General features: G+C 52.0%; 62 protein-coding genes and 1 pseudogene (2 of these 63 running past the window's edge). 28 read left to right on the plus strand and 35 right to left on the minus strand.

The annotated features are described in order from the left end of the window. Window positions 1–605: the 3' portion of a cardiolipin synthase gene (cls, locus tag ACVBDQ_RS04875; RefSeq protein ID WP_011232866.1), read on the plus strand. Its footprint begins 586 nt before the window's first position; 605 of the gene's 1191 nt are visible here — the last part of the coding sequence; the start codon falls outside the window, past its left edge; its stop codon occupies window positions 603–605. A 129-nt stretch (window positions 606–734) separates the two neighbouring features. Here the strand turns inward: cls and ACVBDQ_RS04880 are convergent, their stop codons facing one another. The 6 genes from ACVBDQ_RS04880 to speE all read right to left on the minus strand — a co-directional run bounded on the left by ACVBDQ_RS04880 (window position 735) and on the right by speE (window position 5565). Continuing rightward, window positions 735–902 (minus strand): XapX domain-containing protein, encoded by a 168-nt coding sequence (locus ACVBDQ_RS04880; RefSeq protein WP_011232867.1) that lies wholly within the window; start codon window positions 900–902, stop codon window positions 735–737. Window positions 903–976: 74 nt separating this feature from the next. Beyond that, a complete protein-coding gene (gene argS, locus ACVBDQ_RS04885; protein ID WP_011232868.1) occupies window positions 977–2650 on the minus strand; it encodes an arginine--tRNA ligase in 1674 nt (557 codons plus the stop codon). A 3-nt stretch (window positions 2651–2653) separates the two neighbouring features. Continuing rightward, window positions 2654–3085, minus strand: a complete 432-nt coding sequence (locus ACVBDQ_RS04890) for a DUF1934 domain-containing protein (protein ID WP_011232869.1) — start codon at window positions 3083–3085, stop codon at window positions 2654–2656. Window positions 3086–3339: 254 nt separating this feature from the next. Further along, window positions 3340–3717, minus strand: coding sequence for a cytochrome-c oxidase (locus ACVBDQ_RS04895; RefSeq protein ID WP_080729614.1), 378 nt, complete (start codon window positions 3715–3717; stop codon window positions 3340–3342). Window positions 3718–3848: 131 nt separating this feature from the next. Further along, window positions 3849–4724 (minus strand): agmatinase, encoded by an 876-nt coding sequence (gene speB / locus ACVBDQ_RS04900; RefSeq protein WP_014196976.1) that lies wholly within the window; start codon window positions 4722–4724, stop codon window positions 3849–3851. Window positions 4725–4737: 13 nt separating this feature from the next. Next, window positions 4738–5565 (minus strand): polyamine aminopropyltransferase, encoded by an 828-nt coding sequence (gene speE, locus ACVBDQ_RS04905; protein WP_014196977.1) that lies wholly within the window; start codon window positions 5563–5565, stop codon window positions 4738–4740. Window positions 5566–5821: 256 nt separating this feature from the next. Between speE and ACVBDQ_RS04910 the strand changes: the two genes are divergently transcribed. Further along, entirely contained in the window at window positions 5822–7867 is a 2046-nt protein-coding gene (locus ACVBDQ_RS04910) for a transglycosylase domain-containing protein (protein WP_014196978.1), read from the plus strand. A 131-nt stretch (window positions 7868–7998) separates the two neighbouring features. Here the strand turns inward: ACVBDQ_RS04910 and ACVBDQ_RS04915 are convergent, their stop codons facing one another. Together ACVBDQ_RS04915 and ACVBDQ_RS04920 are read right to left on the minus strand one after the other, a co-directional pair. Continuing rightward, window positions 7999–8514 carry a YwhD family protein gene (locus ACVBDQ_RS04915; RefSeq protein ID WP_014196979.1) on the minus strand — a complete coding sequence of 172 codons (516 nt, stop codon included), beginning with the start codon at window positions 8512–8514 and terminating at the stop codon, window positions 7999–8001. 19 nt (window positions 8515–8533) lie between these two features. Next, complete coding sequence (locus ACVBDQ_RS04920; protein ID WP_014196980.1) at window positions 8534–9202, minus strand: site-2 protease family protein; 669 nt, start codon at window positions 9200–9202, stop codon at window positions 8534–8536. Window positions 9203–9332: 130 nt separating this feature from the next. Between ACVBDQ_RS04920 and ACVBDQ_RS04925 the strand changes: the two genes are divergently transcribed. Together ACVBDQ_RS04925 and ACVBDQ_RS04930 are read left to right on the plus strand one after the other, a co-directional pair. Beyond that, complete coding sequence (locus ACVBDQ_RS04925) at window positions 9333–9521, plus strand: 2-hydroxymuconate tautomerase (RefSeq protein WP_014196981.1); 189 nt, start codon at window positions 9333–9335, stop codon at window positions 9519–9521. Window positions 9522–9624: 103 nt separating this feature from the next. Continuing rightward, window positions 9625–10926 (plus strand): NCS2 family permease, encoded by a 1302-nt coding sequence (locus ACVBDQ_RS04930; RefSeq protein WP_021321333.1) that lies wholly within the window; start codon window positions 9625–9627, stop codon window positions 10924–10926. Between the two features lie 183 nt (window positions 10927–11109). Here the strand turns inward: ACVBDQ_RS04930 and ACVBDQ_RS04935 are convergent, their stop codons facing one another. From ACVBDQ_RS04935 to ACVBDQ_RS04945, 3 genes are all read right to left on the minus strand, one after another. After that, window positions 11110–11628 carry a YwgA family protein gene (locus tag ACVBDQ_RS04935; protein ID WP_014196983.1) on the minus strand — a complete coding sequence of 173 codons (519 nt, stop codon included), beginning with the start codon at window positions 11626–11628 and terminating at the stop codon, window positions 11110–11112. Window positions 11629–11641: 13 nt separating this feature from the next. Beyond that, the gene (locus ACVBDQ_RS04940) at window positions 11642–12940 is read right to left on the minus strand and encodes an HD domain-containing protein (protein WP_021321330.1); all 1299 of its coding nucleotides are present in this window, start codon (window positions 12938–12940) and stop codon (window positions 11642–11644) included. Window positions 12941–13084: 144 nt separating this feature from the next. Then, on the minus strand, window positions 13085–13312 hold the full coding sequence (locus ACVBDQ_RS04945; RefSeq protein ID WP_011232879.1) for a DUF1450 domain-containing protein: 228 nt from the start codon (window positions 13310–13312) through the stop codon (window positions 13085–13087). A 175-nt stretch (window positions 13313–13487) separates the two neighbouring features. Between ACVBDQ_RS04945 and ACVBDQ_RS04950 the strand changes: the two genes are divergently transcribed. After that, the gene (locus ACVBDQ_RS04950) at window positions 13488–14141 is read left to right on the plus strand and encodes an RsfA family transcriptional regulator (protein WP_014196985.1); all 654 of its coding nucleotides are present in this window, start codon (window positions 13488–13490) and stop codon (window positions 14139–14141) included. A 164-nt stretch (window positions 14142–14305) separates the two neighbouring features. Here ACVBDQ_RS04950 and ACVBDQ_RS04955 read toward each other — a convergent pair whose 3' ends face one another. Continuing rightward, window positions 14306–15163 carry a lipoate--protein ligase family protein gene (locus ACVBDQ_RS04955; protein ID WP_014196986.1) on the minus strand — a complete coding sequence of 286 codons (858 nt, stop codon included), beginning with the start codon at window positions 15161–15163 and terminating at the stop codon, window positions 14306–14308. A gap of 123 nt (window positions 15164–15286) precedes the next feature. After that, window positions 15287–16267: a phosphate acetyltransferase gene (pta, locus tag ACVBDQ_RS04960; protein WP_021321328.1), complete on the minus strand. Its 981-nt coding sequence runs from the start codon at window positions 16265–16267 to the stop codon at window positions 15287–15289. 254 nt (window positions 16268–16521) lie between these two features. Between pta and hemQ the strand changes: the two genes are divergently transcribed. The 5 genes from hemQ to ACVBDQ_RS04985 all read left to right on the plus strand — a co-directional run bounded on the left by hemQ (window position 16522) and on the right by ACVBDQ_RS04985 (window position 20101). Continuing rightward, window positions 16522–17268 (plus strand): hydrogen peroxide-dependent heme synthase, encoded by a 747-nt coding sequence (gene hemQ, locus ACVBDQ_RS04965; RefSeq protein ID WP_021321327.1) that lies wholly within the window; start codon window positions 16522–16524, stop codon window positions 17266–17268. Window positions 17269–17473: 205 nt separating this feature from the next. Further along, window positions 17474–17920, plus strand: coding sequence for a cell wall hydrolase (locus tag ACVBDQ_RS04970; protein ID WP_011232884.1), 447 nt, complete (start codon window positions 17474–17476; stop codon window positions 17918–17920). A gap of 18 nt (window positions 17921–17938) precedes the next feature. Further along, window positions 17939–18544 carry a spore coat protein GerQ gene (gerQ, locus tag ACVBDQ_RS04975; protein WP_014196990.1) on the plus strand — a complete coding sequence of 202 codons (606 nt, stop codon included), beginning with the start codon at window positions 17939–17941 and terminating at the stop codon, window positions 18542–18544. Window positions 18545–18678: 134 nt separating this feature from the next. Further along, the gene (locus tag ACVBDQ_RS04980; protein ID WP_014196991.1) at window positions 18679–19179 is read left to right on the plus strand and encodes a hypothetical protein; all 501 of its coding nucleotides are present in this window, start codon (window positions 18679–18681) and stop codon (window positions 19177–19179) included. A 19-nt stretch (window positions 19180–19198) separates the two neighbouring features. Then, a complete protein-coding gene (locus tag ACVBDQ_RS04985; protein WP_014196992.1) occupies window positions 19199–20101 on the plus strand; it encodes a prenyltransferase in 903 nt (300 codons plus the stop codon). A gap of 52 nt (window positions 20102–20153) precedes the next feature. Here ACVBDQ_RS04985 and ACVBDQ_RS04990 read toward each other — a convergent pair whose 3' ends face one another. From ACVBDQ_RS04990 to ACVBDQ_RS05005, 4 genes are all read right to left on the minus strand, one after another. Continuing rightward, on the minus strand, window positions 20154–20525 hold the full coding sequence (locus tag ACVBDQ_RS04990; RefSeq protein WP_014196993.1) for a DUF423 domain-containing protein: 372 nt from the start codon (window positions 20523–20525) through the stop codon (window positions 20154–20156). 267 nt (window positions 20526–20792) lie between these two features. After that, window positions 20793–21092, minus strand: a complete 300-nt coding sequence (locus tag ACVBDQ_RS04995) for a YwdI family protein (RefSeq protein ID WP_025039370.1) — start codon at window positions 21090–21092, stop codon at window positions 20793–20795. 13 nt (window positions 21093–21105) lie between these two features. Beyond that, window positions 21106–21795, minus strand: a complete 690-nt coding sequence (locus ACVBDQ_RS05000) for a uracil-DNA glycosylase (RefSeq protein WP_013524842.1) — start codon at window positions 21793–21795, stop codon at window positions 21106–21108. A 169-nt stretch (window positions 21796–21964) separates the two neighbouring features. Continuing rightward, complete coding sequence (locus ACVBDQ_RS05005) at window positions 21965–22348, minus strand: YkvA family protein (RefSeq protein ID WP_014196995.1); 384 nt, start codon at window positions 22346–22348, stop codon at window positions 21965–21967. A 128-nt stretch (window positions 22349–22476) separates the two neighbouring features. Here ACVBDQ_RS05005 and ACVBDQ_RS05010 point away from each other — a divergent pair, with 128 nt between their 5' ends. The 3 genes from ACVBDQ_RS05010 to ACVBDQ_RS05020 are packed head-to-tail and all read left to right on the plus strand — an operon-like array spanning window position 22477 to window position 24042. Beyond that, a complete protein-coding gene (locus ACVBDQ_RS05010) occupies window positions 22477–22827 on the plus strand; it encodes an STAS domain-containing protein (protein WP_014196996.1) in 351 nt (116 codons plus the stop codon). Then, window positions 22824–23312 carry an anti-sigma B factor RsbW gene (rsbW, locus tag ACVBDQ_RS05015; protein ID WP_014196997.1) on the plus strand — a complete coding sequence of 163 codons (489 nt, stop codon included), beginning with the start codon at window positions 22824–22826 and terminating at the stop codon, window positions 23310–23312. Before ACVBDQ_RS05010 ends, rsbW begins: the two co-directional genes overlap by 4 nt. Then, the gene (locus ACVBDQ_RS05020) at window positions 23272–24042 is read left to right on the plus strand and encodes a sigma-70 family RNA polymerase sigma factor (RefSeq protein WP_014196998.1); all 771 of its coding nucleotides are present in this window, start codon (window positions 23272–23274) and stop codon (window positions 24040–24042) included. The genes rsbW and ACVBDQ_RS05020 overlap by 41 nt, the downstream gene beginning before the upstream one ends. 49 nt (window positions 24043–24091) lie before the next feature. Here ACVBDQ_RS05020 and ACVBDQ_RS05025 read toward each other — a convergent pair whose 3' ends face one another. The 6 genes from ACVBDQ_RS05025 to ACVBDQ_RS05050 all read right to left on the minus strand — a co-directional run bounded on the left by ACVBDQ_RS05025 (window position 24092) and on the right by ACVBDQ_RS05050 (window position 31372). Further along, on the minus strand, window positions 24092–25960 hold the full coding sequence (locus ACVBDQ_RS05025) for a SpoIIE family protein phosphatase (protein ID WP_128721753.1): 1869 nt from the start codon (window positions 25958–25960) through the stop codon (window positions 24092–24094). 310 nt (window positions 25961–26270) lie between these two features. After that, window positions 26271–26906 carry an FMN-dependent NADH-azoreductase gene (locus ACVBDQ_RS05030; RefSeq protein ID WP_021321322.1) on the minus strand — a complete coding sequence of 212 codons (636 nt, stop codon included), beginning with the start codon at window positions 26904–26906 and terminating at the stop codon, window positions 26271–26273. Window positions 26907–27087: 181 nt separating this feature from the next. Further along, window positions 27088–27237: a hypothetical protein gene (locus ACVBDQ_RS05035; RefSeq protein ID WP_014197001.1), complete on the minus strand. Its 150-nt coding sequence runs from the start codon at window positions 27235–27237 to the stop codon at window positions 27088–27090. A 208-nt stretch (window positions 27238–27445) separates the two neighbouring features. Beyond that, complete coding sequence (locus ACVBDQ_RS05040) at window positions 27446–28828, minus strand: glycine--tRNA ligase (protein ID WP_014197003.1); 1383 nt, start codon at window positions 28826–28828, stop codon at window positions 27446–27448. A gap of 288 nt (window positions 28829–29116) precedes the next feature. Then, the gene (locus ACVBDQ_RS05045) at window positions 29117–29947 is read right to left on the minus strand and encodes a glycosyltransferase family 2 protein (protein WP_014197004.1); all 831 of its coding nucleotides are present in this window, start codon (window positions 29945–29947) and stop codon (window positions 29117–29119) included. 228 nt (window positions 29948–30175) lie between these two features. Then, window positions 30176–31372: an MFS transporter gene (locus ACVBDQ_RS05050; RefSeq protein WP_062899059.1), complete on the minus strand. Its 1197-nt coding sequence runs from the start codon at window positions 31370–31372 to the stop codon at window positions 30176–30178. Between the two features lie 843 nt (window positions 31373–32215). On the opposite strand from ACVBDQ_RS05050, the gene ACVBDQ_RS05055 reads away from it, so the two are divergent. Then, complete coding sequence (locus ACVBDQ_RS05055; protein WP_123961348.1) at window positions 32216–32524, plus strand: hypothetical protein; 309 nt, start codon at window positions 32216–32218, stop codon at window positions 32522–32524. A gap of 827 nt (window positions 32525–33351) precedes the next feature. Here the strand turns inward: ACVBDQ_RS05055 and ACVBDQ_RS05060 are convergent. The 4 genes from ACVBDQ_RS05060 to ACVBDQ_RS05075 form a co-directional block, all read right to left on the minus strand. After that, the gene (locus ACVBDQ_RS05060; protein WP_020278481.1) at window positions 33352–33483 is read right to left on the minus strand and encodes an IS3 family transposase; all 132 of its coding nucleotides are present in this window, start codon (window positions 33481–33483) and stop codon (window positions 33352–33354) included. Then, on the minus strand, window positions 33459–33815 hold the full coding sequence (locus tag ACVBDQ_RS05065) for a DDE-type integrase/transposase/recombinase (protein ID WP_446663064.1): 357 nt from the start codon (window positions 33813–33815) through the stop codon (window positions 33459–33461). The genes ACVBDQ_RS05060 and ACVBDQ_RS05065 overlap by 25 nt, the downstream gene beginning before the upstream one ends. After that, window positions 33809–34105, minus strand: a complete 297-nt coding sequence (locus ACVBDQ_RS05070) for an IS3 family transposase (protein WP_353726233.1) — start codon at window positions 34103–34105, stop codon at window positions 33809–33811. The genes ACVBDQ_RS05065 and ACVBDQ_RS05070 overlap by 7 nt, the downstream gene beginning before the upstream one ends. 68 nt (window positions 34106–34173) lie before the next feature. After that, on the minus strand, window positions 34174–34500 hold the full coding sequence (locus ACVBDQ_RS05075; protein WP_021321315.1) for a transposase: 327 nt from the start codon (window positions 34498–34500) through the stop codon (window positions 34174–34176). A 132-nt stretch (window positions 34501–34632) separates the two neighbouring features. Between ACVBDQ_RS05075 and ACVBDQ_RS05080 the strand changes: the two genes are divergently transcribed. The 6 genes from ACVBDQ_RS05080 (at window position 34633) to ACVBDQ_RS05105 (ending at window position 41425) form a co-directional block, all read left to right on the plus strand. Then, window positions 34633–34752 carry a DUF7667 family protein gene (locus ACVBDQ_RS05080; RefSeq protein WP_020278479.1) on the plus strand — a complete coding sequence of 40 codons (120 nt, stop codon included), beginning with the start codon at window positions 34633–34635 and terminating at the stop codon, window positions 34750–34752. Window positions 34753–35264: 512 nt separating this feature from the next. Continuing rightward, window positions 35265–37022: a stalk domain-containing protein gene (locus ACVBDQ_RS05085; protein ID WP_021321314.1), complete on the plus strand. Its 1758-nt coding sequence runs from the start codon at window positions 35265–35267 to the stop codon at window positions 37020–37022. Between the two features lie 29 nt (window positions 37023–37051). Further along, window positions 37052–37912 (plus strand): phosphate ABC transporter substrate-binding protein, encoded by an 861-nt coding sequence (locus ACVBDQ_RS05090; protein WP_021321313.1) that lies wholly within the window; start codon window positions 37052–37054, stop codon window positions 37910–37912. A gap of 75 nt (window positions 37913–37987) precedes the next feature. Next, window positions 37988–38923, plus strand: coding sequence for a phosphate ABC transporter permease subunit PstC (pstC, locus tag ACVBDQ_RS05095; protein ID WP_020278669.1), 936 nt, complete (start codon window positions 37988–37990; stop codon window positions 38921–38923). Beyond that, window positions 38920–39813, plus strand: a complete 894-nt coding sequence (gene pstA / locus ACVBDQ_RS05100; protein ID WP_021321312.1) for a phosphate ABC transporter permease PstA — start codon at window positions 38920–38922, stop codon at window positions 39811–39813. The genes pstC and pstA overlap by 4 nt, the downstream gene beginning before the upstream one ends. 391 nt (window positions 39814–40204) lie before the next feature. Beyond that, window positions 40205–41425 carry an IS110 family transposase gene (locus ACVBDQ_RS05105; protein WP_021321311.1) on the plus strand — a complete coding sequence of 407 codons (1221 nt, stop codon included), beginning with the start codon at window positions 40205–40207 and terminating at the stop codon, window positions 41423–41425. A gap of 220 nt (window positions 41426–41645) precedes the next feature. Here the strand turns inward: ACVBDQ_RS05105 and ACVBDQ_RS05110 are convergent, their stop codons facing one another. From ACVBDQ_RS05110 to ACVBDQ_RS05120, 3 genes and pseudogenes are all read right to left on the minus strand, one after another. Continuing rightward, the gene (locus ACVBDQ_RS05110) at window positions 41646–41813 is read right to left on the minus strand and encodes a helix-turn-helix transcriptional regulator (protein WP_110107477.1); all 168 of its coding nucleotides are present in this window, start codon (window positions 41811–41813) and stop codon (window positions 41646–41648) included. An 18-nt stretch (window positions 41814–41831) separates the two neighbouring features. Then, entirely contained in the window at window positions 41832–42278 is a 447-nt protein-coding gene (locus tag ACVBDQ_RS05115; protein WP_020278672.1) for a PTS sugar transporter subunit IIA, read from the minus strand. A 92-nt stretch (window positions 42279–42370) separates the two neighbouring features. Then, a pseudogene (locus ACVBDQ_RS05120) lies at window positions 42371–42655 on the minus strand (isocitrate/isopropylmalate family dehydrogenase); the annotation flags it as partial. Between the two features lie 195 nt (window positions 42656–42850). Here ACVBDQ_RS05120 and ACVBDQ_RS05125 point away from each other — a divergent pair. From ACVBDQ_RS05125 to ACVBDQ_RS05145, 5 genes are all read left to right on the plus strand, one after another. Further along, the gene (locus ACVBDQ_RS05125; RefSeq protein ID WP_446663065.1) at window positions 42851–44086 is read left to right on the plus strand and encodes a PucR family transcriptional regulator; all 1236 of its coding nucleotides are present in this window, start codon (window positions 42851–42853) and stop codon (window positions 44084–44086) included. A gap of 117 nt (window positions 44087–44203) precedes the next feature. Further along, window positions 44204–45337 carry an alanine dehydrogenase gene (gene ald, locus ACVBDQ_RS05130; protein ID WP_062899064.1) on the plus strand — a complete coding sequence of 378 codons (1134 nt, stop codon included), beginning with the start codon at window positions 44204–44206 and terminating at the stop codon, window positions 45335–45337. A 211-nt stretch (window positions 45338–45548) separates the two neighbouring features. Further along, the gene (locus ACVBDQ_RS05135; protein WP_318549859.1) at window positions 45549–46148 is read left to right on the plus strand and encodes a Uma2 family endonuclease; all 600 of its coding nucleotides are present in this window, start codon (window positions 45549–45551) and stop codon (window positions 46146–46148) included. Between the two features lie 45 nt (window positions 46149–46193). Further along, window positions 46194–47009 (plus strand): pyridoxine/pyridoxal/pyridoxamine kinase, encoded by an 816-nt coding sequence (gene pdxK / locus ACVBDQ_RS05140; RefSeq protein ID WP_062899066.1) that lies wholly within the window; start codon window positions 46194–46196, stop codon window positions 47007–47009. Between the two features lie 154 nt (window positions 47010–47163). Continuing rightward, window positions 47164–48024, plus strand: a complete 861-nt coding sequence (locus ACVBDQ_RS05145; RefSeq protein ID WP_446663066.1) for a carbon-nitrogen hydrolase family protein — start codon at window positions 47164–47166, stop codon at window positions 48022–48024. Window positions 48025–48342: 318 nt separating this feature from the next. On the opposite strand, the gene putP is transcribed toward ACVBDQ_RS05145, so the two are convergent. After that, window positions 48343–49800: a sodium/proline symporter PutP gene (gene putP / locus ACVBDQ_RS05150; RefSeq protein ID WP_011232916.1), complete on the minus strand. Its 1458-nt coding sequence runs from the start codon at window positions 49798–49800 to the stop codon at window positions 48343–48345. 407 nt (window positions 49801–50207) lie between these two features. Here putP and ACVBDQ_RS05155 point away from each other — a divergent pair, with 407 nt between their 5' ends. The 3 genes from ACVBDQ_RS05155 (at window position 50208) to ACVBDQ_RS05165 (ending at window position 52474) form a co-directional block, all read left to right on the plus strand. Then, entirely contained in the window at window positions 50208–51029 is an 822-nt protein-coding gene (locus ACVBDQ_RS05155; RefSeq protein ID WP_011232917.1) for a basic amino acid ABC transporter substrate-binding protein, read from the plus strand. A 69-nt stretch (window positions 51030–51098) separates the two neighbouring features. After that, window positions 51099–51755 carry an amino acid ABC transporter permease gene (locus ACVBDQ_RS05160; protein WP_011232918.1) on the plus strand — a complete coding sequence of 219 codons (657 nt, stop codon included), beginning with the start codon at window positions 51099–51101 and terminating at the stop codon, window positions 51753–51755. Continuing rightward, the gene (locus ACVBDQ_RS05165; protein WP_011232919.1) at window positions 51752–52474 is read left to right on the plus strand and encodes an amino acid ABC transporter ATP-binding protein; all 723 of its coding nucleotides are present in this window, start codon (window positions 51752–51754) and stop codon (window positions 52472–52474) included. The genes ACVBDQ_RS05160 and ACVBDQ_RS05165 overlap by 4 nt, the downstream gene beginning before the upstream one ends. Before the next feature lie 186 nt (window positions 52475–52660). Here the strand turns inward: ACVBDQ_RS05165 and qoxD are convergent, their stop codons facing one another. The 4 genes in view from qoxD to qoxA are tightly spaced (at most 17 nt apart) and all read right to left on the minus strand, a layout consistent with a single transcriptional unit that may run on beyond the window. Further along, the gene (gene qoxD, locus ACVBDQ_RS05170; protein WP_011232920.1) at window positions 52661–52960 is read right to left on the minus strand and encodes a cytochrome aa3 quinol oxidase subunit IV; all 300 of its coding nucleotides are present in this window, start codon (window positions 52958–52960) and stop codon (window positions 52661–52663) included. A gap of 1 nt (window position 52961) precedes the next feature. Beyond that, window positions 52962–53576, minus strand: coding sequence for a cytochrome aa3 quinol oxidase subunit III (qoxC, locus tag ACVBDQ_RS05175; protein WP_015376112.1), 615 nt, complete (start codon window positions 53574–53576; stop codon window positions 52962–52964). A gap of 3 nt (window positions 53577–53579) precedes the next feature. After that, window positions 53580–55526 carry a cytochrome aa3 quinol oxidase subunit I gene (gene qoxB, locus ACVBDQ_RS05180; RefSeq protein ID WP_021321304.1) on the minus strand — a complete coding sequence of 649 codons (1947 nt, stop codon included), beginning with the start codon at window positions 55524–55526 and terminating at the stop codon, window positions 53580–53582. A gap of 17 nt (window positions 55527–55543) precedes the next feature. After that, window positions 55544–55992: the 3' end of a cytochrome aa3 quinol oxidase subunit II gene (gene qoxA, locus ACVBDQ_RS05185; protein WP_011232923.1), read on the minus strand. 457 nt of this gene lie beyond the right edge of the window; 449 of the gene's 906 nt are visible here — the last part of the coding sequence; its start codon lies beyond the right edge, outside the window; its stop codon occupies window positions 55544–55546.

Raw genomic sequence — 55992 nt, forward strand, 5'->3', positions numbered from 1 at the left:
ACTGGGAAGAAGCAACGGGCCGGACGGTGCCTGACAAACATCGCTACTTCCCGCCGCTTTCGGCCGGCGCCATTCGCCATCAGCTCGTCGCCACCAACGGCGCTGCCCTTGAAGAACAGTTTATCGAGGTCATCCGCCAGGCGAAAAAAGAAATTATGATCGGCAGCCCATACTTCATCCCAAGCCGGCCGCTGTTTAACGAGCTCATGCAAGCGCTTCGGCGCGGGGTGCGTGTGACCGTCCTTGTGCCGCTGAAGGCGGACCATTTATTTGTCAAAGAGGCTGCCTATCCGTACTTTTATCGACTCTTGAAAGCCGGCGCGCGCATTTACCGCTTTTACCAAGGATTTTACCATGCAAAAACGCTCGTCATCGATGAGGAGTGGTGCGACGTCGGCACAGCAAATTTCGATCGGCGCAGCTTGTTTTTAAACAGCGAAATCAACTGCTATGTGTTTGACCGCGCGTTTACCCGCCTCGTCAAACGGGCGATCGAGCGCGATTTGTTGCGCGCCGAGCCGCTGACGGTCGACTTTTGGCAAAAACGTTCGCTTCTTGACCGCGGCAAACAGTCGATTTCCCAGCTCATCTCCGCCTGGCTTTGACCGGTCTGAAGTTCCATTTCCCTCCCAAGCAACAGAAGAAGCAAAAAAACCCGGCCGGCGCTTCCGGCGGCTTGATGCTGCCAAAATTGCGCCAACCGGGTTTTGTTCCCCGTTTGATCATGCAAGTGCTTACTTCCAAAACACCGTGAACCATTGAAACAACCGCATGCCGAGATACACCCCGACGATGCCGACGATGCCGGCCAACGCCGGGGGAGCGGGAATCGGCAACCGAAGCAAGGTGAACAAAAAGCCGACAACGATGCCGGTGATGAGCGATAGTACAACTTCTTTCATTTGTTGATCCTCCACCACTGTTTTTCTTTAGAATGCCCAAACAAAAGAGGGAGCAGTCGCTCCCCCTCGTTCGTTTACATTTGTTCCGGCGCTGAAACGCCAATGAGCGCTAACGCATTTTGCAGCGTAATTTGCACCGCCTTGACAAGCGCGAGGCGGGCTTTTGTTTTTTCGATGTTGTCCAGATCAAGCACTTTTTCCGCGTTATAAAAGCTATGGAGCGCGGAAGCCAAATCGAATGCATAGGCGGTGACGCGATGCGGCATCCGCTTGAGCGCCGCCTCGGCGACGACATCGGGGAAATCGCCGAGCACTTTGAGCAGCTCGATTTCCTTTTCCGTTTCCACAAGATGGTGAAGCGCTAAGTCGCCGTCATAGGAAATGTGTTGTTCCTCCGCTTGGCGAAGAATGCTCGAAACGCGGGCGTGCGCGTATTGGACGTAGTAAACCGGGTTTTCATTCGACTGCGACACGGCCAAGTCCATGTCAAAATCCAAATGCGTATCGCCCGAGCGCATCGCAAAGAAATAGCGGACGGCATCGACGCCGACTTCTTCCATGAGCTCGCGCATCGTCACCGCCTTGCCGGTGCGCTTGCTCATTTTGACGCGCTCACCGTTTTGGTATAGGTTCACCATTTGAATGATTTCCACTTCAAGCGCCTCCGGATCATAACCGAGCGCAGCGATCGCCGCCTTCATGCGCGGAATGTAGCCGTGGTGGTCCGCCCCCCAAATGTTGATGAGCTTTTTGAACCCGCGCCGCAGCTTGTCTTGATGGTAGGCGATGTCCGGAAGCAAGTACGTATATGTGCCGTCCTGCTTAATTAAGACGCGGTCTTTGTCGTCCCCAAACGCCGTCGAACGGAACCATGTCGCCCCGTCCTGCTCGTAAATATAGCCGCGCTCGCGCAAAGTGGAAAGCGCTTCGTCGATTTTTCCGCTTTCATAGAGCGATGTTTCCGAATACCAGACGTCAAACGGCACACGGAAGTCGGCCAAGTCTTTTTTGATTTTTTCAAGCTCATAGCGGAGCCCATAGTCGCGGAAAAAGGCAAGCCTTTCTTCTTCCTCCATTTCGACAAACCGGTCGCCGTACTCTTCGGCAAGCTTTTTGCCGATTTCGACGATATCGTCGCCGTAATAGCCGTCCTCCGGCAACGGCATATCGACACCGAGCGCCTGAAAATAACGGGCTTCGACCGATTTCGCTAAATTGTAAATTTGCTTGCCGGCGTCATTAATATAGTATTCACGCGTCACGTCAAACCCGGCTTTCGCCAAAATGTTGCAAAGCGAATCGCCGACCGCCGCGCCGCGGGCATGACCTAAATGCAGGTCTCCGGTTGGATTGGCCGAGACGAACTCGACTTGCACTTTTTCCCCGTTGCCGACGTTCGATTCGCCATACGCTTGTCCCGCCTGCAAAATCGCCGGCACGACCGCCGTCAAATAGCGGTTGTCCATGTAAAAGTTAATAAACCCTGGCCCGGCGATCTCGATGCGGGCGACCGACATGCGTTCGCGGTCAAGCTGCCCGACGATGGCTTCGGCGATCGCCCGCGGCGGTTTTTTCGCGATGCGGGCGAGCTGCATGGCGATGTTCGTCGAGTAGTCGCCATGCGCCTTGTCGCGCGGCACCTCAAGCAGCACATCCGGCAGCTCGTCGGCCGAAGCCAGCCCTGCTCTTACCGCCGCCTGGCGGATTTCTTCTTTCATCTTTTCCTTGATTTGTCCGACAATGTTCACCGCTTATACCCCCTTAAATGTCAACGTCAACGTATGGCGCCCGCTTCGCTCATCGCCTAGCATCAGTTCATAGGAAAGAAAAAGCCGCCCCTTTTTCCGCTGCTCATCATAGTGAAACTCCATGGAGCTCGTTTTGGCCGCCAGCGCCCATCGTCCGAACGCTGTCCCATAATGGCCCGATGTTTCTTGGCGGCGGCGGAACGTTTGCCGCATCTCGACCGCTCCGGAACGAAGGACGGTCACCTCGTCAGGCGCGATTTTCACAATGTTGTTCACCCGCCCGAGTTCGTTTTCTTCGGCAAACTGCAAATAAACGGTTTCCCCTTTTATGTAATACGTGCCATCCGCCTCAAGCACAACCGTCTCTTGGCGCGGACCGTCGCGAATGACAGCCACTTGGCGGAGGCGCGCCGGGATGCCGTTTGTTTCCTTCATATCGATGAACACACCTTTGCGAACAAACAGTCATAATTTATAGTATAATGAACTGTTTCGCTCCATTCAAGAGGGGACAAACCCGATGGCAGATTTCCGCTCCAGTGGGCAAAAAAAGGGGCTGACCCAAAAGGTTGTTTTTCCTTAAACAAAACACAACATATCGTTTCTTAATGATTGTTTTATACCTACATACGGTAATAAGAAAAGGTGTCCCGATCCTTTTGGGACACCCTCTTTGTTCCATCGGTATTTTATGATGACGCCCGAACATTTTTTAACACGTTAATAGCAAAAAGAATGACACCTATCACGACGAGCACCCCGCCAATCGCTGTCACCGGCACGAACGCTTCGTTGCCGTAAACGACGAAAATGAGACCGATCATCATGACCGGCAGGCCGATATTGTGCAGCCAGAAATGCACTTTCGCCCATTTCGTCGCCGCCGCTTGTGGAAATAAATGATAGATGATGCCAGCAAGCGTCAAGGCCGTCCAGCCAAGCAAGTTGATATGGACATGGACCGGGGTCAGCGCAAACGAATGGGTCATCGACATGCCAAGCCCAATACAGACGCCAATGACAAAGTACACAACGGAAATTTTGATCAGCTTCACGCCCATCTTCATTCCCCCTCTCCTTTTTCTGTAAATATATTACACATTATTACGCTCCGTACGCTCATATTCCTGCATCTTTTGTCCCACCAAAGAAAAAAGCGCCCCCGCACATTGGCGATTTAGGCGCTTTTTCTCATTTTTCACTTCGCCACCCAGCCAAGCAGCATTTCTCTCACAAGCTTGCTCGCCGTATTGGCCGTTTGTTCGGAATGGTCGTAAATCGGTGCGACTTCCACCAAATCGGCGCCAACGACTCGCACGTCGGAGCGGGCGATCTCGTGAATGGCCGAAAGCAGCTCTTTTGACGTAATGCCGCCGGCATCGACCGTCCCAGTGCCTGGGGCATGAGCGGGATCAAGCACATCGATGTCAATCGTCACATACACCGGACGGCCAGCGAGCTTCGGCAACACGGAGCGGAGCGGTTCAAGCACCTCAAACTTGGCGATGTACATGCCGTTTTCTTTCGCCCATTCGAACTCTTCCTTCATGCCGGAGCGGATGCCGAACGAAAAGACATTCGTCGGGCCGATCAGGTCAGCGACCTTGCGGATTGGCGTCGCATGCGACAGCGGCTCGCCTTCGTAATGTTCGCGCAAGTCCGTGTGCGCATCCATATGAATGACGGCCAAATCCGGGTAGTATTCATACACCGCTTTCATGACCGGCCAGGAGACAAGATGCTCGCCGCCAAGGCCGAGCGGAAATTTGCCGGCGTCAAGCACCTTTTTCACGAACTGTTCAATCAGCTCCAAACTGCGGGCCGCATTGCCAAATGGCAGCGGAATGTCCCCAGCGTCAAAGTAGCGGATGTCTTTGAGTTCGCGGTCCAAATATGGGCTGTACTCCTCAAGCCCGATCGACACTTCGCGGATGCGGGCCGGGCCAAACCGCGAGCCAGGCCGGTAGCTGACCGTCCAGTCCATCGGCATCCCGTAAATGACCGCTTCGCTTTCTTCAAAATTCGGATGGCTGCCGATAAACACGTTGCCCGAATAGGCTTCATCAAATCGCATCGCTTGCGCCCCCTTACTTCGTTAAATCCGCGACAAATTTCGGCAAGACAAAACACGCTTTATGCAGCTCTTTCGTGTAATATTTCGTCTCAATGTCATGGAATCGGTCGTCGCTCACGGCGAGTGGATCGTATTTTTTCGAGCCGAGCGTAAACGTCCAGAGCCCGCTCGGATACGTCGGAATGTTCGCCGTATACAAACGGGTGATCGGGAAAATTTCTTTCACATCGCGGTATACGTTGCGAATCAAATCGGCCTTAAACCACGGATTGTCCGTTTGGGCGACGAAAATGCCGTCTTCCTTCAACGCGTTGGCGATGCCGGCGTAAAACCCTTTTGTGAACAAGTTGACCGCTGGGCCGACCGGTTCGGTTGAGTCAACCATAATGACGTCATACTCGTTTTCGCTTTTGGCGATATGCATAAACCCGTCATCGACTTTCACTTCGACGCGCGGATCATCGAGTTTGCCGGCAATCTCCGGCAAGTAGGTTTTCGAGCACTCGATCACTTTGCCGTCAATTTCGACAAGCGTCGCTTTTTTGACGCTTGGGTGCTTCAGCACTTCACGAATGACGCCGCCGTCGCCGCCGCCGACGACAAGCACGTTTTCCGGATTGGGGTGGGTGAACAGCGGCACATGGGCGACCATTTCATGATAGACGAACTCGTCTTTTTGTGTTGTCATGACCATGCCGTCTAGAATGAGCATGTTGCCAAACTCCGCCGTTTCGACCATATCGAGCTTTTGGAACGGCGTCTGTTCTGTATGTAAAGTGCGGATGATGCGTGCGGTGATGCCAAAATGCTCCGTTTGCTTTTCGGTAAACCAAAGTTCCATCGGTAACATCCTTTCTCCGAGCGTTGCTTACTATACAAGTTTTCCTTAGCCAACGAAAAACTAAACATGAAAAAGTATAGAGCAATCTAGCAAAAATGCAAGAGGAACAAGTTTAAAATAAAAAATTTTTTTTCATACTGGTAAGAAAAAGCGGAAAACCTCGCTGGCGAAGCCTTGACAAAAGCAAGGCGGCGCATTCAGCCGGGCGTCCGCCCGCATGTCTAAAACAACGCCAAAACCGTTGAGGTGATGCGCAATGGAACCGATCCCGGGCAGCCGTTTTCGCGGCACGTGGAAATATGTGCGCGCCGCCGTCTTTATCGGCTTTTTTCTCGTCATCTTTGCCTTCGCCGCTCTCGGGAGCTTTGTGTTGTTCGCGAAAATCGAAGGCGCCCCGCCGGTCGCCGTGCCGCAGACGACGATTTTTTATGCCGCTGACGGCAGCAAAATCGGGGAAAGCGACCATGGTCAAAAACGCTATTGGGTTCGGCTCAAAGACATGTCCCCGCACATCATCGAAGCGACGATCGCCGTTGAAGACCGGAAGTTTTACGAACATCACGGGTTTGATTTGAAGCGAATCGCCGCCGCCATCATTGCGAATGTCGAGGCGATGGCAAAAGTCGAAGGGGCGAGCACGATCACCCAGCAGTATGCGCGCAACTTGTTTTTGACGCATGAAAAAACGTGGTCGCGAAAAATCCAGGAAGCGTTGTACACCATCCGGCTTGAAGCCAACTACAGCAAAGATCAAATTTTGGAAGGCTATTTGAATACGATTTACTACGGCCATGGCGCCTACGGGATTGAGGCGGCAGCCCGCTACTATTTCGGCAAGCACGCGAGCGAGCTGACGCTCAGCGAGGCAGCCATGCTCGCCGGCATTCCGAAAGGGCCGTATTACTACTCGCCGTTTGTCAATGAACAGCGTGCGAAAGCGCGGCAAAAAATCGTGCTCACCTCCATGGTGGAAGCCGGCTACATCAGCCGCCAAGAAGCGGAGCAGGCGTACCGCGACAAACTCGTCTACGCCCGGCACCACAAACAAGAGCAGCCGATCGCTCCGTATTTTCAAGATGTCGTCAAACAGCAGTTGCGCACGAAACTCGGCCTGGATGAGCGGACGATCGAGCTTGGGGGGCTGCGCGTCTATACGACGCTGGATCCGCGTCTGCAACGGATTGCCGAAGAGCAAATCCGTCGCATCATCGACCCGCACTCCGCCATTCAAGCGGCGCTTGTGTCGATGGATCCACGCACCGGGGAAGTAAAGGCGCTCGTCGGCGGACGCAACTACGAAGAGAGCCCATTCAACCGGGCCGTGCAGGCGGAACGCCAGCCAGGGTCGACATTTAAGCCGTTTTTGTATTACGCGGCGATCGAGCAAGGATTCACCCCATCGACCCAACTGCGCAGCGAGCTGACGACATTTACGTTTAACGGCGGCCGATCGTCGTACACCCCCCATAATTACAATGACTACTATGCCAACGGCCCGATCACGCTCGCCGAGGCGCTCGCCGTATCCGACAACGTCTTTGCGGTGAAAACGCTCCAGTTCATCGGCGCCGACAAACTCGTCGACACAGCGAAAGCGCTCGGCATCACAAGCAGATTGAAAGCAGTGCCGTCGTTGGCGCTCGGCACCTCGCCCGTGAAAGTGATCGACATGGTGGCCGCGTACAGCACGCTGGCCAACTACGGCAAACAAACCGAACCGGTGTTTATTCAAAAAGTCGTGGATGCAAACGGAAACGTGCTATATGAACATAAGCCGGAGAGCCGGCAAGTGCTCGACCGCGACGCGGCGTTTGTGACGACCCATTTAATGACCGGGATGTTCGACCCGAAGTTAAACGGCTATACAACCGTCACCGGGCAGTCAATCATCGATGACATCACGCGTCCGTACGCCGGCAAGTCGGGAACGACGAAAACGGACAGTTGGATGATCGGGTTCGCCCCGCAACTAGTCGCCGGCGTCTGGACCGGCTACGATCGCGGAGAAACGATGGATCGTCCTGCGGAAAGGCAATATGCCAAACAAATATGGGTTCACTTTATGGAACAAAGCCTCGCTGGCGAACCGAAAAAATCGTTCAAACCGACCAAAGGCGTCATCGGCGTCTACATCGACCCGCAAAACGGCAAGCTGGCCACCGACTCCTGTCCGGTGAAACGAAAAACGTACTATCTCATCGGTACAGAACCGACCGACTATTGCACCGACCATTTGGAAAAGAAAAAGAAGAAAAAAGAAGACAATCAAAGCTGGTTCGAGAAATGGTTCCCATGGTTTTAAACAAGAAAATCCCCTGCGTATGCACGCAGGGGATTTTCTTGTCCTAGTTTTCCTGTGTTATACATGTAGATTTAGTTTATCCTTTTTTTCACACAAGAACAAGCCCTTGCCCATATCTTTTCACAAAACCGTCACATTTCCACTTCCAAATCTTGTTTCAGCTTGTCGCTCGAACGGTTCCACATCCCAATGTCGTGCCCTTTCAAAAAGTCGGCGAGCACCCGTTTTGATTTCGCGTCCATATGATCGACAATAATGTGCCGCTTTAGCGATTTATCAAGCCGATTCACATGTTCCGGCAATAACTTATAGCCGCGGCGCGCCTCACGGTCGATCGTCATTTCGCACGCCGTCACCCCGGCGTAATACGGGCCGTCCTCGCGTCGTTCAATCGTCACCCAGACGATCCAATACGGCTTGCCGTTTGGCACGGCGGAACGGTCGGGCAAAAACTTGATGCCGCGCTCGACGGCGCTGCGCGCATGCATCGCCCCCATATCGACGAACGCTTCGCCCGCTTCGACGTCAATGATGACCGGCGAAACGTTTTCTAAGCTCAACGCCCCGGCGCCAAAGCCGCGGTGCCCGTCGGTCGGATCGTCTTTGATGATATTAAAGCCGATGTTTTTTTTCTTTTTTTGCTCCATTCCGCTTGTTCCTCCTTCCTTACATAAACAAATTGGCGACCAACGACTGCAAGTTTTCCAATACAAACGGCAGCGCCACTTGAAACACCGGCTCAATCGTATAGCGGTCAAGCGGCGTGAGCACAAGGATGAGAAAAATGAGCGCCCCGTAGCTTTCCCATTGCGTCATTTTCGCCCGCAGCCCATCCGGGGCCAAGTCTTCAATAATACGATACCCATCAAGCGGCGGAAACGGCAATAAATTAAACAAAAACAAGACAGCGTTCAAGCTGATAAAAATTTGGAAAAACAGATCAAACCCGGCCGCAAACCAATCTGGCAGCGCCCGCATGAGGCCGAAATCGATCATCGCGTACCAAATGACAAATCCAAGCGCGGCAAGCACGAGGTTGCTCAGCGGTCCGGCAACCGACACGAGAATGCCGGCAAGGCGCGGATTTTTGAAATAAAAGCGATTGACTGGCACCGGGCGCGCCCAGCCAAACCCTGCGAGAAAGATAAGCAGGGTGCCAAGCAAATCCAAATGGGCAAACGGTGATAACGTCAGCCGCCCTTGATTTTTCGCCGTCGGATCGCCGAACTTGTAAGCAACGTAGGCATGGGCGAACTCATGCACGGAAAATGCTAACGCCAGCGTCAAGAGCACGTACGGAATTTCACTTAACGAATACGGCAAAATTCGATCCACTTCATAAACTCCTTTTCCCTATATTCACTATCTTTAGTATACATGATTAGCAGAAAAAAGTGGACTGAACTTCCTCATCCCGTGGTATAATAAGCGCGACAGCACTCGACAATGAAATGGGGGGACAACCGTGCCGTACGTAACGATCAAAATGCTCGCCGGCCGCACGGATGAACAGAAGAAAGCGCTTGTTGAAAAAGTGACGGACGCCGTCGTCGAGACGACAGGGGCGAAACGGGAGAGCGTTGTCGTATTCATTGAAGAAATGACGAAAGACCATTATGCGATCGCCGGAAAACGGCTGAGCGACACAGAGTGACACAAGAGCGGGGGCGCATGAAGTGCTCCCGTTGCATTTTTAGGGAAAAACGAATATTATTTATAATGGTTTCTGACATTGTTCGTTTTTTAGGAGGTGGCCCATGATTCGTTTCGCAGAGAAACAGACTGACCGCAAAACGGAATTTCTCGCTGGCCTGACGACTTTTTTCACCATGGTGTACATCATCGTCGTCAATCCGGTCATCTTATCAGATGCCGGCGTCCCGTTTGAACAGGCGTTCACCGCCACCGTCATCGCGACCGTCGTCGGCACGCTATGGATGGCCATCTTTGCCAACTATCCGATCGCCATCGCGCCCGGCATGGGGCTGAACGCCTATTTCGCCTATTCCGTCGTCGGCTCGCACGGCGGCATTTCGTACGAAACCGCGTTTTCCGCCGTGTTTGTGGCAGGAATGTTGTTTTTGCTGCTGTCGCTCACCCCGCTCCGCAGCAAGCTGATCGAAGTGATCCCCGACAGCTTAAAACACGGCATCACCGCTGGCATCGGGCTGTTTATCGCCTTTATCGGCCTGCGGCTGACCGGAATCATCCAAGCCCATCCGCAAAATTTGGTCGCGCTTGGCGACTTGCATGCCCCGTCGGCCGTGTTGACGCTCATCGGCCTGGCGGTGACGCTCATTCTGATGATGCGCGGCGTCAACGGCGCCCTGTTTTACGGCATGGTCGTCACCGGCATCATCGCCTATGCGACCGGGCAACTTCACTTTGACAAAGGCATCGTCTCGCTGCCGTCGCTGCCAGAAGGGCTGATCATTACCAATCCATTCGCGGCCATCGGGGACGTCATCGGCCATAGTTTGTACGCGGTCGTCTTCTCCTTTTTGCTCGTCACACTCTTTGATACGACCGGCACAATGATCGGCGTCGCCCAGCAAGCCGGACTGATGAAAGGGAACACGCTGCCGCGCGCCCGCGAGGCGCTGTTGGCAGACTCGGTCGCGACGACCATCGGCGCCATGTTTGGCACAAGCCCGACATCAGCGTACATCGAGTCATCAACCGGCGTCGCCGCTGGCGGACGCACCGGCTGGACGGCGCTCGCCGTCGCTGTCCTGTTTGTCATCGCGGCCTTTTTCAGCCCGCTGGTCGGCGCGGTCGCCGGGTTATCGGCCATCACCGCCCCGGCGCTCATCATCGTCGGGAGCTTGATGATCAGCAATATCGCCCATATTTCGTGGCATCAGCTCGACGAGGCGTTCCCGGCCTTTCTCATCATCTTAAGCATGCCGCTCACCTCCAGCATCGCGACCGGCATCGCGCTCGGCTTCATCTCGTACCCGCTCTTAAAAATCGCCCGCGGCCGCTGGCGCGATGTGCCGTTGCTGCTGTACGTGCTGGCGGTGCTGTTCTTTTTGCAGCTGGCGTTTTTGCCGCATTAACCAAAAAGAAGAAGGAGGTGTCCCAAAAGGATCGGGACACCCTCTTTCGTCTCTATATATACGCACTAACCGCTTCTTTCGCACTATATTTTGTGTCTATCCTGAAGACAGACGGCTTTTTGGGTCAGCCCCTTTTCGTCTATGGCCAACTGATGATACGTTGAAGCAGCTTTTTCCGCCCGCCTACACGCGAGTTTTGTTGTGGCATCGGCTGCGCAGCGCCTCAATGTACGCGTACGCCTCCTCGATTTCTTCTTCCGTATAGCGCTGCTTGCTTTTTAACACCGCAATTTTCTCTTTCACTTCGTCTTTCGGCAAATGTTCAAAATAAAGTACGGTGGACACAAGTTCCAAAAAACGGGCATTTTGTTCGTTCATCGCTTGCATGCATTCGGCAAGACCCGGCATGTCCCAGTCATAATGGCGCAAAAACTGTTCGCCCGCTTCGGTCAATGTATAGCGATATTGCATATAACCGCTCTTTTTCTCTTTCACTTCATGCAAAAAGCCGAGCGCGCACAGCTCTTCGATGCGGCATGTCAGCTCTTCCGAATACGGGCCGTAAAAGTGGAAATCGAATTTCTCGTAAAACGGAAAGTCGAGCTTTTTCGCGATGTAGATCATTTTTTGCAGCTTTTTGCGGCCGGCAATTTCCCCGGCGGCCGCCAACGCCTTCATTACTTTCGCATGCTCTGTGAGCACTCTCCGTCATCTCCTAACCCTTTAAAATTTCCATAATCTTTTTCTTCACTGTCCGCTTCGTCGACAAGTCTTCCAGGAAATCAGCTGGGAAATACAGCTTATGGTCGGTGCGCCGTTTCCCGGAAATGGCGTCAACGAGCACCGATTCGCGCGACAGCTCGCGAAGCTCCCCGTTTGGCATCAACAAATAAATCGGCAGGCGCTCTCCTTCCTCGCCCGGCCGGTAAAAGTCATACGGCAAATCGGACGACGAATCGACGACCAAGTAGTAGTCCGGGTCAATCCCTGCTTTTTGAAACAAACCGGTCAGCTCAATGAGCTTCGCCATTTGCTCGTTCGTCGGATGGAACTCCGTATATTTGAACAGGCGGCGGCGGACAAACCGCTGGCACAGATCGCTTAAAATCGGATCCCGTTCGTATTGCCATTGCTGGAAGTAAAACAAGATGACTGCCTCATCCAGCGCCAAGTAATCGCCAAGCGGCGCGTTTCCCGCAAAAAACGACAAAAAGTGAACCGGCTTCGTCTGAAAACGATACCCCTCTTCATACAGCTTTTTCGCCCGATGCAAAATTTTCGTCAAAATGACTTCCGCACTGCGCGTCACGGGATGAAAGTACACTTGCCAATACATTTGGTAGCGGCTCATGATGTAATCCTCGACCGCATGCATGCCGCTTCGTTTGATGACGACTTGGTCTTCGCGCGGGCGCATGACGCGCAAAATGCGCTCCATGTCAAAATAGCCGTAGCTGACGCCGGTGTAGTAGGCATCGCGCAACAAATAATCCATCCGGTCGGCGTCAATTTGGCTCGAAATGAGGCTCACAACAAGCTTGTTCGGGTACGTTTTGGCGATCACTTCAGCGACCCTTCGCGGAAAATCGTCATCCACTTGGCGAAGTGCGGCGTTCACTTCTGTATCGCCTAAAATGATGGCCTGTGTAAAATCTTCGTGGTCAAGGCGAAACACTTTTTCAAATGAATGGGAAAACGGGCCGTGCCCTAAATCGTGCAAGAGCGCCGCGCATAGGCAAAGAAGGCGCTCGCTATGATCCCAATGATCGCGGCCGACAAACACGTCGTCAATGATGCGGCGGATGATTTCGTAAACGCCGAGCGAATGGTTAAACCGGCTGTGCTCGGCGCCGTGAAACGTCAAATATGTCGTGCCGAGCTGCTTGATGCGGCGCAGGCGCTGAAATTCTTTTGTGCCGATCAAATCCCAAATCACTTTGTCGCGAACATGTATGTATCGGTGCACCGGATCTTTAAACACTTTTTCTTCGTCAAGCTGCCCGCCGGAATACATCGCATCCTCCTCTTCCGTCTCCAACATACATCTATTATACGCCGTTTCTTTTGGCAAAGAAATAGTTGACTTTTTTCTCCGTCTTTCTCCATTATTGACGGAAAAAACAAAAAATCACCTTCTTTCGGCAAAGAAGGTGATCGGTTATCGCTTTTTCAACCTTTCAGCAATTTTATCAATCAGTTCGTCTTCCGTCAGCGCCGCCACCGGACGGTTGTTGACGAAAGCAAACGTCTTTTTCCGCCCTGGGCCGCAATACGACTGGCAGCCGATTTTGATGACCGCATCCGGATCAAGCTTTTTGAGGCGCGGAATCAATGTTTTTAAATTCGGCGCCTTGCAGTCGTCGCAAACGCGAAACTCATTCGCCATCACTCGTCATCCCTTTCCGCAGCGTTTGCTTTGTGTATTCTACCGCTTTCGTGAGAAAATTGCAAGTTGGCATGCTTTCACCCTTGTAATTTGCCAATCCCATAAACTTGCAACGTATAATTTTTTTCCTTTTGGTCCACCCTTTTACTAGCATGGGAAAAAGGAGTGGAGAACAATGAAACAACGGCAAGACGCTTGGACGGAAGAAGACGATTTATTGTTGGCAGAGACCGTATTGCGCCATGTGCGTGAAGGGAGCACCCAGCTGAACGCGTTTGAAGAAGTCGGCGACAAGCTAAATCGGACATCGGCCGCCTGTGGCTTTCGCTGGAATGCCGTCGTCCGCCATCAGTACGAAGAAGCGCTGCAGCTGGCGAAAAAGCAGCGAAAAGAGCGGCTGCGGCTGCTGGCCAAACAAGGCGGCGCGAAAAAGCGGCGCCTGTATGAACCACCGATGCCGTCATTGGAGGAGTTGGGCGATGTGATGCAGCTGCCAGCTGTCGTCCCATCCTCTCCGCCGCAACAAGTGACGCTTGATCAAGTGATCGCTTTTTTAAAAACGTTCCAATCCCATGAGCGGAAACGGGAGGCGCTGATCAAAGAAAACGAGCGGCTGCGCCGCGAAATTGACGAACTAAAGCAAAAAAATAAAGAACTTGAAGAAAAGGTTGCTAAATTAGAAGAAAATTCGTCGACCGTCCAAGAAGATTTTGAGACGCTCGTGAAAATCATCAACCGAGCGCGCAAAATGGTGTTAAAAGAGGAAGAAGAGCGGGGGCTGACCTTCCGTATGGACCCGAACGGAAACTTAGAGAAAATCGCCGAGTAACGAAAAAGGATGCCGGGTGAAAAGCCGGGCTGATCCCAAAACGCACTCGCGTTTTGGGATCAGCCCCTTTTTTGTTGGCGAACGTCCATCATTCGCGCCAAGGTTGGGCAGGGCATGGGTCGCGGTCAGCAGCGACGAAGCGCCTTATCGAAGCGAAAAGGGCTTTACGGCTCGACTTCTCTCATCGGCTCTCCTGAAGATACGTTGGCATTTCGTTCGACGATGCGCGCCCAATACTGCTCATACCAATTCCATTCGCCGTTCTCGAGGGCAGACGAATATAGCTCGCCGCCAAACGACTGCAGCGTGCGCCAAAGGGCGACAAGCAGCTCATCGATCGACAACTCGCAGCCGAGAAGCTCAGACAGCGACGCCATGACAGCTGGGACAACATCGGGGTAGGCGAATTTCGTTTTCTCTCCTTGGCGGCCGAGCTCATAAAAGCGGCGAATCAGCTCAGCCCGCGCGGCTCCGCTCCCGTTGACGCAAAGGTAGATTTGCACGGCAACGCCGCCGCGCACCCGACGTTGCGAAATGCCGGCAAATTTTTTGCCGCCAATGCTCAAGTCATAGCTCCCCGGGCAATACGAACCGACGATTTCCCCCGCCTCAACGCGGGCGCCGTATGAGGCAAGCATGGCGGCCATGAGCGCGTACATCGCCTCATACCCTTGCTCGATGGCAATCGTGTTTTTCGTTTCCGGAAAAATGAGCGAAATATTCAACACCCCGCTGTCAAGGACAACGGCCAACCCGCCGGAATTGCGGACGACGACGCGATACCCTTCCTGGCGCAAAAACGAAATGGCCTCATCGATGTACGGAAGCTTCGTATCAGCGGCGCCTAAGACGACGGTATTCTCATGCATCCACGTGCGGACGACCGCATCCGACTGTCCCGCACCAACCGCGGTGCATAATGCATCATCGATGGCAAACGATTGTTTCGCATCAAACAGCGGACCGAAATGCGACTGGTCGATGACCCGCCATTTCGGCTGCCGCAGCAATTCATGGCCCATCGCGAGCAACCCCTTGCATAGATCATTCCAACTCTATTCATTATAACATAATCGCCATTAGCAAATGGCGCAAAAAGGACAAGGGGCGCATGCCTCCCTCGTTTTTATCGAGCGGCAGCCCCGTCACTCCCCAAGCGACTGGGCAGCGGTGATGAGCGCGAGCTTGTAGGCGTCTTCGGCGCTGCAGCCGCGCGATAGGTCGTTCACCGGTTTGTTCAGCCCTTGCAAAATCGGGCCGACCGCTTCAAAACCGCCGAGGCGCTGGGCGATTTTGTAGCCGATGTTGCCTGCCTCAAGGCTCGGGAAAATAAAGACATTTGCGTCCCCTTGAATGACCGAGTCCGGCGCTTTCTTTTTCGCCACCTCTGGCACAAACGCGGCGTCAAATTGAAACTCACCGTCTAGGATCAGATCCGGCGCCATTTCCTTCGCCAACCGCACCGCCTCAACGACTTTTTCCGTCTCCGGCGACGAGGCCGACCCTTTCGTGGAAAAGCTTAACAGCGCCACGCGCGGCTTAAGGCCGAACATTTTCGCCGTCTGCGCGCTCTCGACCGCAATTTCAGCCAAATCTTGGCTGTTAGGAGCAATGTTGATGGCGCAATCGGCAAACACATATTTTTCGTCGCCGCGCACCATGATGAACACGCCGGACGTTTTGCGAACGCCTGGCTTCGTTTTAATGATTTGCAAGGCTGGTCGGACCGTATCCGCCGTCGAATGTGCCGCCCCGCTGACGAGGCCGTCGGCCGCTCCCGTATAAACGAGCATCGTACCGAAATAGTTTTCATCGAAAAGCAACTCGCGCGCCGTTTCTTCTGTCACTTTCCCTTTGCGCCGCTCCACAAACGCCGAAACCAGCTCATCAAACCCGCCATAGCGGCGCGGGGTGACAATCTCCACCCCTTCAAGCGGCAAGCCAAGCGCCGCGGCTTTCACCCGCACAGCTTGCTCATCGCCAAGGACGATCGGCTGCAGCACTTGCTCCGTCGCCAAACGGCTCGCCGCCGTTAAGATGCGGTCATCGGTTCCCTCGGGAAACACGATTTTTCGACCCGTACCGGTTACTTTCGCTTTTAATGCCGTAAATAAATCGGTTGTCACGATCCAATCCTCCTTATGCTAGGCCAGCCTGCCCCGGTTAAAGCGCACCCGGCTCATTTCGGCATCCACAAGCCATTTCCACTATTAAGCATACCGCTTCTCGCCAGAAACGCAACGCAGGTAAGCCTTTACAACAAATAATTCACCTTTTGCCACAATTCAGTCTACTTCCACTTTGATACGCTGATAGCCGCTTTTTTGGGCAAACTGTGATATAGTGATACTGTACAATTTGTTGATAAGGAGTGACGATGATGAGCGAAGCGGCCCAAACGTTGGACGGTTGGTATTGTTTGCACGATTTCCGCACGATCGACTGGAGCGCGTGGAAAACACTGCCGAACGAAGAGCGCGAGGCAGCGATCAGTGAGTTTTTAGCGCTTGTCGACCAATGGGAGACGACTGAAAGCGAGAAGCAAGGAAGCCATGCCGTCTACACGATCGTCGGGCAAAAAGCCGATATTTTGTTCATGATTTTGCGGCCGACGCTGGATGAGCTGCATGAAATCGAAACAGCGCTTAACAAAACGAAACTCGCCGACTATTTATTACCTGCGTATTCGTACGTTTCGGTCGTGGAGTTGAGCAACTACTTGGCGTCCGGCAGCGAAGATCCGTACCAAATTCCAGAGGTGCGCCGCCGTTTGTATCCGATTTTGCCGAAAACGAACTACATTTGCTTCTACCCGATGGACAAGCGGCGCCAAGGCAACGACAACTGGTACATGTTATCGATGGAACAGCGACGCGAACTCATGCGCGCCCACGGCATGACCGGCCGAAAGTACGCCGGCAAAGTGACGCAAATCATCACCGGCTCCGTCGGCTTGGATGATTTTGAATGGGGCGTCACCTTGTTTTCGGATGATGCACTCCAGTTCAAAAAGCTCGTATATGAAATGCGCTTTGACGAAGTGAGCGCCCGCTTTGGCGAATTTGGCTCATTTTTCGTCGGCACCCGGCTGCCGGTGGAAAAGGTGCCTTCTTTCCTCCATGTATGAAGCAAAGCCCCGAACGATACGGGGCTTTGCTTCGTTTTCGCTGCTTTTTGGACAATCATCCCGCTTTTCTGTCATATGCGGCCTGACCGCTCCATACACATAAAAACAGAAAATCTCTTCAGAAACATTCTATTCGTGTGTCACCATTTTCTTGTTCCACCAATAGCCTATTACTGTCGAAATTCACAACGACTGAGGTGACGATATGGGTCAGATCGCTCCCTCCATTGTAGCCCACACAGAAGAGGAAGTAAAGTTGTTGGCTCGGCTCATGCGAGCTGAAGCGGAAGGAGACGGGCGGCTTGGGATGCTCATGGTCGGCAACGTCGGCGTCAACCGCGTCATCGCCGACTGCCTTGACTTCCGCGGCATCCGCTCTATCCGGCAAATGGTGTTTCAAAGCCCGGGCGGTTTTGAGGCGGTGCAAAAAGGGTACTTTTACCAACGGGCGCGCGAAGTGGACATCGGCCTAGCCCGCCAAGTGCTCCGCGGTTGGCGCTACCACCCAGCGACAAACGCCCTTTGGTTTTTTAAACCACCTGAAGGCCAACCGTGCCCACCGCAATGGTTTGGCCAGTGGAACGTCGGCCGCTACAAATCGCATTGCTTTTTTGCACCGACTCCATCCGACTGCCCACGCGTCTATTCTTAATATTGAGGAGGGTTCTTTATGCCGAACAATCCAGAAAATCAATTTTATCCACCTGATGAGGAGCAACAATCATTTTATTATTCGCCGTTCGGTCAAGAACGGCAACAACCGTATGCATCCTATCCATACGGCTATCCGTATCCGCAGCCGTACTATCCGGCGGCGTACCCGTATTATTACTATCCGCAAGCGGCTGCCGCTCCAACCGTGACGCCGGCGACAGCCGCCGCTCCGACGTTCGGTTTGCAGGCGCCGACGTTCACGGCCCCGACACCGACGCCGACCACCGCCGCTGCGCCTGCGGCGGCAGGAGCGGCGATCCCGGGGATGCTGCCGCTCGAAGAGTCGTACATTGAAAACATTTTGCGGTTAAACAAAGGGAAAGTTGCTACCATCTATGCGACGTTTGAAAACAACCGTGAGTGGAATGCCAAGGTGTTTCGCGGCGTCATTGAAGCGGCTGGACGTGACCATGTCATTTTAAGCGACCCACAAACAGGCACACGCTATTTGATCCCGATGATTTACCTCGATTATGTCACGTTTGAAGGAGAAATCGCCTACGAATATCCGTTTGCCGGCGCTACAGCCGCAACACCGCTTGCTACGTATTCTCCACGCTAAACGGAAAAACTGTCTTTTGACAAGAAGGTTGCCGATGGCAACCTTCTTTTTTTGGTTGACGTGATGGCCATCACAAGCTGCTACTACACGGCCTTATATAATGGTGGTAAATGACACAAAAGAGGTGTCTACTGATGGTTTGGACGTCGCGTGATTTCCTGCTGGGGGTACATCTTATCGCGGCGATCATGTGGGTGGGGGGCGTGGCATTCATCGGCTGGGCAGTGTATCCAGCCTCCCAATTCATGCCGCCTCTTGAGCGCCGGCAATTTTTCCGCTCGCTCATGCAGTGGTCGCATCGGCCGCTCGCCGCGGCAAGTGCCGTCGTCATCGCCACTGGCATATGGCTTGGCACAGCCGCCGGACCGATCAACCGTTGGGCAGATGTATGGCAGACCGCCTATGGCCGTGTATGGCTGACCGCCCTTCTCACAGGCATCGCAACGCTCGCTTGGGGGATGTTCGTCGGCTACCGCAAGGCGATGACGGTGTTTTCCAATGAAGACCTTTGGCGCCAAGCCAATGGCGGTGACGATGCGCCGTTAAAAAAAGCGATGACCTCGATCATTGCCGTTCAGTCGGTCGAAGCGGCCGGATTTGTCGTGCTCATCGTATGCATGCTTTTACTCTCCTAACGGAAACGAGGGGTTCGCATTGCGATATGAACATCGTGAAGAAGATCGGCATTGGGTTTACCGTTTTTCATGGCTTCACTTAATGCGCCCGCCGACATGGAGCGGAACGATCAGCCCTGTGCTGGCCGCCACCGCGCTGGCGGCGAAAAAGGGCGCCGTTCGGATCGAGGTGCTGCTGGCGATGTTAGCCGCCTCTGTGCTGATTCAGTCAGCCGTCAACATGCTGAATGACTATTTTGATCGGTTGCGCGGCCAAGACGATGACAAATGGACGAACGGGCATGGCCATGGACCTGCCCATCGCTCGATCCCTGCCGTTGCTGGCGCCATGCTGGCCGTCGCGGTTGCGTTAGGCGCGTACTTGGCGTGGCAAAGCGATCCAGCCATCGCGTGGATCGGCGCCGCAGCGATCATCTGCGGGATCGCCTACTCAGCCGGGCCGCGTCCGCTCGCCTCGCTCGGTTTAGGTGAGTTGACCGCCGCCGTTTGCATGGGGCCGGTCGTGACCGCACTCGCTTATGCCGTACAAGGGCATGTTCCAGACACCGCTCTGTTTGCCTTGTCCATCCCGTTCGCCTTGCTGATCGCCTCGATGATTTTGACAAACAACATCCGCGACATCGAAAAAGACCGGCCGTTTCGCCGCACATTAGCCATCCGGCTCGGACGGAACAACGCCGTGCGCCTTCTCGGGCTTCTTCTCGTCTCCGCCTACTTGTCCATTGCTGCTTTGATCGTTTGGCATATCGTTCCTTTGCTTGCCGCGGTCACAGGGCTCGCGATGCCGCTTGCCATCCGGCTTCGTCTCTGTTTCCGCCCCGGCGCTAGTCGAACCGAGGAAAGAAGCGGCATGAAATGGGCCGCCCGCCATCATTGGGCCGTTGGACTGTTGTTGACGTTGAGTCTATGGCTTTCGCTATAGAGCGGAGAGGGACGGCGGCAAAAAAACGGAGCGCTCCGCTCCTGCGCTCCGTTTACAACCATTTTAATGCCGCATATCCGATCATCACCCAAGCGATTAAAAAGGCGACGCCGCCAAACGGGGTGATGGCGCCAAGCGGCTTGATTTGCGTAACACTTAATACGTACAAACTGCCGGAAAACAGCACAATCCCCGCCAGCATCACCCAGCCCGCCGCACCGATCAGCCCGACATTCGGCGCCTTGCCAGCGAGCAATCCGACAACAAGCAGCCCTAATGCGTGGAACATCTGGTATTGGACCGCCGTTTTCCAAATCTCCAAATAACGATCCGGAATCTTCCCTTCCAGCCCGTGCGCGCCAAACGCTCCCAATGCGACGGCTAAAAACGCATTGAGCGCGCCGAGAAGGATGAATGTTTTCATAGCTGTTCCGCCTTTCTAATGAAAGATTGTTTTCCCTCATTCATTAATAATAATGGGAATGTTCCCCGACAACAAATTACTAATGTATGTCAGCCACTTCACTCGACAGAACCGGTCAATGGGGAGCGCTACCGACAAGACCCGCATCCAAGCCGGAGAACCGCTTCTTGTTCTTTGGCGCAAACAAGGACAAGCGGTTTAAAGGAGTTCTGTTGATCAAGAATCCCTGTGGAGAAGGCCGTTCCACGGGGATTCGCTGTCCCACTCTCAGAAATCCAGCAACGACTCTCCGTTCGCCTCATCGTCAATGTCAGGGGAGCGTCCCCCGACAGAAACGGCTCCAAGCGAAAGCCCGCCAGCAACCGAAATCGGCCCGCCGACGACAAGCGGCCCGGCTGCGGCAGACGAAGCGGACGGCTGCGGATGGCTTGTTGCCTCCAACATCAAATCGCATAAAACGCGAATGGCGGCGACGTGTTCACGCACCCGCTGCAGGTCGTTCGTGGACCTCGCTTTCCGCAGCTCATCTTCCATCTTGGCGATAACGGCCGCAAACGAGATGGACATCATTCTCTCCTCCTTATTCAGCACGGACGCCGATGTTTTCGATTTGCCAGTCGATCGGTTCGCGTCCGCATTTCATCAAAAACGCGTTCGTCCGCGAAAACGGGCGATGGCCGAAAAAGCCGCGCGCGGCGGAAAACGGGCTCGGGTGCGGCGCTTCAATAATCAGATGGCGCGGATTCGTAATCCGTTCTTTTTTCTCCTGAGCGTTCCGGCCCCAAAGCAAAAAGACGACCGGATCGTCTTTTTCATTGACGAGTTCAATGACGCGGTCGGTGAATTGTTCCCACCCTTTGCCGCGGTGGGAGTTCGCCTGGCCGCGGCGGACGGTCAGCACCGTGTTTAACAATAACACCCCTTGCTCGGCCCATTTCACGAGATAGCCGTTATCTGGTATGTAGCAGCCAAGGTCATCATGCAGCTCTTTGAAGATGTTGACTAATGACGGCGGCACCGGTACGCCGGGCTTGACGGAAAAACTCAACCCGTGCGCCTGCCCCGGGCCGTGGTACGGATCTTGCCCGAGCAGCACGACTTTGACGTTTGCATACGGTGTATAATGAAGGGCGTTGAAAATATCGTGCATATCCGGATAAATCGTCCGCGTTCGGTACTCCACTTTTAAAAATTCGCGCAGCTTCAAGTAGTATGGTTTTTGAAACTCCTCTTCAAGCAGCGGAGCCCAGTCGTTTTTGAGAATCGGCATTGCGAGCAACTCCTTTGCCATCGGCTTTTTCCTTTTATCATTGTAACCAAAAAGACCCCAGCGTCAAAGCGAAGTGAATGTTCAGATTGAGGCAACCACAGCGAAACCTGTTTCCCCAACAGGAAATGCGCCAATCCCCTGCCTCAGCCATCAAAAATTGAGGGAAAGATCAAAATATCCACGAAATCAACCAGCGGAGCAGCCAGACGCCAAGCAACACGTATAAAAAAATGATCAGCGCCCCAGCGGCCCAATTCGTCGGTTTGCCTTGCTTGGCGAGCTCTTCCGCCCGCGCCCGGTGTTCGGCGACGATGTCTTTCGGCAGCCATTTCAGCGCCAAGTAAATGCCTAGCGGCACAAGCAACAAATCATCGATATACCCAAGAACCGGAACGAAATCGGGAATCAAATCGATCGGGCTGAACGCATACGCCGCAACGCCAAGCATAAAGAGCCGCAGCCAGACAGAGATGCGCCGATCGCGGCTGGCCGAATACAAGACAAAAATTTCCCGTTTCAGCGCCCTTGCCCATTCTTTCCACTTTGTGAACATCGCGTTCCCCTGCCCTTTCCTGTTTCATATAGTATAAAATATGGGTATAGGAGTGTAAACATTGCAAGGTGGACAACCTTCCCGCACCATCATCCAGCTAACTCATTGATTATGTGAGGTGAACGGCTATGGACAGGAAACGATTTCATATCGTGCATGATGAACAGCCGGATCGGCATGTTGTATACATAAAAGGGGAGCTTGATCTAGCGACGGCCGAACAGTTTCAACGCGCCGTCGAGCCGCTCGCTGGCGATGCGTCGAAGCCGCTCGTCATCCGCCTTGAAGAGTTGTCGTATATCGACAGCACCGGCATCGGGATGTTTGTCGCACTGCTGAAAACACGCAAAAAACAAGAAGCGCCGTTTATGATTGAGAACGTGCCGCCGAAAGTCCAACGCTTGTTTGATTTAACCGGCGTATCCTACTTGTTTTCGACAATGAATGACACGACAGAAAGGATCGAGGGGCAATCATGAAAGAGCATGAAACCGTCGTACAGCTGTCGATTCCTGCTGATGCGCAGTTTATCGATGTCGCTCGTTTGACGCTATACGGGCTGGCCGCCAAGATGGGATTTTCCTATGAAGAGATTGAAGATATGAAAGTGGCCATCTCAGAAGCGTGCAACAACGCTGTTTTGCATGCGTACAACGGAAGGGGCGGCGTCATTCATCTTCGCTTTGAGATGCGCGCCGATGCACTTTCAATCATCATTAAAGACGAGGGCAAAGGGTTTGATTACAAACGGGTGGCCAAGCAAGCAGCGCCCCTGTCCGCGAAGCCGCTTGAAGACGTCAAAGCTGGCGGCCTCGGCCTGTTTTTGATGGAAGCGCTCATGGACGATGTCACCGTCACCACAAAGGGCGGAACGGAAGTCCGCCTGACGAAATTCCGCCATCGCGGCGAAGGAGAGCATGCCCATGACTGTATATCCCCCTCCTCTGTCCAAGAGCAAGCTTGACGCCCTCATTTCCGCCTATCAACAAACAAAAACGGAAGAAGCGGCGACCGCCTTGCTCGTGCGCTTCGAGCCGCTCATTGCGGCCGCAGCGAAAAAAATGGCGCGCAGCCGCCCTGACTTTTACGAAGACTTGTTTCAGATCGGACGGCTGTCGTTTTTGCGCCTCCTCGATCATTATGACCCGAGCCAAGGTGCAAGCTTTGAGTCATACGCCATGAAAAGCTTGATCGGCTATATGAAAAACTATTTGCGCGACAAAGCATGGTACATCCAAGTACCGCGCAAGGTGAAAGAAAAAGGAAGCAAAGTGCAGCAGGCGATCGATGAGCTGACCGTCAAGCTCGAGCGTTCGCCGACGCTCGATGAGATCGCCGGCCACTTAGGCTTATCGGTCGAAGAAACGATCGAAATTTTGGCCGGACGGGACCATTACCAAGCCGTTTCGCTCGATGCCCCGGTGCAAGACGGGGAAAAGGATGCGACGACGATCGGTGAATTCGTCGCTGATGAAGCGAACGAAATCGAGTCACTGATCGAGCGAATGGATTTAGAGCAGGCGATCGGCAAACTGAGCGAGCAAGAACAAATCGTCATCGACGCCATCTTCCGGCGCGGGGAAACGCAGCGCTCGTTAGCCGAGAGGCTCGGCGTCTCGCAAATGACAATCAGCCGCATTCAAAAGCGGGCCATCGCGAAATTGAAGCGGCAGCTCGCCGCCTATTCGCCATAACGGTCAAACATCGCGCCGCCTTACGCATCAAGCAGTCGAACTGCCCATGCTAGCGGCGGCGCAGCAGCAACAACGTCTGGTCATCTTTTTGTTCGTATTGATGATACGCTTGAATATGCTCGTACAACTCGCGCACGATCTCCGGCGCCGGCTGATCAAGGTTGACGCGGGCGACCATCGCGGCGAGAACGGAAAAGTCATCGTCCGCCTCTTCGGTACGCTTTTCCGTCACCCCGTCGGTGTACAGCAGCACAAAATCGCCTGGTTCAAGCACAACCGATTTGGTCTCAAATGAAAATTGCGGAAACAAGCCGAGCGCGCAGCCTTTGGCGCCTAGCGGCACGCATTGCTTCGTTTTCGCCCGATACCAAAGCGCCGGTTCGTGTCCAGCGCACGCGTACGAGAACGTATGTGTTTTTTCGTTGTAATTGCCGACAAACATCGTGACAAACATCGACGGCTCCGTGTAGTCGTAGGCGAATCGGTTCAGCAGGTCAAGATATACGTGCGGCTGTGTTCCGTAATGGACGGTCCGGTCCAGAATAAATTTCATCAGCGTCATGAGCATCGCCGCTGGAATGCCTTTTCCCGATACATCGGCAATGCCGACGGACACCGATGTTTGATGGACAGCAAAGTGATAAAAATCGCCGCTCAACACTCGGGCAGGGACGCTGAGGACACCGATGTCGATGTACGAAGGCAAGTTCACTTTCGAAGATGTCTGCAAAAGCGACCGCTGCATATTTGCGGCAAGCGACAGTTCAAAGTCGAGTTGTTCGCGTTCACGCTCAAGCCGCTCTTTCTCTTTTTTCTCCGTCATGTCGCGCAAGACGGCGACAAGCCCCGCCAGCGCACCGTTTTCCAACACCGGCGCCAGCGTATAACCGACTGGCAGGCAGACGCCGTCGCGGCGGCGAAACGGCTCCTCCTCGACGCGAATCACCTCGCCGCTTTTCAGCCGTTTGACGACGCGCCGCAGCTGCTTCCAATCCCACTTGTCGCCGTCTGGCCCCGCGAGCGAGACAAACGAAAACAGTGGCTTGCCTTTCGCCTCTTCCAAAGTGGCGCCGATCAACCGGCTCGCCTCCGGATTCATCCAAACGATTTGCCCGTCGCGATTCACCATCAGCAATCCTTCTCCAAGGGCATTCGCCATCATCTCGAGCTGTTGTTCACGGTGCTTCAGCTCCACGTACGGCTTTTCCACCGTTTCCATATACATGGCACGCACGACATACAAAAATCCAGCCATTTCATAAAGCTGCCCCCATAGCCCGTACCCGCTGCCAAGCATGAGCAACCATTGACCGAGGGCAAATAATAGAAGCGCCATAGACCAGTATAGGGAAGCGGGAGCCCTCCCTTGCCGAAAACGCCGCCATGCGAACACGGCCGCCGCTGCATCAAGCAAACCGACCGCTCCTTCCCCTGCGCGCCACCAAAACGGCCAGCGGCTCGTCCCATGCGCCGGCCAAAACGGGGACGTGATGTGGATGAACAAACTAACAGCCGCCGTATACAAAAACGCGGCCAAAAACGCCTGCCAGCGTTGCCCGCTTTGCCGTTCCATCACCTCATCGGGCCGTGAAAAGAGAAAGAGCAGCCCCCAAGCAAGCGTAAAGCGGGCAGCGAGCGAAAATAGCGCCGCCAAAACGTCATCCTCTGTGAAGGAAAGGACAAAGTGAACAGAAAAGAGCGCCCCCGCAGAAAAAAACAACGCCCCCATCATGAGCCGCTCGGTTGACAGCGTATGCGGAAATACAGCCCATCCTTGCAAGGCGACAAGCCAACAGACGACGACAGCGGCAAACCCTAAAGAAAGATGAATAGGATGATAGAATTCGGGTAAAAGCAGCAGCTGACCGCCAGCGAACAGAAGCACGCCAAACAGCCCGGCCGCCAGCGTTGCCGCCATGCCGTGCCAACGCGCTGGCTGATATCGTTGATCCTTGTTCACAAATGGTGAACCTCCACTCCTCACGGCTATATGGCTTATTATACCATACGTTGGACATCAATCGCATACGAACGTCGCCGCCTCCTCATTTTCGCTTCCGCCGCCGGAACAACAAAAAGAACGCTCTCTAAACAGAGAGCGTCCTCAACCGCGGTCATTTCCCATGCAATTTTGAAATCGACATCATGAGGCCGGCCGCGCCGGCGGAGACGGTGAAGCGTCATTTCTCATGACATTTCGAAATCGCCAACCTATTCAAAGCGTCTCATTAGAACGTGTGAGCCAAGTCTTTCGCTCGGGCGATGGCGTTCGCTTTTATTTCTTCCGCCTTTTCCGGCATCGCCGCATGCCCTTCGACAAACAGTCCTTCAAACGACGGCACGCCGAAAAACTGCATAATGACACTTAAATACCGATGTCCCATCTCCATTTGTGCCGCCGGGCCTTCCGAATAAAATCCGCCGCGCGCCTGAATATGGAGCGCTTTTTTATCGGTGAGCAGCCCGATCGGCCCTTGTTCTGTATACTTGAACGTTTTTCCGGCCACCGCCACGGCGTCAATGTACGCTTTCAATACGGGCGGGAAAGAAAAGTTCCACATTGGCGTCACAAAGACATATTTATCGGCGGAAATAAACTGTTCGCACAGTTCGTTCATCCGCCCGACTTTCGCTTTTTCTTCATCAGACAGCTCTTCAAACGATTTCCCGGAGCGAAGTTTGCCCCAACCGCTGAATACGTCAACATCGATTTCCGGAATGTATTCTTTATATAAATCGAGATGGATCACCTCATGGTCCGGATGCACTTGTTTGTACGTCTCAATGAACGCCTTTCCAACCGCCATGCTGTACGATTGCGTGTCGTCGTGAGGATGGGCGGTGATGTACAATACTTTCGTCATGATGCATACTCCCTTTCTTGATGATCTGAGCATTTTAGTGTTTGCCATTTTTAAACATGACATGCATTTTACCTCTACTTCAAATATCTCGAACAAGAGATAATTATAGAAAGATGATGCGAATTTGGCAAATCATTTGCCCAAAAAAAATTGCCCTTGAGGCAATTGGCGTGCGGATCGGTTATTCGCTTTGTTCAACAGCAAACGGATTGCCGCTAATTTGTTTTCTTATTTCATCCGTCAACGTAAACGGTTCGTTTTTCGCGGCGTTTTCGCCGGCGTCACTAGGCTGATGGCCACTGCCATCGTAATAGATCGGTTTTCCTTCCATGATGGCTAACCCCCTTGATTCGTGCAGGATGCAGGAACTAGTCTATGCTTCTATTTTACCATTTATGCGGCGGAAATTCGATGGTTTTTTGAAATTTTAACTATAAAAGCGGTTCCGTTTCCAGACTTTTTTCAATCGCCTGCTTCCTTGTTTGGCAAAAAAGCCGATAAAAAACCGGGGCCTCACGAATGCCCCGGCGTTTCCGTCATCAAAAAGCGATTTTTTCATCCAAAAAGGCTTTGAGCTCCCCAATCGGCAACCGCACTTGTTCCATCGTGTCGCGGTCGCGCACGGTCACTTGGCCGTCTTGTTCAGACTCGAAATCGTATGTGATGCAAAACGGCGTGCCGATTTCATCTTGGCGGCGATACCGCTTGCCGATCGAGCCGGTTTCATCATAGTCGACCATGAAATGTTTCGCCAGCTCTTCGTAAATGCGGCGCGCCCCATCAGCGAGCTTTTTCGACAACGGCAAGACAGCCGCTTTGTACGGTGCAAGCGCCGGATGCAAATGCATCACCGTCCGGGTCGTGCCGTCTTCCAGCTCTTCTTCGTCATAGGCGTCGATCATAAACGCCAACGTGACGCGGTCAGCGCCAAGCGACGGCTCAATGCAGTACGGGATGTAGCGTTCATTCGTTTCTTGGTCGAGATAATGGAAGTCCTCGCCCGAGTATTCCATATGCCGCTTTAAGTCGTAATCCGTGCGCGACGCGATGCCCCACAGCTCGCCCCAGCCGAACGGGAAATGGTACTCGATGTCAGTCGTGGCGTTGCTGTAGTGGGACAATTCTTCCTTCGCATGGTCGCGCAGGCGGATGTTGTCCTCCTTCATGCCAAGCGACAGCAGCCACTCCTTGCAAAACTGCTTCCAATACTCAAGCCATTGCAGCTCTTCGCCCGGTTTGCAGAAAAACTCGAGCTCCATCTGTTCAAATTCGCGCGTGCGGAACGTAAAGTTGCCCGGCGTAATTTCATTGCGAAAACTTTTGCCGATTTGCGCGATGCCAAACGGCAATTTTTTGCGCATCGTGCGCTGGACGTTTTTGAAGTTGACGAAAATGCCTTGCGCTGTCTCTGGGCGCAAATAAATTTCGTTGGCGCTCGACTCGGTGACGCCTTGGTACGTTTTGAACATTAAGTTGAACTGGCGAACGTTCGTGAAATCGCGGCTGCCGCATTCCGGACAGGCGATGTCGTATTCCTTGATGAGTTCATCCATCTTGGCAAGCGGCAAACCGTCGACGATCATCTCGATCCCTTTTTCCTCGAGCGCCTTCTCAATCAACTTATCGGCGCGATGACGCGCTTTGCACTGTTTGCAGTCGACCATCGGATCGTTGAAGTTGCCTAAGTGGCCGGACGCCTCCCACGTTCTCGGGTTCATTAAAATGGCGGCGTCGAGCCCGACGTTGTACGGCGACTCTTGAACGAATTTTTTCCACCACGCCCGTTTAATGTTGTTTTTCAGCTCAACGCCAAGCGGGCCGTAATCCCATGTGTTCGCCAGCCCTCCGTAAATTTCCGACCCCGGAAAAACGAAGCCGCGATGCTTGGCATGTGCGACGATTTCTTCCATTGTGACAGCCATCGTGTTCATCCTCCTTCAATGTGATGTCCACCAATCAAAAACGCCCTCGCCCCTAGGCCTGACGCCTAGGGACGAGAGCGTAGCTCCCGCGGTTCCACCCTAGTTGATGCGCAAATCACGCATCCCCTTTTTGCCATTTCCGCTCCGGACTGCCGTTTCATTAACCATCTTCGCCGGGCTTCCACCGTCCCCGGCTCGCTTGGGAAGAGAGGGTTAACTACTATTGATCCGTCATCGCGATCCATATATGATTTTGTCCACTATCATAACAAACCCCAAAACCTTTTGTCAACGCCATCCTGCCTTTTTTTGCATCCAAAACCGCGACACGATCGGCTGACCGTTCCAAATGACTTCGGTGTCCGCCCGGCGCTTCGCGACTTCCGGCTCGTCAAGCAAGAGCCAAAAGTTTTTCACCGGCAAGTCGCCGAGCCCATGCTTCTCGCAAAGCCGCCGCAAATATTGGCGCCGCTTGCCGCCTACCTGTCGCGACACGTTGTCGCCGTCCGGGCTGAATGCATACAAGACCGTCGCCGCCGCGACACGGGCGACGCGACAGACGACCGCCGCGCGCAAAAAGAAGTCCCAATCCCAATAATGGTGGACAGACGGGTCAAAGCAGCCGATCTCGTCATGGAGCGATTTTCGATACACGCTTCCAGACGGGACGTACGTCGAAAACGTCCGCATCGCTTCCAAATCATACTCATAGGCAAATAAAAAACGGGCGGATGGGACGCGCTGATCGTTTTCCACCCGATACTGGACAATTTCCGCATCGGCATAGGCGAAGTCCGCATGCTCGAGCGCTGCGACCATCCGCTCGAGATGGCACGGCAACACTAAGTCATCGTCGTCGCAAAGCATGATGAATTCGCCGCGCGCCGCTTGGACGCCTGCGTTGCGGGCCGCGACATGTCCTTCGTTGTCGCGGCGGTCGATGAGACGGATGTCAAGCTCCGGGTACAAGACGACGACATCATGAACCGGAACGCCGCCGTCATTGACAATGATGACCTCAAACGGCTTGTACGTCTGCCGGCTTAACGACTCGAGCAGCTCGGCAAGCGGATACGGGCGATTGTACGTCGGAATAACGACAGACACGGACGGACGCAAGATTGATTCACCGCCTCTCGCACTGGCTTTCCCCCTTGGCGTCCGCGGGCGTCGATGCGCACACCCACCAAAAGCTTGGCCAATCAAAAAAGGGGCTTACCCTTAAGGTACCGCCCCTGCCGTTTGTTTGTCAATTTCGGCGTGCCTCCCCTAACGAGCGCCACGAACCAAAGCCCGCAACTCTCGTGAGAGATCTGTCTTAGAGAATGTCCCTTACAACGATTTTCCTCATGCAAGCTCCTGCTGCTTCGTCTCGCTGCCCAACACCGCGACCGCCAAAACGGCGACAAGGACCGATAGACAAAACAGCGTGAAAATGGCCGTCACCGACACCCCTTGGGCGACAAGCGAACCGACCAACAGCGGGCCGAAAATGCCGCCGATGCGGCCAAACGCCGCCGCCATGCCGGCGCCGGTCGCACGAATCGACGTCGGATACTGCTCCGGCGTATACGCATACAGCGCTCCCCAAGCGCCGAGGTTGAAAAACGACAAGAAAATGCCGGATGCCATCAGCCCGACGAGCGACTCGGCCGTGCCGAAAAAGTAAGCGCTCAATGCTGTGCCAAGCAAGTACGTGACCAAGACAAATTTCCGCCCCGCCCGCTCGATCAGCCATGCGGCGCTGAAATAGCCGGGCAATTGCGCCAGCGTCATGATGAGCACATATTCAAAGCTTTTAATTAAACTAAACCCTTTCATCACCATAACGCTCGGCAGCCATAAAAACATGCCGTAATACGAAAAGACGACGCAAAACCAAAGCAACCAAAGCATAACCGTCTCTTTCCGATGGGGAGCGGACCATACTTTGACGATATTGCTCCACACCGTCTCCTCTTTTTGCGCGGCCGCAAACCGCGGCGAATCAGGCAGACGGAGGCGCAAATAGATCGCATACAGCGCCGGGATCGCCGCCAGCCATAACGCCGTCCGCCAGCCGTAAGCCGGTATGACGAAATACGAGATGAGCGCCGCCAACAGCCAGCCGCCCGCCCAAAAGCTCTCGAGCAGCACGACAACCCGTCCGCGGTCTTTAGCCGGCACCGCCTCCGAAACGAGCGTCGACGCGACCGGCAGCTCACCGCCAAGCCCCATGCCGATCAAAAAGCGGAACGCCAAAAACGCCGCCAACGTCGTCGTGAGCGCCGACAGCCCACTGCCGACCGAGAACAATAACAACGTCAAAATAAAGACGTTTTTTCGACCGATCCGGTCCGCAAGCAATCCGAACACGAGCGCCCCGACCGCCATGCCGATCGAGTTGACGCTGCCGATCCAGCCGACTTGCCCGGCCGTCAAGTTCCAATCTTTTTGCAAGGCGGCCATCAAAAACGACAACATGCCGACATCCATCGCGTCAAACAGCCAACCGAGACCGGCAATGCTTAACAGCTTGCGCTGGGAAATCGTCGGTTCGTTCATGTGTATCCTCCTGTCATTATTAATGTCAAGACATATTCATTATAAAAGAAAACCGTTGGCCTGTGCACTATACGGTTGATAATTTTTGCGAAAAATCAGCTCGAAGCCTTGAATAACAGGATCAAACACCAACATCGCGATCCAGCCATCGTTCCATGGCTGGAACAAAAAGTTCGGCTAAAATCAGCTGCCATGCTTTTCATGATAGACGCCAGTACAACCTTTTGATAAAGCATCAAATCCTTTCTTCGTTCCCTTATTCATGATGTTGATTTCGACCTCACATTTCGCACCCTTCCGACAAAAATCGGGAGGATTTTTTCGTTCAAATGTCGAATAAATCCTTGACACACAAGGAAGTATTCTGCAGGGATTGAGCATGGATGAGAGCATTTACGTATAACGTGATACGAAATGACCATAGATTGTAAAAAAAGATTTTCATCACTCGTTGTGTTGGTCGGAAAGTTGTTCTAAAAAACGAAACAAAAAATCCTTTCTTTCAACCCTGTTAGGGTACGAAATGTGAGTACTAATATAGGTTATATGAACTTTTTGTGAACGACAAATTGCGACATACTTTTACTTTTTTAACCTTTTATAGTATTCATTGAAATAAATAAACCGATAAAGGTAGCGTCAAAAGTTCTATGAAAACTCCACACAGATCATCCCATTGAGCATCGTGGGGCATGCGGAGGGCCGGATTCGCCGATAAAAGGGAGGGGGAATTTATGAAGCTGTCTATGAAGTTGTTCAAAAGAATTTTATCTCCTGTTTTAGCTCTGTCTGTTTTGGCGGTAGCAGTACCTACCTTCTGTTTTTGCCGCAGAGACAAACACGGTGTCACAACTCACCCCTTCTGTGGCGAAGGTCAACACAGTGTCGCCAAAGGTAGAAACACAGGGTATCAAAACTGCAGCTCTCAAGAAAGCGGTATTGACGTTAGCAGACATGCTGGAATCGCAAGCCATTAAAAAATTGCTCGACTTTGTTGAGGACTACGGCAGTAAAAAGGTAGCAGATACTATCAGGGAATATACCGATAATATTACTGATACCTTGCGGACTATAGCTTCTTGGAAAGACCTTTCTATCCAAATCATTCAAGATCAAGTTAGCGGGCGTTATATGATCTGGGAGTACCACTGAGTACAGCGAGACAGGTTGGTTGGGTCATTTCAAAATTCGTAGACTGGGTATTACTATAGTACAAGGAGGGTGCTATGAACGAGGAAAGAATCAAGGATCTTGAAGCAAAATTGAGTCTATATACATGCAACGAAAAAGTTTAACATATCATTGACGGAAAAGTCGCTTATCCACTTTTCGACTGGCGGTGACCGAACAATCACCCGCTTCGCAGCCCCATGCATGGTTCCGGAAGCGGCATTGTTCGCTCGCCCGACAGTCGATCCAATCGCTCTGTAAAAACTACAAATGTTAAAGATTCAAATTGCACCTATATAGCCACCGACGCAATTACGTTACTCTTAGATATGGTGAACAAGGAGCACAAAAGCTTTGCGATTCTGGCCTTAGCCACTGGCTTTACTGCCGACGAGTTGGAACGCCTGGAAAAGCTGTTTTATCACGCTGGCAAATCACAGTGGGACAAGGACACATTTGTCGCAGAGTTCGAGAAGCAGCTTCCCAAAAGAAGTGCAATGTTGAGAAGCATTTTGGAAGGGCTAAAGTCAGATGGAAAGTTCGTATCGTTATGCGAGAAGTATTTGGATTGACAGAAAAAACCCGCCCATGTCGATGAACATATCCCTGTCAAGTAGACAGTATGAAAAACGCCCACCTTCTTCAGCTGCTTGCAGGATAGTTGAATGAGGGGAAGCTGTCAAGGAAAGCACTTGACAACTTCCCCTTCATTCAACTTTAACGGTTGGTAAGCTGAAGAAGGAGTCCATATCATCCGTTCGTCTGCTAAGCTACCTTGGTGGTTCGATATTCGACAGGACTGAGGTAGCCTAATTTTTTTGAAAACGCTCATGATTATAAAAATGCATATACCGGTCTATGGCCAGAATCACTTCCTCGTCCGTTCGAAAGGTGCGAAGGTCCATCACTTCAGATTTCAAATGTCCAAAAAAGTTTTCCATGCAGCATTGTCTAAACAATTCCCTTTTCTGGACATACTAGGGATAATGTGATGATCCTTAAGCAGTTTATGGTATTGACGAGATGTGTATGGCGAGCCTTGGTCACTGTGGAGAATGACTCCTCGCACATCTCGTTTTTTTATGGCCTCTTTTACGGTATCAATCACTAATTCCAAATTATTAGAATGACTGATGCGATACGCAATGATTTCATTGTTGTACAAATCTTTAATGGCCGAAAGATATAAATATTTTCCTTGAAACGGCAAATACGTAATATCCGTCACCCATTTTTGATTGGCCTCGGTCACTGTAAAATCGCGGTTCAACACGTTCGAAACAACGATATTCTCCGTGCTTTTTTATACTTTCTCTTTTTTTGCCGGATTTTTGCTCTAATCCCCAATTCTTTCATTAGTCGGTAGACTCTTTTATGATTCACTACCTTCCCATATTTCCGTTGAAGCCACGCTTTCACACGATAATACCCGTAGATCCCGTTGACCTCTTGATGGCATTCCAAGATCATTCGCTTTACCATCTCATCTTCTTTTTGCTTCTCCGTCATCATTCCCCGTCGGTTTAACCATTTATAGTAACCACCCCTTGTGACTCCTGCCATTTCACATAGTAAGGAAATGGGGTATGTCACGGATAACTCTTGGATGATCTGAAATCGTTCTTCCGGTTTCACCTCCTTGCGAGGGATCGCAACTTTTTTAAATATTCATTCTCTGCTTTCAGTCTCCGATTTTCTTCTTCCAGACGTAACTTCTTTTTTCTTGGTCCTCCCTTTAGCGGGGACTTGGATTTTCCGCGCCGTTCTTCCAGTCCGTCAAGACCTGTCTCATCGTAATTTTTCACCCAAAGCCTGATAGTTTTGGTGCTAGGAATTCCTAATTCTTTGCATACACGCTTATATCCGTATCCCTCTTCTATGTACATCTTGACAGCCTTTAGCTTAAATTCCGGTGAATACGTGGTTTTTCCTTTTCGTGTTTTTTTCATTTCGAACATAAAAATAATCCCTCCAGTGTTTTTGTTTACAGTATGGGCTTTTTCCCAACTGTCTACACTAGAGGGATAATATCACGAAGGCGGGTTTATTTTTCTTCAAAACATCCAAATCTTCACCAAACGATTCTGTCAATGTCAAGAGAGTATGGGGAGATCGCGAAACTCAAAAAACTGTCGCTGCTGGCCGGCATGACCGGCGACGTTGGGTGGCAGCATAAGTTGTGCGCGAGGCTGAAAAAATTGTCGAGATGAAAAAATGACTACATTTTTTCCGGTTGATCCGGCTCCAGTAGCAGCATGACGAGTACAACCAAACACACAACAGCCGCACTTTGTTTGACAGGCGCTAGTGCATCTTTTGGCCAACCTCAAATCTGTTCTTCTTTCCTTTTCCGTGAAAATCCCGTCAGCCAGCGGTGATTTTCATCCCCGGGTGGAGGGCAGATCGTGTTGCCCATGGAACTTTTCCGTGATGTTGTTCATTTTAGCCTATAACAATCGCTTTGCTTAAAAGGGCTGGAGCTTCCATTCATTCCTCATCATATTGGAACTAGAAATGCGTTGCATAGCGAAATTAACACAAAAGGCACAAAATATTAATACACTTTAAATAAAACAAAATATTCATTTTACACTTTTCTCATATAATCGTTTATGCTTAGGAAAAATTTCTTAAATCCTTTGAATGGAAAGGAGGATCGCCTTCCATCGAACAATGAAACCAACTTCTCATGCAAAAGGAAAAATAGAAAGGAGAGGCTCTCGTGAAAAAAATCATTGCCGGAACTGTCATGGCAACAGCTTTGCTAGCGGCTTCCACCTCATCATGGACAACGCTCGATGGACATGCCTATGCCGCAGTGGAGAAGAATACATCCGCATCTCACTATATTGTCAATGTCAACGGCAAATTGATGACGGTCCGTTCGCTCCATCGTTCGGGAACTGTTTTATTGGCGGGGAGCGATATGGCCAAGCTGTTTTCAGCCGATTATCGGTATGATCAAAAACACCAATATTATGAAATTCGACGCACATCTCCCAACGTACGGATCGTGCTTCAGATAGGGAAAAAAGCGGCATTGGTGAACGGCAAATCCGTTTCATTGTCTGTCGCCCCACAGCGTTTTGGTCAAGAACTGTATGTCGATGCCAAGCAAATCGCCGCTCTCTTAGGTGGACAATGGAAAGCAGAAGCTGGCGTCTCCATCGTGTCGACATCCGGCAGCTTGCGCCCATTTCGCGAGACATGGCAAGTGAACGGCTCCACAGCCACGATTCACGGTCTCGTGTTAGGACAAACATCTTTTTATTCCGTCAATGATGTTGCCGCTGCTTTTGGCGCTACTGTGCACGTTGACAAAAAAACGAGCATGGTTAAGGTGGAAAAAGGCAACCGGACAATTCTCTTCCACCCGTTTAGTTATGTATTGAACGCCGGCGGCAAAAAAACCTCCTTGCCAACCGCGCCATTCATTCAAAACGGGGTGCCGTACATCAATCTGTCCGCCATCGTCTATGCACTAGGGGGAGATATCGAGGAGGAAGATCGATTTATCGCCACGTCTGGTTTCATCAAAGGAACGAGCATCAATCCACAATGGATCGATCAAAATACATTGCTCATCAGCCGGCCGGATGAAGCCTCTTCACTGCTTTTGGACATTCGCTCGCGAACGGCCATCCGTTCCATCAATGAAATGGATCTTACGTTATCACATGATGGAAAAAAAGCTGCTTACGTCGATGAAAACGGTCATTTGTTTGTCATAGACTTCGTTTCCAACACGGTCCAACAAATCGGAGAAGACGATGAGGTCAAAACCGATCTCGTTTGGTCCAGCGATGGCCGCTCACTCTATTGCATTTACGGCAGCAACAATGAGGCGGTCGCGGTCGTTGCCTTAGACAATGGAACCGTCACCAAGCTCATTGATGACAAAGTGAAGTACAAAACAGATCTTCGTCTTTCTTCCGATGGAACAAAGTTATTATACACAGTAGCGAATGAAGGGAAAACGAATTACACGGACGATCAAAAAACCGATGTCGATTCCATTGATACAAGCGGAACCGATCCGCAGCTGATTCTTGTCGACCTGTCTTCACCAACAAAACAGCCGACACCATTAACTTCGTCGCCAGACAATAAGGTTGACAGCGCGTTTCTATCAAACCATGACATCGTATATGTAAGCGCAACGGATGATGAAATGAGTCCGCCATCATTGAAAGTGATTCGAAACGGAGTAGAACAAACATTGCTTGATAAGCAGAACATCATTGACATGGCGGTTGTCAAAAGCCGCATTTACGTTGTTGTTGAAGCAAATGACCTTTACACAATCCGCTGCTTCGATCCATCTACCAAATCGTGGACAACAATGGGAAGTACGAAAAATGAAATCACCTCGATTGCGCCATCACCATATGACGATCAAATTGCGGTAACGATGGCGACCGACGGTGGAGAAAAAGTATCGCTTCTTCGCCATGGTGCATGGATTAATCTTACAAAATGACAATTAAACATGATGATGGAGGGAGATTTATGAAACGCAGCACATTATGGAAAAGAGTCATTTCTGCTGTTCTTTCATCCACGTTGTTGCTCGGAGCAGCCTTCGCCACCGAGCATCGCGCCGATGCCGCTGAAGTATCTGGAAAAATTGTGATCGCCGGCTCCACAGCTTTGTTGCCGTTAACTCAACAAGCGGCAAAAGAATTTAAAAAGAGCCATCCAAAAGTCAAAATTGTGGTTTCCGGCTCTTCTTCCATCGCCGGTCCGCAGTCTGTCACAAAAGGAGTCGCCACCATCGGAGCATGCGACTGGGATGCCACCAAAGCGGTCGGAGGGTTCCCCGCTTATAAAGGATTAAAAGCATACAAAATTGCCAAAATTCCGTTCGCTGTCATTGTCAACAAAGACAATCCCATCAGCAACCTGTCCGTCGAACAAATCCAAGACATTTATGAAGGAAAAATCAAAAATTGGAAACAATTAGGCGGAAAAGATGAAGAAATCGTCGTCATCAACCGAGCCAAAGGATCTGGAACACGCGTCAATTTTGAAGACAAAATCATGGACGGCCATACTATCAAAACGACAGGAGATAACTATAAAGAAGTGCAAAAATCAGGGGATATGGTGAATGCCGTTGCGTCGAATCCAAACGCCATTGGATTTGTTGATTTGGCGTATGTGAAAGGCGGAATTAAAGCCGTCAGCATCAACGGTGTCAAAGCAACCACAGCTAATGCCGCCAGCGGCAAATACATCTTTTACGGCTATGGATACTTACTGACCAAAGGGGAAGCCAAAGGCGCGGACAAAGCTTTTATCGATTATATTTTAAGCAAAAAGTTCCAAAATGGCTCTTTGAAAAAATTAAAATTCATTCCCGTGAAATAACGACCTCTTTTCAGCCTCTCCTTATATTGGCGGAGAGGCTGATTTTCCGTTCGATGAAAGAAAGGGGAAAGGAAAATGGAAAAGCTGTCTCCTGATTGGACTGAGGCCACCCACTTGTTGACTGCTCAACGTCAACGCTGGATCACAAAATATAGGTCCGACCGCCTGTTTCGTTTTTTTTGCTTAACGAGCATCGTATTTCTGATTGTCGTATTGGGCGCCATCGTTCTATTCGTCAGCAAAACAGGCCTTCTCGTGTTTCGAGATATATCTCCGTCGGAATTTTTCTTTTCCTCCCGATGGGATCCGGAACATCATCGATACGGCGCTGCCGTCTTTATCACCGGAACGCTATATTTAATGTTCGTGACGCTGTTGATGGCCACACCGATTTCCATTTTGACAGCCATATTTATTGCGGAGATGGCCCCTCCCCGGCTTCAACAATGGCTTCGGACGTTGCTTGATTTATTGGTCGGCATTCCATCCATTGTTTACGGGTATTTGGGAGCCACCCTGCTCGTTCCATGGATTCGTAAGCTTACGGGTGCTCCAGTGGGAGATGGAATTCTTGCGGCAGCGATCGTGCTATCGATGATGATCTTGCCTACCATCACCCGCATCACCGACGATGCGCTTTGCGCGGTTCCCAACGAATGGCGGGAGGCCAACTATGCCCTTGGAGGAACCAAAATAGAAATGATTGCAAAAGTGTTGCTTCCTGCCGCCAAATCTGGGATTGCGGCTGCTGTCATCCTCGGTATGGCACGCGCCATTGGCGAAACAATGGCCGTGGTGATGGTCATCGGCAACGTGGCGCAATGGGGATTTGATTTGGTCACGCCATCAAGTGTATTGACCAGCCATATCGTGATGCAAATTTTAAACGTCGATTTTCAATCAACAACCAACCATGCCCTTTATATGATGGCGCTTTTGCTGCTTTTCATCTCAATTTCTTTAATTATGATTATTCGCCGCTTGCGGCTGAAAGGAGGACCGTCATCATGAACAATCAAGCCCTTGGCCTTCATGGAAAAATGAGTCGGCTCCGTATCCGTCGTCTCATGAATCGACTCGTACTGGGTATGATCAGCATCATTTCCGCAACCGTCTTTTTTATCATCTTATCCCTTCTTTATATAATCGTGCGAAAAGGGTTGTCGGACATTGACATCCATTTCCTCATTGGACTGCCCGAAGAAATCGACGCTGGAGGAGGAGTTGGACCGTTCTTATGGAACTCGATTTACATTCTCGTGTTATCATTGCTTTTGTCGTTGCCCATCGGAATTGGAGCCGGTATTTTTTTAGCGGAATACGCCCCAAACAACCGAATCATGGAATGGGTGAGGGCGGCCATTGAAAGCTTGGCATCTGTCCCGTCGATTGTGTTTGGTCTATTCGGTTACGCCTTGTTTGTGGAATACTTTCAAATCGGCGTGACCATTTTAGGAGCATCCATCACATTAGCATTGCTCAATCTACCAGTTTTAGCCCGCGTCTCCGAAGAAGCGATCACGGCGGTTCCCTCCGCTTGGAGGGAAGCCTCCTTCGCTTTAGGCGCAACCAAAGCACAGACCATTGTCAAAACGGTGCTCCCTGCCGCCATGAAAGGCATCTTGACCGGCATCAGCCTTGTCGCATGCCGAGCATTTGGCGAATCCGCCATCATTTTGCTAGTCGGTGGGACATCGTCATCTGGCGAGATGTGGGATTTCCATCTCCTTTCCGAAGGCGCGACTCTTCCGGTCCATTTGTGGTACATTCAATCTGAAGCGCTTGTGGCCGATGCGCAGCAAATTGCCCAAAAAACATCCGCCCTCCTTGTGTTGCTAGTGCTGTTCCTTAGCTTTATCATTCGTTTTCCGCTATGGCTTAGCCAGCGGAAAAAGCGATAATGAAGGGGCTGACCCAAAAGGCCGTCTGTCTTCAGGATAGACTCCCTTGACCCAAAATTTCGTCACCATCGGAGGGATGAAAATATCCCTATGTTGAACGCTGCCACTTTACGCATTTTGGAGTTCGGGTATTTTGAGGATAGACTCCCATGACAAAAAAATTTCGTCACCATCGGAAGGATGAAAACAACCTTCTGTCGAATGGTCTCCTTGCAGCTGGGGTCATGAGGTCGTTGTATCTATGGTACGTAAAAGTCCGAAGGATAGACAGACCCCAGTAGTCTGGTGCACCACGGAATGTCGCTCCCTTGAGGGAAGCACGCAGGATAGAATGCTTGAACAAAGGCTGCTGCACCAGCTGTTTTTGAGAACGAAGCAGGGAGGAAGACCGATGCGCGTCTTGTATGAACGCTGTTGCGGATTGGACGTGCATAAGCAATCGATTACGGCTTGCGCCCTTACCCCTGAAGGAAAAGAGATTCGCACGTTTGGTACGCTGACCGACGATCTCGAGGAGTTGGTGGATTGGCTGAAAGAAAAAAAGGTGACGCACGTTGCCATGGAGTCGACGGGCGTATATTGGAAGCCGGTGTATAATCTCCTCGAAGCAGAGCCGATCGAAGTGCTTGTCGTCAATGCCCAACACATCAAAGCGGTTCCCGGGCGAAAGACCGATGTCAAAGATGCTGAATGGATCGCGGACTTGCTTCGCCATGGATTGCTAAAAGGGAGTTACATCCCTCATCGGGCTCAGCGGGAGCTCCGGGAACTGGTCCGTTATCGGCGCAGTTTGATCGAGGAACGGGCACGGGAGCTCAACCGCATCCAAAAAGTGCTGGAAGGAGCCAATATCAAGCTTTCTTCGGTCGTATCCGACATCAACGGGATGTCGGCCCGGCTCATCATTCGCGCCCTTATCGAAGGAAAGGACGATCCGGCGGCCCTCGCCCAACTCGCCAAAGGGCGGCTGAAACAAAAAACGGAAGAGCTCCGGCGCGCATTGAAAGGAGTGATGGGGCCGCATCAACGCATGATGCTGGCCGAGCAATGGCGTCATGTGGAGTATTTAGATGAAGCGATTGCCCGGTTGGATCGGGAAATCGAGGAACGAACGAGCCCTTTTCATGAAGCGCTGGAGCTCATCGATACGATCCCGGGAGTGGGGCGGCAAAGCGCGGAACAAATTGCAGCGGAAATCGGGACGGATATGAGCCGGTTCCCTACCGCCGCGCACTTGGCCTCATGGGCCGGAATGGCTCCCGGGAATCATGAGAGTGCAGGGAAACGGTTGTCAGGTCGAACGAGGAAAGGGAACAAGAAGCTGAGGTCGTGCCTCGTGGAATGCGCCCGTGCCGCCGCCCGAACGAAGAACACGTACCTATCGGCCAAGTATCATCGGATCGCCAAACGAAGAGGAGCGAATCGAGCGAGTGTCGCGGTCGGGAGAACGATTTTAGAAATGATCTATTATATCTTAACTCGAAAGGAACCGTATAGAGAGTTGGGAGCCGACTACTGGGATCGGCAGCAAGAAGCGCGCATCGTGCGTCAAACGGTGAAACGATTAGAGGGGTTAGGGTACGAAGTGAAACTAGAAAAAACGAGTGCATAGCACTTATTAACCATATATATACTGAAATACCTTCCTTTGGAATCCGATTCCGAAGGCTAGGTGGGCTCCGTTTTTTGTCTTAAATGGTGTTTTCAGGATAGACACAAAATATAGTGTGGAAGAAATAGTCATCGTGCATATATAGAAACGAAAGGGGGTGTCTCGATCCTTTTGGGACACCCTCTTCATTAATGATCTCCTTAAATATATAGGTAATATGTTATGATTTAAAACATCCGTATTTTTTAACAGAGAGATTTTTTTCACCACCATCATGACGAACTGTCCGATCGCTTATTCCTAATTGCTTTGCCATCCACTCATCTGGAATGAGATCCTTGCTGTGAGCTAAAAATGATAAGATCTCTTTTTGTCGTTTTGTAAACATACATCCCCCTCACCGCCCTTATTTCATGTTGACATGAAATAAGACCGTCTCGCCTTTTTTGGCTGATGCCTCGGCCTCTCTCTCGAGGCTTTCGAGGGCGTCGCCGTTCGTGATGATGATCGGCGTCACCGCGCTTTTCGCTTTCTCGCGCACAAGCGGCAAGTCGACAGAAAGAAGCCGATCACCCCGTTTCACTCGGTCGCCGGCTCTGACATAGGCAGTGAATCCTTCCCCGTTCATTGACACGGTGTCGATGCCGACATGGATGAGCAGCTCCACACCCGCTTCCGAACGCAAGCCGATGGCGTGTTTCGTCGGAAAGAGCTGGATGATTTCACCATCGCCCATCATGTTTTGCGCAAACACCGGATCCGGCACGTCTTCAAGCCGCATGATCGTCCCGTCAAGCGGCGCGGTGATCGTCTCTTCCTTCGGCTGTTGCTTGCCAAACCATTTTTTGAACAATGGGCGTCATCCTTTCTGTTCAGTTCGTCTGACAACAAGTATACCTGAACAGAAGGAAACTGCAAACGGTGCCGCTTGCCCTTTTGAACAGGTCAGGCTTGCTCACGCAGACGCCGGCAAATTTCTTCCACCACTTCCTTCGTCGTCGCCGTGCCGCCAAGATCCGGCGTTTTGATGCCGTCAGAGGTGACATCCTCGATCTCTTGCAACAAGAGGGCGCCGAGCTCTTCTTCAACGAAATGGTCAGACATCAACTTCGCCGTCTAAATTTGCCCGATCGGATCGGCGATACCTTTGCCGTAAATATCCGGCGCCGAACCGTGCACCGGTTCAAACATCGACGGATATTTGCCGTTGACGTTCGTGTTCGCCACGGGAACGGCTTTCTTGCCAATTCCGTCGCTGGGAATGACGGCAATGTCCCATTTTTTCATTCTTGGGAGAATTCCTTCTTTCCTTCCTTGGACAGAAAGCGCAGCCATTCCTTTCTTTCATCATACAATAACGGTGGTGGATTCACATTTATGATAAAATGAAACTACAAATCATATGGACGATGCGAGGGAGTCAATATGTCTTATGATACCGACCCGTTCCGCGGCGAATTTGACAGCCTTGAAGAGTTTGCCGACCGCGTCAGCGACGTGCTGAAATGCCCGGTGACGATCGAAGACGCGAGCCATCGGCTCATCGCCTACAGCGCCCATGATGATTACACCGACCCGGCGCGGACGGCGACGATCATCAGCCGGCGCGTTCCGGAAAAAGTGATCAACAGCTTATGGAAACAAGGCGCCATCCCGGCGCTGCTCAAAAGCCGCGAACCGGTGCGCGTGCCGCCGATTCCAGACGTGGGCCTCGGCAGCCGCGTCGCTGTCTCGATCTGGAAAAACGATGAGGTGATCGGCTTCATCTGGGTGCTCGAAACAAACCGGACGCTTTCGCCCGAGGAGATGGAATGGCTGAAGCTGGCGGCAAAAGCGGCGAAAAACAAAGTGCTGCAGCTGTATATGCGCAAAAACAAAAAAGAAGAGCGGGTGCAAGAGCTGTTTTGGAAGCTGCTCACCGGCCACATTGCGCGTGAAGATGACATCCGCGCTCATCTCGCCGCGATGCAAATCCCGACCGCACCGCAGTTTGCCATTGTCGTTTTCCGCTTTGCCGCCGATTTGACCGCCGAAATGGAGCGGCAAATTTCCTACTTATTGCAAACAACCCAGCAACTCCCGCTCCTTCTTTATACGACCGACGGCCGCGATGTGATTTTGCTTGGGGCGCCCAAAACCGACCAGCCGCTCAAAGAGCTGAATGCATTCATCGAGTCGTTCGCCGCCAAAATGAAAGAACGATTTCACATCCACGATGTGCAGTGCGGGTTTGGCGGCGTGTACGGCGCCTATCGCCTCATTGAAAAAAGCTACCGCGAAGCGCTCGCCGTCCTGGCGCTGAAAGAAAAGCTCGGCGATGAAATCAAGTCGGTTTACGGCTATGCCCAGCTTGGCATTTACCAATTTTTTGATTTTTTGCTTGAACAAAAGCGGCAAGGGGAATGGACCAACCCAGCGTTAACGAAGCTGCAATCGTACGACCAGAAACACCACAGCGACTTGGTCAAAACGTTTGAAACGTTTTTTGACCATAACGAAAACGCGCAAGAAACCGCCGACGTCCTCAACGTTCACCCGAACACGCTTGCTTATCGGCTCAAGCGGATTGCCGACATTGCTGAGCTTGATCTCAATGACATGAATCAAAAAATCAAATTATACATTGATATTAAATTAGCGAAATACGAAGCGCGCGGTTGAATTTGTGGAAATCCACAAAAACCGGGCGCTTCTTTCTCTTTTTTGAACAATGCCCGGCCCGTTCCGTCTCTTTTATACTATAAGTAAGGCCACTTCTGACGAGGAGGAACGATATCCATGATTATTGGAGTGCCAAAGGAAATCAAAAATAACGAAAACCGTGTCGCTATTACGCCGGCTGGCGTTTTGTCATTCGTTCAGGCAGGACATACGGTTCTGATTGAGAAAGAGGCAGGGGTTGGAAGCGGTTTCAGCGACAGCGATTACGCCCGTGCCGGAGCACAAATCATCGAGCGGGCGGAAGATGTTTGGGCGCAAGCCGATATGGTGATGAAAGTGAAAGAGCCGCTGCCAAGCGAATACGGCTATTTCCGCCCAGGTCTCATTTTGTTCACCTATTTGCATTTGGCCGCCGACCCGGAGTTGACACGCGCCTTAAAAGAAAGCGGCGTCATCGCCATTGCCTATGAGACGGTGCAAGTCGGCCGCACGCTGCCGCTGTTGACACCGATGAGCGAAGTCGCCGGACGGATGGCGGCGCAAATTGGAGCGCAATTTTTAGAAAAACCGTACGGCGGCAAAGGCATTTTGCTTGGCGGCGTCCCAGGCGTCGCCCGCGGCAAAGTGACGATCATCGGCGGCGGAGTCGTCGGCACGAACGCAGCGAAAGTCGCCGTCGGCCTCGGGGCAGATGTCACGATTATCGACTTGAACGCGGATCGCCTGCGCGAGCTTGACGACATTTTCGGCAACCAAATTACGACGCTCATGTCCAACCCGATGAACATTGCCGAGGCGGTCGCAGAGGCCGACCTTGTCATCGGCGCTGTCCTCATCCCAGGGGCGCGGGCGCCGAAGCTCGTCACCGAGGATATGGTGAAAGCGATGAAACCGGGTTCGGTCATCGTCGATGTCGCCATCGACCAAGGGGGCATTGTCGAGACGAGCGACCACGTCACAACACATGACAACCCGACGTACGTCAAACACGGCGTCGTCCATTATGCGGTCGCCAACATGCCTGGAGCCGTTCCGCGCACCTCGACGATCGCCTTGACGAACGTCACCATGCCATACGCCTTGCAAATTGCCAATAAAGGCGTCATCCAAGCCATTACAGACAACCCGGCGCTTGAGCTTGGCGTCAACGTCGCCAACGGCGAAATTACGTACGAAGCGGTCGCCCGCGACCTCGGTTACCGCTACGTCCCTGTCCGCGAAGCGCTCGGCAAAACGCTGGCTGCCAACTAACCGTGATGGACGTAGGCGGCAACGCGCGCTGTCGGCCGCCTGTTCATCACTTCCCATTCTTATCATAGATCGCCCGCTCATAGCGGGCGGCTTTTTTTATCGTCCTAACCCGACAAGGCCGCCATTTCTGCAAGTGAGCGTAGGCGGCTGGAGTATGTCACCCGTTGCGTTATGCCAAATCATTTTCGTTCGGCAAAGCGGCCAGTGTATAATGAAAATAGAAAGCTGGAAAGAAGGTGATTTCGTGAACGTTCCGGGAAAACAGGCGGTATCGCTTGAAGAATTTTATCGCATGCGGGAAACAACCGACCGCGTTTTAGAATACATTGATGGCGCTGTGTTGATGTCTCCCTCCCCTTCGACCCAGCACCAACGCATATCGGGACGGCTGCACGTCCAACTGTTCCATTTTTTAGAAGGAAAGCCGTATGAAGTGTTTCATGCCCCGTTTGATATCGAACTAAAGAACGAACGAATCGAAGGCAAGAAAATTGTCGTCCCTGATTTAACCGTGATCTGTGATCCAAGTGGATTAACGGATACAAAATTTGTCGGCGTCCCAACGCTGATCATCGAGATTTTAAGCCCTTCCAACCAGGCGTATGATCTCGTGTTCAAATTGAACTTGTATATGCAATACGGAGTCGGTGAATATTGGATCGTGAACCCTATGCACTCTGTTGTGCAAATCTACTCGCTCAATGACGACGGACAATATGAACAAGCCGGCGTCTGGAAAGAAACCGGCATGGCATGTTCGCGCGCGCTTGACGGTTTTTCTGTTGATGTAGAACAACTATTTCGTCCTTGAGGGCGGCTTCATGGTATAATCTTGTAGAACAAAGGAGTGATGACGATGACAATGCCAAAAGCATTAACGATCGCCGGGTCGGACAGCAGCGGCGGCGCCGGACTGCAGGCGGACTTGAAAACGTTCCAAGAGCTTGGCGTTTACGGAATGACGGCGATCACGACAATCGTCGCCATGGACCCGCACAACCAGTGGGCGCATCAAGTGTTTCCGGTGGACTTAGCGACGATCGAAGCCCAGCTTGAGACGATCATCGTCGGCGTTGGCGTCGACGCCTTCAAAACGGGGATGCTGCCGACGACGGACATCATTGAACTGACCGCGCGGACGATTGAAAAACATGGTTTGAAAAATGCGGTCGTCGATCCAGTTATGGTGTGCAAAGGGGCGGATGAGCCGCTCCACCCGGAAAATACGGTTTGCTACCGGGAAACGCTCGTGCCAAAAGCGATGGTCGTGACGCCAAACTTGTTCGAAGCAGCGCAGCTTTCCGGCTTGCCGCGCATTGAAACGATCGAGGACATGAAGGAAGCGGCCGGGCGCATTCATGAACTCGGGGCCCAATATGTCATCGTCAAAGGCGGGCGGAAAATTCCGCATGACTATGCGGTTGACGTCCTTTACGACGGCAAAACGTTTGAACTCCTCGAATCGGAGCGGATTGACACGACGTATACGCACGGAGCAGGCTGCACGTTCTCGGCGGCCATCGCCGCCGAACTGGCGAAAGGCCGGCCGGTGAAAGACGCCATTGCGACGGCAAAAGCGTTCATCACCACCGCCATCCGCCACTCGTTCCCGCTCAACGAATACGTCGGGCCCACACATCACGGTGCGTACCGCCGCTACGGCGAACAATAATAGACAAGACCTCGTCCTTGTCTTTTTCCGCAACTCCCCTCCTTGAAATAGGAAGGGAGCGGGGCCTGCGCATATCGAAAAATCAAATGCCTCCAAACGGTTTGCATGGTGCTAAAATAGATGCCATATGGAAATAGAAAGGAAGGTGCCGCCATTGCGCGTCTCGGCTGTCCAATATCATCTTCACACCATCCGTTCGTTTGACGAGTTTGCCGCGCAAGTGACGCATTACGTCAAAACGGCGCAAGAGTTTGACGCCGAGTTCGTCTTGTTCCCAGAATTTTTCACGACCCAATTGCTTTCCATTCCACTTGATGACGGACGGCAAGCAACGATTGATGACTTGCCGAATTATACCGAAAAATACACTGAGCTGTTTGTGTCGCTCGCCAAAGACACCGGCATGTATTTGATCGGCGGCACGCATGTCATCCGCCAAAACGGCAAGCTGTACAATGTCGCTCATTTATTCACGCCGGATGGGCACATCCATCAGCAGGCGAAATTGCACATCACCCCGACGGAAGTGAACGAGTGGAATATCGCTCCAGGCGACGGCGTGCATGTGTTTGAAACGGACAAAGCGACGATCGCCATTTTGACGTGCTATGACATCGAGTTTCCGGAAATCGTTCGTATGGCGCGCGCCAAAGGGGCAGATGTCATCTTCTGTCCGTCGTGCACCGATGACCGGCACGGGTTTTACCGCGTACGGTATTGCTGCCACGCGCGGGCGGTCGAAAACGAAGTGTATGTCGTCACAACCGGCACGGTCGGCTCGCTTCCAACGGTCGACTTTATGCGCGCCAACTTCGGCCAGGCGGCCGTCATCACGCCAAACGACATCCCGTTCCCGCAGGGCGGCGTCCTTGCGGCGGGCGAGATCAACAGCGACATGGTCATTACCGCTGACCTTGACTTGTCGCTCCTTCGCAAAGTGCGGGAAAAAGGATCGGTCGCGACATGGCGCGACCGGCGCACTGATCTGTATCCAGACTGGAACACGATGGCGTAACAGCGGCGGCCCTTCGCCCCGCCTCCGGGCGGAGGTGCCAAGGGGGGGCTGCGGCCGGACTAAAAGGGTGCGGCGCCGCGACATGTGTTGGCATCCGAACCAAAGCAGGGTGCGGCACCCCTTTGCCTCGTCTTAAAGCTGATCATGGCGACACCGCCTCAACACTGCCATCGCCCAGCCGAAACAGCATAGCGACGCGGCGACACGGTAAGGCGGTCGGGCGAATTGCGAGGCCGCAACAACGCCTATATGATGAAGGACAAAATGCCGATCATGACAACAGGGTGTCCCCACCGAGGAACACCCTGTTCATTTCGCTTATGACAGCGACTTCTTAAACTGATCAAACTGTTCCGCCACTTTCCCTTCCGGCGCTTTTGTCAACAGGCTCACGACGACAATAGCGGCGAGGCTCGCGGCGAAGCCCGGAATCATCTCATACAACAGCCCTTTCAAATACTCCGACTGCGTCCACAAAATGACCGTTGCCGCCCCGGCGACCATGCCGGCGAGCGCCCCCCATTTCGTCATCCGCCGCCAGCATAAGCTAAGCAAAATGACGGGGCCAAACGATGCGCCAAACCCAGCCCACGCATAGCCGACCAAGTTTAAAATGGTGTCGTTTTTCGTATACGCCAGCGCTGTCGCGACAATGGCGACAAGGAGCACCGACAAACGCCCGACGAAGACAAGCTCCTTATCCGAAGCCGCGCGGCGGAACACGACTTTATACAAGTCTTCGGTCAGCGAGCTCGACGTGACGAGCAACTGTGACGAGATCGTGCTCATAATCGCCGCTAAAATCGCCGCCAGCAAAAACCCAGTAATAATCGGATGGAACAAAATGTGTCCGAGTTGAATAAACACCGTTTCCGGATCATCAAGCTTCATGCCGCGCTGCGAAAAGTAAGCGATTCCAAAAAGACCGGTCAACATCGCCCCGACAACCGAGAAAATCATCCAACCCATGCCGATGCGCCGGGCGCTTTTCATTTCTTTCACCGACTTAATGGCCATAAAGCGGACGATAATGTGCGGCTGGCCGAAATACCCAAGCCCCCAGGCGAATAATGAAATGATGCCAAGAAAACTTGTTCCTTTCCATATATTCAACAAGTTGGGATCGATGTCGCGAATCGTCTCCATCGTATCCACCGGCCCGCCTGTATGGAACAGCGTCACGACCGGCACTAAAATCAACGCGATGAACATAATCGTCCCTTGGACAAAGTCCGTCCAGCTGACGGCCAAAAAGCCGCCAAACAGCGTGTAGGCGACAACAACACCGCCGACGATCCACAATCCCGTATGGTAGCTAACACCAAATGAGTTTTCAAACAGAACGCCCCCCGAAACGAGGCCGGACGAGACATAAAACGTAAAAAAGACCATAATGACAATCCCAGATGCCATCCGCAACAATTTCGACGCATCGCCGAAACGGTTTTCCAAAAACTCCGGAATCGTAATCGAGTCGTTCGCTACTTCCGTATAGACGCGCAAGCGCGGCGCGACAAACAACCAGTTTGCATAAGCGCCAAGCGTCAAGCCGATGACGATCCAGGCGGCGCTCACCCCATCGACATACATCGCCCCCGGCAGCCCCATGAGCAGCCAGCCGCTCATGTCGGAAGCCCCGGCGCTGAGCGCCGTCACCGCCGGTCCGAGCGTCCGGCCGCCAAGCATATAATCGGACAAATTGGACGTCCGTTTATACGCCCAATAGCCAATCCAAAGCATGCCGACTAAATACACAATGACGGAAAATAAAACCATATGGACTCTCCTTCCTCTACTGTCTTGTCACCACTTTCATCATAACGAAATTGATAGTATTTACACAATAGTATTTATTTTTCCATACCGCTATAATAAACAAATTGACAAAACCTTTGCCAACTCTACCCTCTTTCTGGTATAATATTCTGTAAATTCAAAATCAATCGTTTATGTCTTTTTATACATAAAAAATTATTTTATAAAAATGCACACGAAATGATATTAGCCATATGCCCTTCAGTTAATGTGGCGAAAAACATTGAAAAATGCGCCTTTTCCCCATTTATACGGCAGTACCAAAATGTTCAAACAATTATTTTTATAAAACCTATTGCATAATAACAAAAATATTGATAGTATGATAATCGTTCATCGACAATGATTCCAAAGGGGGATTTTATAGGATGTTAAAAATGAAGAAAGGTTTGATCGTAGCGGTCGTTGCTGCGTTGTTTATGGCGCTCGCCGCTTGTGGCAAGTCGACAGAAACAAGCTCTCCGTCAGGCGCTGAAAAAGAAGGGAAGCAAAAAATCACCGTCGGGACGGACGCGGCGTTTGCGCCATTTGAATATATGCAAAAAGGAAAAATTGTTGGGTTTGACGCCGACCTTTTGGATGCGGTGATGAAAGAAGCCGGCTTGGATTATGAATTAAAAAACATCGGCTGGGATCCGCTGTTCGCTTCGCTGCAAAGCAAAGAAATCGACATGGGCATTTCCGGCATTACGATTACGGACGAGCGGAAACAATCTTATGATTTCTCAGCTCCGTACTTTGAAGCAACACAAGTCATCTTAGTCAAACAAGGCAGCCCGGTGAAAAACGCCCTTGACTTAAAAGGGAAAACGATCGGCGTTCAAAACGCGACAACCGGTCAAGAAGCTGCGGAGAAGCTATTTGGCAAAGGCGATCATATTAAAAAATTCGAAACGAGTGTTGTTGCCATTATGGAACTGCTAAACGGCGGTGTTGATGCTGTCATCACGGACAACGCGGTGGCAAACGAATACGTGAAAAACAATCCGGACAAAAAATTGCAAGTCATTGAAGATCCACAAAACTTCGCTTCGGAATACTACGGCATGATCTTCCCGAAAGACAGCGAATTGAAAGCCAAAGTGGACGAAGCATTGCAAAAAGTGATCGACAGCGGCAAATATGCAGAGATTTACAAAAAATGGTTTGGCAAAGAACCGAATATGGAAGGCTTAAAACAACAACAATAAGCGCACGAACATAGAAAAATGCGTAACTACTAGCAAGTTACGCATTTTTCTTAGAGAAAGGTGAGATCGATGGATTTTCGTTTTGATATTATTGTTGAATACGCCCCTTACTTTTGGCAAGGGCTGCTCGTAACGATCGGCGTATCATTAGCCGGCATCGTGTTCGGCCTCATTCTCGGCCTGTTCATCGGCCTTGGCAAAATGTCGTCCAACCCGATTATTCGTTTGCCGTTTTCGTGGTACATTAACTTTTTCCGCGGTACGCCGCTTGTCGTGCAAATTTTGCTCGTCCATTTCGGCGCCATGCCGCTCTTTTTCGCCCAGCCAAATGCCGTCGCTTCCCTGGCCGTCTCGCTGTCGCTCAACTCGGCCGCGTATGTGGCCGAGATTTTCCGCGCCGGCATCCAGTCGATCGACAAAGGGCAAATGGAAGCGGCCCGCTCGCTTGGGATGACGCATGCGCAGGCGATGCGCTACATTATTTTGCCGCAGGCGTTAAAGCGAATGATTCCGCCGTTTGCGAACGAGTTTATCGTCTTAATTAAAGATTCGTCGCTTGGGATGGTCATCGCCGCCCCGGAAATCATGTATTGGGGGAAAGCGGCCGCGGGTGAGTATTACCGCGTTTGGGAGCCGTATTTAACAGTGGCGTTCATCTATTTGCTCTTAACGCTTTCGTTAAGCAAACTGTCACACTATCTTGAAAGGAAGTATTCGACCCAATGATTGACGTACGCCAGCTGAAAAAATCGTTCGGTTCGCTCCAAGTTTTAAAAGGAATCGATGTCCATATTCGCGAAGGAGAAGTCGTGGTCGTCATCGGCCCATCGGGGTCGGGAAAATCGACGTTTTTACGCTGTTTAAACTTGCTTGAGGATTTCGATGAAGGTGAAATTATTATTGACGGCATTAATTTAAAGGCGAAAGACACGAACTTAAATAAAGTGCGGGAAGAAGTCGGAATGGTGTTCCAGCGCTTTAACTTGTTTCCGCATATGACGGTGCTGAACAATATCACGCTGGCACCGATGAAAGTGCGGAAATGGCCGCGTGAAAAAGCGGAAGCGAAGGCGATGGAGCTGCTCGCCAAAGTCGGGCTGCAAGACAAAGCGCACGTCTACCCGGACTCCCTCTCCGGTGGGCAGGCGCAGCGCGTCGCCATCGCCCGGGCATTGGCCATGGAACCGAAAATCATGCTGTTTGACGAGCCGACGTCAGCGCTTGACCCGGAAATGGTCGGGGAAGTGCTCTCGGTCATGAAGCAGCTGGCCAATGAAGGGATGACGATGGTCGTCGTCACCCACGAGATGGGCTTTGCCCGTGAAGTCGGCGACCGCGTCCTGTTTATGGACGGCGGCTACATTGTCGAGGAAGGGAAGCCGGAAGACTTGTTCGACCACCCGCAGCATGAGCGGACGAAAGCGTTTTTATCAAAAGTGCTGTAAAACGTCGTCTTGCCTGTTTGAGGCAAGACGACTTTTTTAGGCACATATCATGCCCCCTATAATGCAACCACGTTGCCTCTCCATCTCTTCAATGTTCCGTCAACGGCTCCCCCATTTCAGGCATCTATGACACCACAAAAGCTCTTCTGAACATAAAAAGCCGGCCGAACCCCGGCCAGCCTCGCTTTACAACACAAACTGCATCACCCAAATCGAACCGGCGACAACGACAACAGCAATAAAGAAGCTGTATACCATGTTGAACGTTTGCACTTTGCCGCTGTCGCTTTCGTTGACGTGCATGAATAGAAACAGCTGCAAGCTCGCTTGGATGATCGCGAACAAGACGATGATGACGATCACGGCTTTAAGCGGCAGCCCAGACGAGAGCGCCACCCAAAGAGCCGCAAACGTCAAGACGAGCGACAACAAAAACCCAATGATATGTTTCCACGGAAATGATTCGCGATGGCTGTTTGCGCCCATGTTAGATCACCATCCCTAACAAATAGACGAGCGTGAAGATGAAAATCCAAACGACGTCTAAAAAGTGCCAATACAAACTGACGATAAACACTTTGCGCGCCGTTTTCGGCGTAAAGCCGCGCTGGAGGAGCTGGATGATGATCAAAATCATCCAGCCAATTCCTACACTGACGTGGGCGCCGTGCGTGCCGACGAGCACGAAAAAGCTTGATAAAAATGCGCTCGTCTGCATCGTCGCTCCTTCATGGACGTAATGGATGAACTCGCGAATTTCAACCGTAATAAACCCCACCCCAAGCAGAAGCGTCACGAGCAGCCAGGCAATCAGCCCGCTCATGCGGCCGCGGCGCATTTCAAAAATGGCCAACCCACATGTGAAACTGCTCGTCAACAGCAACAACGTTTCGATCAAAACGTCTTTTACCTCAAACAGCTCCGCTGCCGTCGGCCCCGAGCCGGTCCGTTGGAACAAGACGAGATACGTCGCAAACAGCGTCGCAAACAGCGCGACTTCCGCCCCGAGGAAAATCCAGAAACCCAATATGTTCAACCGACTTTCTTGCGTCCGATACTCCAGCGGCACCGTTTCCTCATAGCGATGTGCAGCTTCTCCCATTCGTCACGCCCCCTTCCGCGCCGCTCGTTCCATCCGTTTGATTTCGTCAACCGGAATATGGTAGCCATCATCGTCTTCAAATGAGCGGAGAATCAATCCAAGCACAATGAACAACGCACCAACGATAGCCAACGCAAACCACTTGAACACAAGGCCGAACCCGGCGACGAAAAACGCCACCGACATCCAAAACGGGCGTCCTGAGTTGCTTGGCATATGGATCGGCTTCAAGTCTTCTTCTTTCACGTGGAAGCCGCCATACTTTTTCTTCATCACCCAATACGCGTCCACATCTTCGACAACCGGCGTCACCGGGAAATTGTAATGCACCGGCGGCGACGCGGTCGCCCACTCAAGCGTCCGTCCGTTCCACGGGTCGCCGGTCATGTCGCGCTCGCCGTAGCGGGCGCTGTAATAAATGTTGTAACAAAGCACGATAAACCCGATGCCCATCAACACCGCCCCGACCGTCGCGACGACGTTGAGCGGCGTCCAGCCGAGACCAGCCGAGTACGTGTACATGCGGCGCGTCATCCCCATCAACCCTAGGAAATACATCGGGAAGAAGCAGATGTTAAAGCCGATCATAAACAGCCAAAACGTCCACTTGCCAAGCCGTTCATTCAAGATATGGCCGAACATTTTCGGATACCAATAATGCAAACCGGCAAAGCAGGCGAACACCGTACCCGCGATCAACACGTAATGGAAATGGGCAATCAGAAAATAGCTGTTATGGTATTGATAATCGGCCGCCGCCATCGCCAACATAACCCCCGTCACGCCGCCGATGACGAAGTTCGGAATGAACGCCAGCGACCAAAGCATCGCCGTCGTAAAGCGGATCTTCCCTTTTCGGAGCGTAAACAGCCAGTTAAAAATTTTCACCCCGGTCGGAATGGCGATCGCCATCGTCGTGATCGAGAAGGCAGAGTTCACGGCCGGCCCTGCGCCCATCGTAAAGAAGTGGTGCACCCAGACGATAAAGCTTAAAAACGCAATGCCCACGATCGAACCGACCATCGCCTTATAACCGAACAGCCGTTTCTGCGCAAACGTGCTGACCACTTCCGAGAAAATGCCGAACGCCGGCAAAATGACGATATACACTTCCGGATGGCCCCAAATCCAGAACAAGTTCGCCCAGAGCATCGACATGCCGCCGTTGGCCATCGTGAAAAACTGCGTATCAAACAGCCGGTCAAACGTCATGAGCGCCAAGGCGACCGTCAACACCGGGAAGGCGAAAATAATGAGCACGCATGTGATGAGAATCGTCCACGTAAACATCGGCATGCGCATCAACGTCATGCCCGGCGCACGCATTTTCAAAATCGTCACCAAAAAGTTGATCCCCGTCATCAACGTCCCGATTCCCGAAATTTGCAGGGCAACCGCATAGTAGTTGTTGCCGACGCCATGGCTGAACTCATTCCCCGCGAGCGGGAAATACGCCGTCCAGCCGGCGTCCGGCGATCCGCCGATGACAAAGGAAATGTTAAACAGCATGGCCCCGAAGAAAAAGAGCCAAAAACTTAACGCGTTCAAATACGGAAACGCGACGTCGCGCGCCCCAATTTGCAGCGGAACGACAATGTTCATCAAACCGATGATGAACGGCATCGCCATAAACAAGATCATAATCGTCCCGTGCGTCGTAAATATTTCATTGTAATGTTGCGCGTCAAGAAACTTCATGTTCGGCGCGGTCAGCTGCGCCCTCATCAAAAGCGCATCGACGCCGCCGCGGAAGAGCATCAAAACTGCGCAAATAATGTACATGACGCCAATCTTTTTATGATCCACCGTCGTGAGCCATTCGTTCCACAGCCATTTCCATTTTTTAAAATATGTCAACACAAACACAATGCCGACCATCGTCAAGACGATGGCGACATCGGCGGCATAAATGAGCGGCTCACCCGTGACAAAAAACTCGCTCCACTTCATCCTTCGTTCCCCCTTTCCTACTCCCCATGATGGTGACTGTTTGTCATCGCTTCATCGCTTTGATCGTCGTTTCTCATTGGCTTTCGATCTGCATGATGGCTGTTTTGTTTCGCATGGTCAATCCATTGTAAGTGGGTGTTCGAAAACGTCATTCGCCCAACAAGCCCCGGTTTTAAAATTTGTGTATATTTTTTCTCATCGAGCTTCGGGGCGGTTTGTTTCACTTCATTCACCCATTTGCGGAAGTCCGTTCCCGTTTGTGCGACGACCTCAAACTCCATATGGGCGAACTTTTCCCCGGAAAAGTTGGCGCTCCGCCCCATGTAGGAGCCGGGCTTATCGGCTTGCAAAATCAGCTCTGTCTCCATGCCGTCCATCGCATATTTTTGCCCACCTAATTCCGGCACCCAAAACGAGTTCATCGGCCCGACCGAAGTCAGCTTAAACTTGACCGGCACACCGGCTG

Source organism: Geobacillus sp. CCR (assembly GCF_052906625.1).

Excerpts from the sequence above, each read along its gene's own strand:
- ACVBDQ_RS04910 (WP_014196978.1), top strand. The coding sequence starts at position 5,822 with ATGGAACCGATCCCGGGCAGCCGTTTTCGCGGCACGTGGAAATATGTG.
- speE (WP_014196977.1), bottom strand. The coding sequence starts at position 5,565 with ATGGAACTTTGGTTTACCGAAAAGCAAACGGAGCATTTTGGCATCACC.
- ACVBDQ_RS04995 (WP_025039370.1), bottom strand. The coding sequence starts at position 21,092 with ATGTCCATCTCGTTTGCGGCCGTTATCGCCAAGATGGAAGATGAGCTG.
- ACVBDQ_RS05155 (WP_011232917.1), top strand. The coding sequence starts at position 50,208 with ATGTTAAAAATGAAGAAAGGTTTGATCGTAGCGGTCGTTGCTGCGTTG.
- ACVBDQ_RS05005 (WP_014196995.1), bottom strand. The coding sequence starts at position 22,348 with ATGTTCACAAAGTGGAAAGAATGGGCAAGGGCGCTGAAACGGGAAATT.
- pstA (WP_021321312.1), top strand. The coding sequence starts at position 38,920 with ATGAACAATCAAGCCCTTGGCCTTCATGGAAAAATGAGTCGGCTCCGT.
- ACVBDQ_RS05125 (WP_446663065.1), top strand. The coding sequence starts at position 42,851 with ATGTCTTATGATACCGACCCGTTCCGCGGCGAATTTGACAGCCTTGAA.
- putP (WP_011232916.1), bottom strand. The coding sequence starts at position 49,800 with ATGGTTTTATTTTCCGTCATTGTGTATTTAGTCGGCATGCTTTGGATT.
- ACVBDQ_RS05010 (WP_014196996.1), top strand. The coding sequence starts at position 22,477 with ATGGACAGGAAACGATTTCATATCGTGCATGATGAACAGCCGGATCGG.
- ACVBDQ_RS05025 (WP_128721753.1), bottom strand. The coding sequence starts at position 25,960 with ATGGCGGCAACGCTGGCGGCCGGGCTGTTTGGCGTGCTTCTGTTCGCT.
- ACVBDQ_RS05165 (WP_011232919.1), top strand. The coding sequence starts at position 51,752 with ATGATTGACGTACGCCAGCTGAAAAAATCGTTCGGTTCGCTCCAAGTT.
- ACVBDQ_RS05135 (WP_318549859.1), top strand. The coding sequence starts at position 45,549 with ATGAAAATAGAAAGCTGGAAAGAAGGTGATTTCGTGAACGTTCCGGGA.
- ACVBDQ_RS04955 (WP_014196986.1), bottom strand. The coding sequence starts at position 15,163 with ATGGGCCATGAATTGCTGCGGCAGCCGAAATGGCGGGTCATCGACCAG.
- ACVBDQ_RS05110 (WP_110107477.1), bottom strand. The coding sequence starts at position 41,813 with ATGTTTACAAAACGACAAAAAGAGATCTTATCATTTTTAGCTCACAGC.
- ACVBDQ_RS04990 (WP_014196993.1), bottom strand. The coding sequence starts at position 20,525 with ATGAAAACATTCATCCTTCTCGGCGCGCTCAATGCGTTTTTAGCCGTC.
- ACVBDQ_RS05105 (WP_021321311.1), top strand. The coding sequence starts at position 40,205 with ATGCGCGTCTTGTATGAACGCTGTTGCGGATTGGACGTGCATAAGCAA.
- ACVBDQ_RS04980 (WP_014196991.1), top strand. The coding sequence starts at position 18,679 with ATGGTTTGGACGTCGCGTGATTTCCTGCTGGGGGTACATCTTATCGCG.
- speB (WP_014196976.1), bottom strand. The coding sequence starts at position 4,724 with ATGCGATTTGATGAAGCCTATTCGGGCAACGTGTTTATCGGCAGCCAT.
- ACVBDQ_RS04880 (WP_011232867.1), bottom strand. The coding sequence starts at position 902 with ATGAAAGAAGTTGTACTATCGCTCATCACCGGCATCGTTGTCGGCTTT.
- qoxD (WP_011232920.1), bottom strand. The coding sequence starts at position 52,960 with ATGGGCGCAAACAGCCATCGCGAATCATTTCCGTGGAAACATATCATT.
- ACVBDQ_RS04970 (WP_011232884.1), top strand. The coding sequence starts at position 17,474 with ATGGGTCAGATCGCTCCCTCCATTGTAGCCCACACAGAAGAGGAAGTA.
- gerQ (WP_014196990.1), top strand. The coding sequence starts at position 17,939 with ATGCCGAACAATCCAGAAAATCAATTTTATCCACCTGATGAGGAGCAA.
- qoxB (WP_021321304.1), bottom strand. The coding sequence starts at position 55,526 with ATGAAGTGGAGCGAGTTTTTTGTCACGGGTGAGCCGCTCATTTATGCC.
- ACVBDQ_RS05060 (WP_020278481.1), bottom strand. The coding sequence starts at position 33,483 with ATGGAAAACTTTTTTGGACATTTGAAATCTGAAGTGATGGACCTTCGC.
- ACVBDQ_RS05050 (WP_062899059.1), bottom strand. The coding sequence starts at position 31,372 with ATGAACGAACCGACGATTTCCCAGCGCAAGCTGTTAAGCATTGCCGGT.
- ACVBDQ_RS04945 (WP_011232879.1), bottom strand. The coding sequence starts at position 13,312 with ATGGCGAATGAGTTTCGCGTTTGCGACGACTGCAAGGCGCCGAATTTA.
- ACVBDQ_RS05000 (WP_013524842.1), bottom strand. The coding sequence starts at position 21,795 with ATGCCGATTCTCAAAAACGACTGGGCTCCGCTGCTTGAAGAGGAGTTT.
- ACVBDQ_RS04915 (WP_014196979.1), bottom strand. The coding sequence starts at position 8,514 with ATGGAGCAAAAAAAGAAAAAAAACATCGGCTTTAATATCATCAAAGAC.
- ACVBDQ_RS05035 (WP_014197001.1), bottom strand. The coding sequence starts at position 27,237 with ATGGAAGGAAAACCGATCTATTACGATGGCAGTGGCCATCAGCCTAGT.
- ACVBDQ_RS05040 (WP_014197003.1), bottom strand. The coding sequence starts at position 28,828 with ATGGCTGTCACAATGGAAGAAATCGTCGCACATGCCAAGCATCGCGGC.
- pdxK (WP_062899066.1), top strand. The coding sequence starts at position 46,194 with ATGACAATGCCAAAAGCATTAACGATCGCCGGGTCGGACAGCAGCGGC.
- ACVBDQ_RS04950 (WP_014196985.1), top strand. The coding sequence starts at position 13,488 with ATGAAACAACGGCAAGACGCTTGGACGGAAGAAGACGATTTATTGTTG.
- ACVBDQ_RS05030 (WP_021321322.1), bottom strand. The coding sequence starts at position 26,906 with ATGACGAAAGTATTGTACATCACCGCCCATCCTCACGACGACACGCAA.
- ACVBDQ_RS04940 (WP_021321330.1), bottom strand. The coding sequence starts at position 12,940 with ATGTATTCCGGCGGGCAGCTTGACGAAGAAAAAGTGTTTAAAGATCCG.
- ald (WP_062899064.1), top strand. The coding sequence starts at position 44,204 with ATGATTATTGGAGTGCCAAAGGAAATCAAAAATAACGAAAACCGTGTC.
- ACVBDQ_RS05020 (WP_014196998.1), top strand. The coding sequence starts at position 23,272 with ATGACTGTATATCCCCCTCCTCTGTCCAAGAGCAAGCTTGACGCCCTC.
- ACVBDQ_RS05090 (WP_021321313.1), top strand. The coding sequence starts at position 37,052 with ATGAAACGCAGCACATTATGGAAAAGAGTCATTTCTGCTGTTCTTTCA.
- rsbW (WP_014196997.1), top strand. The coding sequence starts at position 22,824 with ATGAAAGAGCATGAAACCGTCGTACAGCTGTCGATTCCTGCTGATGCG.
- ACVBDQ_RS05070 (WP_353726233.1), bottom strand. The coding sequence starts at position 34,105 with ATGGCAGGAGTCACAAGGGGTGGTTACTATAAATGGTTAAACCGACGG.
- qoxC (WP_015376112.1), bottom strand. The coding sequence starts at position 53,576 with ATGGGAGAAGCTGCACATCGCTATGAGGAAACGGTGCCGCTGGAGTAT.
- ACVBDQ_RS05160 (WP_011232918.1), top strand. The coding sequence starts at position 51,099 with ATGGATTTTCGTTTTGATATTATTGTTGAATACGCCCCTTACTTTTGG.
- hemQ (WP_021321327.1), top strand. The coding sequence starts at position 16,522 with ATGAGCGAAGCGGCCCAAACGTTGGACGGTTGGTATTGTTTGCACGAT.
- ACVBDQ_RS04895 (WP_080729614.1), bottom strand. The coding sequence starts at position 3,717 with ATGAAGATGGGCGTGAAGCTGATCAAAATTTCCGTTGTGTACTTTGTC.
- ACVBDQ_RS04930 (WP_021321333.1), top strand. The coding sequence starts at position 9,625 with ATGATTCGTTTCGCAGAGAAACAGACTGACCGCAAAACGGAATTTCTC.
- ACVBDQ_RS05080 (WP_020278479.1), top strand. The coding sequence starts at position 34,633 with ATGTCAAGAGAGTATGGGGAGATCGCGAAACTCAAAAAACTGTCGCTG.
- ACVBDQ_RS04890 (WP_011232869.1), bottom strand. The coding sequence starts at position 3,085 with ATGAAGGAAACAAACGGCATCCCGGCGCGCCTCCGCCAAGTGGCTGTC.
- ACVBDQ_RS05075 (WP_021321315.1), bottom strand. The coding sequence starts at position 34,500 with ATGTTCGAAATGAAAAAAACACGAAAAGGAAAAACCACGTATTCACCG.
- pstC (WP_020278669.1), top strand. The coding sequence starts at position 37,988 with ATGGAAAAGCTGTCTCCTGATTGGACTGAGGCCACCCACTTGTTGACT.